This is a genomic window from Blautia wexlerae DSM 19850, assembly GCF_025148125.1.
Classification (GTDB): domain Bacteria; phylum Bacillota; class Clostridia; order Lachnospirales; family Lachnospiraceae; genus Blautia_A; species Blautia_A wexlerae.
This window is the reverse complement of record NZ_CP102267.1, coordinates 1,658,530-1,715,134: the sequence shown is the minus strand read 5'-3', so window position 1 is coordinate 1,715,134 and position 56,605 is coordinate 1,658,530. Positions and strand designations below refer to the sequence as shown.

The following is a 56,605-nucleotide window of genomic DNA, read 5'->3' as shown; positions in this document are numbered from 1 at the left end:
TCGGGGCTGTGGTTGTTCCGGCATATTCACTCATGTCAAAGCCCACTAAAAGCAGTGCAGCAGAAAACGGATAGATGCTGGCAAGAATGCCGCCTTTGAAAAACATCATGCTGTATCCAAGGAAGAACGCCAGAATGGAACCTCCCAGATATGCCCCTCGGATCTGTCCAAAAATCAGGATTAGGGGCATACAGACCATATAGGTCGTCAGACCCGCTAACACGATCTGTGTACCGCCATGAAAAAATACTTCCGCTGTCAGTCCCGATAATCCAACCGCCAGTCCAGTGATTAGGGTAACGCCAACACTGTAAATTCCCAACAGAACCGTAAGAATACCAACCCAGAAGAGCTTGGCCCCTAACACGTCCGGCATAGAAACAGGAATTGTCATGATGTTTTTCAGCGTATCATGGGTGGATTCTCTGTCAATCAGCCAGCTGCCGATCATCACCAGTGAAATCGGGAAAAACATCTGGGTATTGCCCCATACAACATTCGCAAAAAGCATGGGAAAATCATAGTTTGGATTTCGATACTCCGGCTCAACAATCAACTGGCTTCCATATTGCACCAACGGACAGAGTGCAAGCGCCACCAACCCCACCCAAAGGATCTGACACCGGCGCAGTTTCAGTAATTCCGATTTTAATAAATTCCACATAATCACACCCCCTTAAATCTCACGACGCCGGTAAACCATCGCTATCAGCGCAAGAAATACAGCGGCTTCCGCAAATGCCACGCCGAACACCTGTATATCATTCAAAAAATACGGGCTTATCCGTTCCAGCAGCTCTGCCAGCTCTTCGCTGATGCTGCCATAATCATAAAACTGGAATGTCCAGCGAAACGCCAACGGCCCCGGAAGCAGTGTTCCTGCGTTCAGACCAAAGGGCTGTGTCAGAAAAGCATCGTTGTTGGTGAGAAGATAATTCAAAATAGTATAGAAAAAGGTTATCACGACCGACACGATATAGTTTTTATCAAGAAGGACAACTATCAAAATACAGGGGAGCGCGCCGACCCACATAATCACTCCCTCTCCTATCCCTACCTGAAACAATTTCCAGAATCCCACCGGATTCCATCCCTGGATCAGCAAAACAGCAAGATTTACCAACGCTCCAACCGCCATAAAACCAATGGCAAATATCAGTAAAACCATCATCTTAGAAAGCACCAGCTTGGTTCTATTTACCGGTATGGTAACAAGATTTTTCAAAGTATCATTGTCCAGCTCCTCAAATAACAGATTGGAAGCCAGTATCACAAGAAGCGGCATCAAAAGAAGATATGCGCTGAGCTGAAACAGACCGGACATCATATTGTTCGTAGCATCCACATCCGTGTTCGCATCTGCCAGAAAAATAGCATAAGCCAATGGAAGCAAGGTGGAAAGGAACACAGAAATAAATACCAGCGGCTTGCGTTTCAATTTCAAAAATTCACATTTAATCAGTTTAAGCAATTCCCTCGCCTCCCGTCACACGCTTGAAGTAATCTTCAAGGCTTTCTTCTGAAGTTGCAGCCTCCGATACCTCCAACCCGTTTTCCACAAAGGCAGTTACAATTTTCCCTACGGGCAGATCAAGGTTGTGCAGGCGCAGATTGTGGTCGTCCTGTATGGAAAAATGGGTTTCATGGAAATTGCGTTCCAAAATTCTTGCTGCCTGTGCAGTATCAGAGAGCGTAAACCGGATATGCTTACTGCTTTTTTGCTCCAGTTCAGCAAGGCTTTCTTCTTCCAGCAATGCGCCGTGGTCGATAATTCCAATATCGTCAGCCAGCAGGGAAATCTCCGAAAGAATGTGACTGGAAATCAAAATGGTTTTTCCTCTTGCGTCGCAAAGCTCCCGAATAAAGGAGCGTACTTCTGCAATACCGATAGGATCAAGACCGTTGATCGGCTCATCCAAAATTAAAAGTTCTGGATCGTGCATAACGGCAAGGGCGATGGCAAGCCGCTGCTTCATACCAAGAGAATACTGTGAAAAGAGCTTTTTATCTTTGTAAGGCAGTCCTACCAGATCCAGAGCATCTTTGATGGCATGATTGTTTGGTACGCCCCGCAGGGTAGCAAAGATACGCAGGTTCTCTGTGCCGGTCAGATTGGGATAAAAGCCGGGAGACTCAATCAAGCTACCAATACGGGGCAGCAATTTCTTTTCATTCCCCTGCAAGGGTTTCCCCCAGATTTTGACCTCCCCGGAAGTCGGCTTCGTTAAGCCCAACAACATTTTCATAGTAGTGGTTTTTCCGGCTCCGTTTCTGCCCAGCAGACCATAAATTCTCCCACGCTTCACATGGATATTTAAGTCAGCCACACTCTTTTGTGAGCCATATTGCTTCGTCAGATTTTTTGTTTCAATGATGTAATTTGTATCCATATTCAAAACCTCCTGTTCTGTAAGGTATTCTATCACGCCAACCTTGCATTAACCTTGCCGCAACCTTGCATTAACCTTGCAATTTGAAATCCAGCAAAAATGACAAAGGTTCCCGCCATAAAGACGGGAACCCGCTTAAATCTCCAAAGGAAAAAGCAACATAAATTCAGTTCCTTCTCCCGGAAAGCTTTCAACTGTTATGCTTCCACCCATCTTTTCTACAAGCTGATGGACAATAGAAAGACCAAGTCCGCTGCCTTTTTCAGAGCGTCCTTTATCACACTTATAAAGCCGTTCAAATATGTGTTTCAAATCTTCTTTCTCAATTCCCACTCCATTATCCGCCAGCAACAGCTCCATACTGTTTTCCTTCTTCGATAGGGAAATTTTAATTTTGTCCGCATGGCTATGAGCGATTACATTTTGAATAAGGTTATTGATGATCCTCATATAGCTATCCATATCTAATCTTACCCGGACAGGCTGTTCAGGAATATCAATGTCATAATCAACCTGTTTATCCTCAAAAATCGGTATCCAGTCGATCAGAATATTTCTTGTCAGCTCTGCGACCTCAACGCTCTGAATCTCCAAAGCAAACTCGTTGGAATTTAACTTGAACCAGTCAAAAAGTACATCAATGTATTCTTTCAGATCATGGGCTTTCCGACGGGCGGTTTCAATATAATCATCCCGGTCTTTTCCTGTGACCAGTCCTTTGTGTGTAGCGTCAAGATACCCAAGCAGAGTAGTAAGGGGCGTTCGCACGTCATGGGAAAGGCTCGTCATAAGTTGGCGGTTGGTTTCTTCTGTCTGCCGTACAGTTGAAAGTCTGCTTTCATAGGCCACAACGATCTCATTGATTTCATAGGCAAGAGGTGCTGTCAGTTCATTTGTTGCAGATAGAATACGCCGGTTGCCATTTCCGTTTTTCACATCAACCAGCACATCGGTCATTTCTGCTATTTGTTTTTTTACGCGCCGAACGAGAACGATGGAGGTCAGCACAGCCAAAACAGCAATCACAATGGACAAGAAAACGATGATTTCCATGCTGGCTACACCTCCTTATTAAACCGGTAGCCAATCCCTTTGACCGTTTGTATATATTTTGGGCTTGAAGGATTGACTTCTAATTTTTTACGAAGCCGACTGATAATCGCCATAATGTTACTGTCGTCATAGAAATATTCTTCGCCCCAAACTTCCTCATAAATCTGCTGTTTTGTCAAAATTTTTCCTTGATGCTTTGCACAGTACAGGAGCAGATCAAATTCCTTTGGTGGAAGTTCAAAAGTGCCATTTTCCGTCGTAACAGAACGATTTTCAAGGTCAATTTGCAATCCATCAAAATCCAGTTTTTGCACAGCTCCGGCTTGATGATTAAAACGGGTGTAGCGGCGAATGAGAGACGCAATACGGGCAATCAGTTCGTCCATATCAAACGGTTTTGTCAGATAATCGTCCGCCCCGGCCCGTAAGCCCCGCACTTTAGAAATGCTGTCATTTTTGGATGTAAACATCAAAATCGGCAGACTGTTCTCTTTGCGGATTTCTTCCAGCGTTTCAAAGCCATCCATACCGGGCATCATCACATCCAGCACTACAAGCTGATACTCCTGCTCTTTTAATTTCTGCAAGCCCTCTTTTCCGGTATTACAAAAATCAGCTTCTATGTTTTCTGCTTGTACGCTGCGTTTAATCAAAGCGCACAGTTCTCTGTCATCATCTATAATCAAAATTTTATTCATGGCGCAGCTCCTTCCCTTGTCTTGTCCGCCCATCAATCGGCTTCTCCGCAGTTTTAGGGATCAGCCAAATACCAGCCATTTTCACAGCGCCGTGGATACGCCCACCAGCACAATAGTAATTTACTCTACGAGGTGTCACGCCCCATTTCTCGGCAGCCTCTTTCAATGTCATATAGTCCATTTCGCACCTCCACAGAGTACATTATAGTTCTCTTTCTCGAACAATGCAAGAAACGGAATGTGAATTATAAACTTCAACCAACCTGCATATAGCAACATTCCGCAGGCAAAGTATGAATTATACAATGTAACTGGGTGATGTTATATGGCGAAAGTTGAAGATTGTCCCGGTTTTGAAACCTTCGGTGCGGATGTCAAAGTCGCACGAGAGGCAAAGCGTCTGACACGAAAAACATTGGCAGAAATGGTTGGGATTGAATGGCGGTATCTTGCCAACATTGAGAATCAAGGTGCGATTCCGAGCCTGCCTGTGATGATCCAGTTGATTAAGGTCTGCGGACTTCCCGTAGAGCGATATTTTAACCCGGAGATCATGCGGGAAGAAAGCGCACAGCGGCAGCGGGTCAGCCACAAGCTGAAGCTCTGTCCTGAACAATACCTGCCGATTATCGAAGGTGCCATAGACGGGGCGCTCAAAATGGAACAGACTGCGAACCAGAAGGAGGACGCATAATCGCGGCCTCCTTCTGGCGTTTCTATATCAAGTTTCCCGGCACTTTTCCAAAAGTTCCCGGCACCTCTGCTGGATTTCTCCGGTTTCTGTCACAGTCAGTTCACGCTCGTTTCCGGTAATTTTATCTTCCAGAAAGTTGGCGTATGTACCCAGCAAAGCGTTCCGTAAATCCTCTGGGGTTTTCTGTATCTCGGCGCTATACCAGTCATTCCGGTGGGGTTCCCATGCCATCAATGTATAACCGTGGCTGGTCTGAACCACCTCATACAAAGGGTCATCATCCAGATATGCCTGAAACACTTTCAAAACCTTTTCAAAGGTCAGCATTTCCCGCACCTCCCATTCAGCTGCAAATCAGTTCCCAGATTAAAATTTCCTCAATCTGTGCCGTTAATGTGTTCATTAGCCCCACCCAACGCATAGGATCACAGGCTTTCAGCTCCTCAGTGACACCCGCAGCCTCCATCATGTGAGGTAACATGGTGTCCATACGCTCCTGCGCTGTCCGGTCAATCTCTAACAGGTGTGGATACAGCTTCTCGCTCATCAGCAGATGGTTGTAGAGAATGGGGCGATGTTCCTTTAGGTAGGATTTTCGCATTCTGCCGTACTTGCCGATAGAAGTTTCCGGCTGCACAGAAAGTTTTAGGTTGGGTATATCATAATCTCCGCAACGAATGTAAGTCAACTTACTCATATTCATTCTCCTTTGCTCCATGATGATTAGACTGCTATGCTGCCTTTGCGCGGTTCTTCTTTCGGCAGCTGTCCGACAGTAGAAAAAACGCCTTTTTTCATATCCTCCGCCCGGATCAGGGCTTTCTTAGCGTCCATTTCCGCTTTTTTCTTTGCCTTAATTTTGTCCTCATACCGTTTTTGTGCGCCACTGGCTTTCCGCTTCAAATAATTCTGATGAAGCCTGTCCTTGCGTTCTTCTTTTTTCAGCAGTTCTTCCTGTTCCTCCGGGGTTAAAGGAACCGGCTGTAAGGATGGTGGGATATAGCGTCCTAAAAAATTAAAGTAGATTTCAATTTCCTGCGTAGTGTCCTGACTGCCTTTTCGGGCGCGTTCGTGGACAAGGATTTTCTCTACAAACTCGTTGAGCATGGTGTTTGTCAGCGTGTCAAAATTCTCGTACTTATCAATCAGGGCTATAAATTTCTCCGCTGATTTCTGACTCTGCTCATAGCTGGTAACAGCCTTTTCCAGCTCTGCAATTTCAATCTCAAGTGCGTCCTGCTCTTTGGCATACTGTGCATCAAGCGCCCTATATCGTGCATCCGGCAGCTTGCCGAGGGCGTTGTCCTCATAGATTTTGCAAATCAGTTTTTCCAGTTCTCCGGCTCTCTTTTGAGCAGCGGCCAGACGCCTGCGCTTTCTCGCTATATCGGCACTCTGTTGGGCAACCTGCGTTTCCTGAACGGCGTGAATAAATTCCGTCCGATCATTTCTGGAATATTCAGCGATAGCCCGGAGCGTGTCGGAAACCAATGTCAGAACAGCACTCTCATTGATACGGTGTTGTGTAGGGCATAGTATCCCACACGGAACTTTGGTATAATTGGAACAGGTATATTGAGAAATCCGCTTGCCATTGTTGGTGCGGTGGACATACATCTTGCCGCCACAATCGGCACAATAGAGCAAGCCTGTGAGGGGAGCCGCTTCGCCCCAGCCGTTTGGATAACGCCGTACATTGCTGCGGATTTTCTGCGCCAAATCAAAGGTCTGCTGGTCGATAATGGCTTCATGGGTATTCTCAAAGATCGTCCATTCGTCCTCAGAAACATAGTGGCTTTTCTTGTCCTTAAAGTGCTTGCGGGTCTTGAAATTGATGGTGTGCCCTAAATACTCTCGCTTTTTCAAAATGTTTACGATGGTAGATGATCCCCATCCATAGGGGTCTTTGACCGGCTTTGAACGGTTCACACCCTCGTTGAAGCGGGCAAGGTGTACGACAGGAATTTCAATCTCATGATTAAGAAGTCACTTAGAGCATATATCACCGGCGGCCAGCTTATATTTCTTATACTGGCGCACCGCAAAGTGATTTGGCTTCTCGGCTTCCAGTGCATCAAACATCAGGTCTACGGGGTTTTTGAACTCCTCGTCATCCTCACGGACTTCCATGGCATTGATGAACTCAATGAGGGTGGAGAAGTTCTGCTCCTCCACCGGAGCCTCATAATGGATATACTTTAAATGTTATCAAGTCACTTGCTGAAATTCATGATGTACCTGAAATCGAAACCATTGCTACTTGTATGTCTGAACTTGTACGGTATAATCTGGAAAAATTTCCTGTTGCAACTCTTCAGGAAGAACTCCAGCGTTACTGTTCACACACCACTATCCCGCGAGGTGTTTTGGCATGAATATGCCAAAATCCCGAGACATACAAGCCAAAATTCCATTGCCGCAGGCAATCTGGAATGAATTTTGGCTACGTTACTGTGAACGGAGTGAACAGTAACACTCCAGCAGGTTCAGCGCTATATGACTATCCAGAACATACGCTTTCCCGGAAAATTCTGCTATGATATTAATGTCCCACCTGAATTCCTGCAGATGAATCTTCCTGTATTTTTGTTCCAGCCACTTGTAGAAAACAGTGTGGAACATGGTTTTTCTAATAAAGAAAATGAATGTTATATCAGTATTTCCTGTCAACTTGAAAACGAATTACTTCATTTCCTGGTTGCTGATAACGGAAGTGGAATGTCTCAGGAACAATTAAAAACTTTTCAGTGTTCCGGCAAAACTTCTCCAAAAGGGCATCACTCTATTGGACTTGCAAATGTAAATCAAAGGTTACACAGTTATTATGGAGAGGAATATGGACTTTTGGTAGAAAGTATACCTGGCGAAGGTACTATTATTGATATTGTACTGCCTTCCTCAGCCATTAATATAGAGCCTTCCTTTTTCCAACCTGAATTATCCAAAACTATCTCTTTATCTCAGAATCCTTCACAATAAAAAAATATCGAATTTCTCCAAAACGATTTAACCACTCATCAATAATATCCGAACTATTGGCTTCTATCATCCTGCGGCATTTAAAATGCCTCCTTCCTGCGAAAATTCAATGATAAGATGAGCGTTATTTCTGATTAATTGTTTAAAATATGCCATCTCTGTATCAGAATATCCCTCAATATCCTCCCACCTATAATCAGGAAGCCAGCATGTGGCATTGTGAAATCCTCCAAATTCATCAGGAGTTTCTATATAGACTTTTACTTTCCCATCTGCTTTCATTTCTGAATGAGTAATTTCTGTATCATCATTCAATGTCATAAACGGATACATCATAATTGCATTCATCCCTTCTTCACTTAATTTACCTGATATCCGGCACTTCTGAAATCATAAACAAGATCTGTCATGTTGTATTATTTTTCTTCATCCATGGTGCGGAGTCTGTGTACAAGCTCTTCGCAGATCTCCAGTTCGTTTTTGCCGTCTGTCTCGATGATAATGTCTGCTGCCGCCTCGTATTTGGCACGGCGTTTCTCCATCAGTTCTGTGATAAACGGAACAGTCTTATTGTTCTCGATCAGCGGACGATCGTGGTTGTCTTTGACACGGTCAAGGATTGTCTCCGGTTTTGCTGTGAGGAGAACAACACGGCCATTCTTCTTCATCTCCACTACATTGCACTCTCTCATTGGAGTACCGCCGCCGCAGGAGATTACAACATTACTGCGTGACTGCATCTCGATGAGAAGATTTGTCTCAAGATTACGGAAATACTGCTCGCCGTATGTCTCGAAGATATCGGAAATACTCATTCCCTGTCTCTGGGCAATGATTTGATCCATCTCTGCCACATCCATGGCAAATACATTCTTAAGGAAATCAGAAATTGTGGACTTACCCGTACCCATAAAGCCGATCAGTACGATATTATAATCGAAGAGCTTTCTCGCCTGGATCCGTTTACTGTTTGTGCGGATGCATTCAAATACATCGGAAACCTCATCCTTATGGCGTCTGCCTTCCATTCTCTTCTCCAGCCATTCTTTCTGCTTCGCTTCCTGCTCAGGCTGTAAGATCTGGAGTCCGTTGGCTTCTTTATATGCCATAATGTCCTCCACGATCCTGTTACGCATGATAAGTGCATCCAGAATGATCTCATCACACTGACCAAGACTCTCTCTGAGTATTTCTAACTGATTCATATCTCTTTCCCCTGTCTTTCCTATGTCAGCTTGCAGCAGACCGCAAATCAGCCACAAACTGCCATAAAATATTCATGAACGGCAATATATAAATGCCGACTGTTAAAGTTTATTATATCAATGTCGCTTTCGCATAGCAACCCTTTAAACCATTGAATTATTTCATCCGTTCGATAGTTTTTTTTCTATGAATTCAACAAACAATTCTATGGCAAGACTCTGATGACAGTTCTTTAAGGTTCCCATATACTATATCTAATGAAAAAAATCATGAAATACTTTTTCAGTGTACCATTTAAAACTGATTTTTTCCACTGATTTCTCCGCATAGACCGGATAAAAATCTATCAGTTTTCCATCCAGGTAATAGGCTATGCGGCCAAGTTTCTCCCCCTTAAGAACCGGCGCACTGACTTTCTGCGGGATTTCCATTTTACAGGTTACAGTTTCCCCTTTTTTCAGAAGGACTTCTTTTTCCCTGTCATATGCAGTTACACTGCATTTACCCCTCAGATAGATTTTCGTTCCTATATCCTGACCATCTTCCACACCGTCTGTTACCAGAATTTTTCCGGTCTGTGGTTCTTTCCAGTAGGTTTCGTACTCATAGTTGTAATCTCCGAAGTCCAGCAGTTTCTTTGTGTCACTCCATTTATAGGTTTTGTGGTTGGGCCATCCACAGCCAAGGAGGCTGACGATAAATGTTTTGCCCTCTTTTTCCCAGGCACATACATAACAGTAGCCAGCCTGGGAAGTATAGCCTGTTTTTCCGGCAAGAACTCCGTCTCTCATGTCAAGAAATGCATTGGCATTATGTACAGAAAAGGTTCTCTTTCCTGTGATCTCCGAGAATGTATAATCTCTGGTCTGTGCAATGTGCAGGAATGTTTCGTTTTTAACAGCATAGCGCATGATCAGCGCCAGATCTTTGGCTGTTGTGTGATGTTTTCCGTTCTCATCCTCAGCATCCAGGCCATTGGGTGTGATAAAATACGTATCCTTACATCCTATCTGTTTTGCTTTCCGGTTGAGCATTCTGGCAAAGCCTTCCACGCTTCCTCCGCAGTGTTCTGCAATGGCAACCGCTGTATCATTATGGCTTTTCAGCATAAGGGAATACAGAAGATCCTCCAGATAATACTGTTCTCCTTTCCGAAGTCCCAGCTTTACTTCCGGCTGGGATGCCGCATTCTGAGAAACCTGAACATAATCATCCCCCAGAGAGTTCTCCAGTGCCACAATACAGGTAAGCACCTTGGTTGTGCTGGCATTTGCCAGAGGACGCTCCCCATCCTTTTCATAGAGTACTCTGCCTGACTCTCCGTCCATGAGGACTGCTGATAATGCATACAGTTCTGCCGGTTCTTCTGCAACAGGTGTCATGTCTACTGTCTGAGGTATTTTGTGCTCCGCTCCCCGGGCGGAGGTGTATGTCTGCGTAAACAATAATACCGCCGTCACAACAATGACAGCGGCAATATGTTTCATTCTCATACTCCACCTCACATGCTGGCAATCCATGAATATCACTGTTCATAATTTACGGTTATTCACAGATTTATTGTTTACAGGATATCTGCATGATTTTGCTTCACCCTATAAGATAATTTATGCCTGCATGTCCGGAATATGACTGTCACAGTTCCGAAAAATATCGGGACATACCCATTACCCGTTATAGGTCCGGTCCCATCTTCTGCTCAGATGATAAGCTCCCTCCCTTAAGGTATAAAGCTCTCTCAGATATTCCACAGCTTCGGGAACCGCCTCTCTGTAAAGCCTCTCAAGTTCAGGCATGGGAGCTTTTGCCTGCTCTACTGCTTCGGCAGTCATGAAATGTTCAATGACAGAGCCGATGGACTCTCCTCCCAGTCTCAGAAGTCTCCCCAGAATCCTGCGTTTTCTGCCGTGGTCATCACATACCATAAAATTGGTAAAAATTTTCATCATCCTGACAGAAATATAAATGTTCATGGTTTTCACCAGAGGAATGGCCCTGTGGATGACTCTGGCATATTCCATCTTCGGCACTATCCCGCAGGCCGGATAATAATGGTCGGGATCTTTGCCGGTCTCTTCCATAAGCACACGGTCAAATTCTTTCTCCAGAACAATGTGAGGAATAACTCCTTCTGCAGCCATCTTATTTACATAAGGATGACATGCGGAGTCCAGAATATAATGACAGCCAAATCCAAGAAGATATGCAAAGAGTGCCTCATCGTTATTTCTTCTGACCTGCCGCATCCCTTCTTCAAAAAAGGCTCTTGCCTTCTCATGATGCATCTCAATCCCGAACTGGGTAACAGGATTCTTTGAAACCATATAGTAGAACAGGATATCCGGCCCATGTAAACCGATCCTGTACAGATCTCCATGTCTGCGGAGCAGAGCTTTCATATCTGGAGGCAGTCTCTTATATACTTCTTTTCCAAATAAATCATGTGCATATGTGGTTGGCATTATTTTTTCTCCTTTATCTTACACATCCAGTTTCAGCTGGATTTCTTCCTCTGCCTCTGCCTTAAAGTCCTCTATCTGGACAGGGTCAGGGACAGGCAGGGATTCCAGATCCTGTACGCCGAAGCAGCGCAGAAACTCTTCCGTGGTTCCGAGCAGGATTGGACGTCCGGGGGCATCCAGACGCCCCAGCTCCCTGACCAGACTGTATTCTACCAGCTTGTTGATGGCGTGGTCACATTTTACCCCTCGAATCTTCTCGATTTCCGCCTTTGTAACCGGCTGTTTGTATGCAATGATGGATAAGGTTTCCAGCATAACATCTGACAGTGCCGGCTTCTGAGGATGCAGGGCAATATTGATCAGATACTGATAATATTCTTTCTTTGTACACATCTGGAAAGAATTCTCCAGTTCTATGATCTGGATGCCTCTGTTCTCTTCCTGATAACGGTCCATCATATTGCGGATGATCCTTCCTGTTGTCTTCTCGTCCACACCGATGGCTCTGGCGATCCGGGGCAGTTCTACGGAACCGCCCATTGCAAAAAGTATTGCTTCTATCGCAGCTTCTGTCTCCTTAATCTTCACTCAGTCTTCCTCATTCCTTATCCTTTTTATTACATATTGATCTCTGTATTCTGCGGTTCATCTTCCGCAAATTCTGTAAGATTCTTCCATGTATCCGGGTCTGTCTGTACTTCAACAGAGATATCATCGAACAGTCTGTCCTGCTCCACATGGATATGTCCCATTTTCATCAGTTCCAGTATGGAGAGAAAGGTGACGATCACCTGTACTTTCGAGCACTGACTCTCCAGGAGATTGCGGAAGCTGAATTTTTGATGGGTACGGGCAAAATCTTTGATCTCTATCATCTTATCAGACAGACTGACCTCTTCCTTCTCGATGGTTCCGAATTTGCTTCGGATAGGATCAACCTTGTCTTCCTGCCTGCGGATGATGGACTTGTAAATCGCATTCAGTTTCTCCAGCGTGAGACCTGCCAGAAGCTCCTTTGGATCTACAGGCTCTCTGTATTGCAGTACCTCATCCGGAATAGTGGGCTCTTTAAAGAATACATTTGCCGCATCGTCCATCTTGTCCTTTAATTCATAGGACATAAACTTATACATCTTATATTCCAGAAGTTTCTCCACCAGTTCCGCTCTTGGATCTTCCTCTTCTCCCTCTTCATTGACCTCTTTCGGGAGAAGCATTTTACACTTGATATCCAGCAATGTGGCTGCCATGACCATAAACTCACTCATGATTCCAAGGTCTTCCCTCTCCATGGCATGGATGTATTCCATATACTGATCTGTGATCTCCACGATGGGGATATCATAGATATCTATTTTATTTTTTTCGATAAGGTGCAGTAAGAGATCCAGAGGACCTTCAAATACTTCCAGCTTTACCGGAATTCCCATAGCACAGTCTTTTCCTTTTCAAGTAAATATTTCGCTGCCATACAGTCAGCAGACAGTAACAATATTCTCAGCATTTGGTTTCAGATCCACCATCAGCAATTCCCTGGGATTATGGATTCTCACAGGTATGGTGTGTTCCCCTGCTCCTGCGCTTACCAGCATATGCTGATCCTTCCTGTGGAAATCTCCGCAGCAGAACTTCGGAAATGGATGAAGCTGTGGGGAAAGCAGGCCATTGTGCCTGCCAAGTCTTACAATCCCTCCATGATAATGCCCACTCAGGATCAGATCCGCACCCCAGTCAAAATAGGTATCTCCATATTTGGGACTGTGGGCCAGAAGAATATTCAGGGAATCGGAAGATGGTTCTCCGATCAGTTCCCTGACTTCCTCTCTCTTAAGCTGTGGAGAAAATGGCTTTTTATAATAGATCAGAGGTATTTCCAGACCATAGACAGTAAGGCTGGTTTTTCCCACCTGCAGGCTGCAGGATTCATTATGCAGGATATGGATCCCGGCTGTCTTCAGCTCCTTTTCATATTCCTGATATCGGGCTGCCATACAGTTCTCCTGAGGATCTGTCCTGTACAGCTTATATTCATGGTTTCCCAGCGCATAATAGACCGGATACTGCTGAGCAAGGCTCCTCAGAAGGGAGGAAGCTTTTTCCAGAGAGGCAGGATCATTTCTCACGATCATATCACCGGCAATGAGGATCCCATCCGGTCTGTACCGGTGGATTGTCTCCGGAAGCTTTCTGTTATCAGTGCCAAATTCCATGCCATGAAGATCTGCGATCACAGCAAATCTGATGCCTCTCGCATCCTTTATTTTGTTAGAATGGATTGTATAATGTACGGTTTTAAATCTTTTCATGCAAGTTTTCTTTTCCCTTTATGTTCACTTTATGTCTGGCAACGCACTTTGCGGGATATTATTTTCCGAATCCGCAGTTCGGGAATGTACAGACATCACAGTTCAGGCAGAGTCCACCCTCTCCAAGTTGGTTGATCTCTGATAATGTGATCTCATCATCTGCCATCAGTCTTGGCAGAAGCAGATCAAAGATGGTATTCTTTGCATACATAACACATCCCGGAAGCCCAAGGATCGGTATCTGCCTGCCGTCTTTCTCATAATAGGAGATCAGCATCATAGCTCCCGGAAGTACGGGTGCACCGTAGGATACGATGCGGGTTCCTGTTGCTTTAATCGCACCCGGAGTTCTGTCATCCGGATCTACGCTCATTCCACCGCTGCAGACTACCATATCGGCTCCCTCTTCGATAAATTTCAGGATGTCGGCTGTTATCTGTTCCATATCGTCACCCGGTTTTGTCTGACCGATGACCTCTGATGGAAATTTTGCAAATTTATCTCTCAGTACAGGAGTGAAGGTGTCAGTGATCAGACCTTTCTGCACTTCACTTCCTGTTGTTACGATACCAACCTTTTTCTTTTTATATGGCAGAATGGAAAAGACTGGCTCTGTGCCTGCCGCCTCTGCTGCACGATCCATTTTCTCCTTCTCGATCACCAGAGGGATAATTCTGGTTCCTGCAAGTTTACCGCCCTTCTTTACAGGAAAATCTCCATGGCGGGATGCGATCATCATCTCTCCAAGTGAATTGACAGCCAGCAGAGCTTCCCTGCGGATCTTAAGCACTCCGTCAATGTCTGCGATCAGCTCGATCTTTCCCTCTTTTATATCAGAACCATGCATGGTGTCTGAATCTCCGGCACAGATCTTATAAAGGATCTCTGCGCCTTCATTCTCATGAAGGATTCCTTCTTTCTTCTCCCACACATATAAATGTTCTTTTCCTACAGAGAGTAACAGAGGAATATCCTCTTCTCTGACGATATGACCTTTCTTAAAAAGCACCCCTTTTTTAACATCTTTGATAATCTGTGTGATATCATGACACAAAATATGTCCTACAGCATCTTCTGTACGGATTTCTTTCATTATATAGTACCTTCCTTTTGTTTTTTATTTCCCTCAATACCCATTTGGATTTATTATACATCGGATTGCTGTCCTTTGTCAAAAAATTATAAAATTGTCTAAAATACTTTTTGTCTACAGTTTCAGGACAACTTTTTTCAGACAATCCAGATACGTGGCTTTTCCTGAATTTTCTCCATAAAGGATCCGCACTTTTCCCACTTCCTTCCCATCGACGGAATAGATCATCTCCCCTGCCAGGGTGTTCTTTTTCACCGGAGCCTTTACTTCCCTGTGGATCCTCAGCTTTCTTTTTACATTCCCGATATTCTGTCCTGTAGTGTCCAGATAATGGAACTGTTCCTCATAAACCAGGGAAACCGTCTTTTTCTTTCCATTTCTGACCGGGACCTCAGGCAGAGCTTCCATTTTCTTATCTATGTACAGGCTGCATTTTGAAAAGCCATAATTTAACATGGAGGCTGCATCTTTAAATCGCACTTTATAGTCCGGGGCTGCCATCACTGCTGCGATCAGAGTAATGTCATTTCTTTTGGCGACTGCACTGAGGCAGTATTTTGCAATACTGGTGCTTCCTGTTTTCAGGCCGACACAGCCCTCGTAGCTGCGGATCAGTTTGTTGGTATTGGTAAGTCCGAATTCCTTTGTCCCCTGCCTGGTCACATGGGTGATATTTTCCATCCAGACAGAAGAATATTCCAGAATCTTCGGATATTTTGTGATCAGTTCCCTGCTCATGATGGCAATGTCCCTGGCTGTTGTGTAATGATCGGGAGATTCTGTCAGACCACAGCAGTCTTCAAAATGAGTATTTTTCATCCCAAGTCCCTCTGCCCGTTCATTCATGTGGCGGACAAATTCCTGTTCACTGCCGCAGATATGCTCTGCCATTGCTACGCTGGCATCATTTCCTGATGCAATCACAATGCATTTGATCAGGGTTTCCACTGTCTGGATTTCCCCCTCCTCCAGAAACACCTGAGAACCGCCCATGGACTTTGCATGGGCACTGGTTGTGACTGTGTCGTCCATTTTCAGGCTGCCTTTATCCAGAGCATCAAAGATCAGGATCAGTGTCATGATCTTTGTGATACTTGCAGGGCTTCGTCTGGTATCCGCATCCTTCTGATAAACGACTGTTCCTGTCTGCGCTTCCATTAAGATTCCTGAGGGTGCTTCAATAAGATCTGTGGATTCTGCCTGTTTGGTATTGCTTTCCTCGGGCAAAAAGATTCCGGCGGCATAAGCAGGGGTAATGATAGTGCAGACCATGATGATCACAGCGCATATTATGGAGATCCATTTTTTTTGCATATTCTCTCTCCGATCAATGTACCGGCAGGCTGCCGGCACGCTAGAGCGTGTCTGAAAAATGCTTTACGCAAGATGTGCGTCACAATTTGTGGGATATTTTGCCCGGATGAGGGCGCTGTAGCGGGCTACGGCAACTGAATTCGGATGAAATATCCCGCAAAGTGGGGCGTGCAGATTGTGGGAATGATTTTTCAGACACGCTCTAAGACTACTTTCTTTATTCATTATATAGCAATCCAATAAAATAATGCATCTTAATCCGATCCGATACCTGATCATAATCAGATAAAAAGCACTGAAAACCATAAAAATACGATTTTCAGTGCTCATTTTACATCAGCGGCGCAAATGCGCGGAAAATATTCTGCATGATACGCAGCCCTATATTTCTGTTCAGGCAGAATTCCGGTTCTATCTGCCTGCAATATTCCATAGTCTGGATAAAATCATCTTTGATATCCTGTATTACTCTGTTTCTGTAGATCCATACACCATCCTCAAAATGAAGATAAAGGCTTCGATAGTCCAGGTTGATGGTTCCCACTACTCCGATCTCATCATCACTCACAAAGGATTTTGCGTGAAGGAAACCGGGCTGATATTCATAAATCTTTACACCCGCTTCCAGAAGCTGTCTGTAATAGGACTGAGTAAGGATAAATACCAGCTTCTTGTCAGGGATTCCCGGCGTCATAATACGCACATCCACCCCGCTTTTGGCTGCCAGACAGAGGGCAGTCATCATCTCATTGTCTATGATCAGATAAGGAGTACAGATGTATACATATTTTTTTGCTTTGTTGATAATGTTCAGATATACATCTTCACCGACAACCTCCTCATCCAGAGGTGTATCACAGAACGGCTGGACAAATCCGTCACTCTCAAATTCTTCCTCATGATATCTGTGGGGAAAATAGGCTTCATAATCAATACTTTCTTCAGATCTGCCGATCACCGTCCACATATGGAGAAACATTACCGTCATATTCCAGACAGCTTCCCCTTTGAGCATAACTGCAGTGTCCTTCCAGTGTCCGAAACGCGCTTTCTGGTTGATATATTCATCTGCAAGATTGATGCCTCCCGTAAATCCAACCCATCCGTCAATGATACAGAGCTTCCTGTGATCCCGGTTATTCTGGATAATATTCAGAATGGGACGGAAAGGATTAAATACCTGACATTTGATTCCTTTTTTCTGAAGCTCTTCATAATATTTATGGGGAAGTGTTGTAAGACAGCCAAATCCGTCATAGATCAGGCGCACATCAACGCCCTCCGCAGCTTTCTCTTCCAGAATATTCAGGATCGTCTGCCACATCACTCCATCATTGATAATGAAATATTCAATAAAAATATATTTCTTCGCCTGTTTCAGTTCCCTCACAAGCACCGGAAACATATCGTCTCCTACCTGAAAATACTCTGCAGTTGTGTTCTCATGAACCGGAAATCTGGAAACATCCGAAATGTATCTGGACTGGTTCGAAGCCGAGGGATCCAGAGTCTCCAGCTTCTGCCTCGTCTGTGGCTGATCCCGCAGATACTCCCTGCTCTCCTCAATCCTCTGTTCAAAATGCTGCTGCATGATCGCAGCGATCCTGGAACGTCCAAATACAAAATATAATACCACTCCAAGGATCGGCAGAATCAGGATCAGCATGGTCCAGGCCAGTTTATAGGAAGGATTTATTTCCTTATTCAAAATCCACAATACCAGCACAATACCTATCAGCCTTAATCCGATATCAATGTATCTGGAATACGCAGCCAGACGCAGTACCATCATTAAGATCCATCCAAGCTGGACGAGCATTGCAATCGCAACATAAAAGATTCTGTTGAAAATCAGCTTTGCCAGTTTTTTAAACAGTAAAAGGATCCAGTTTTTCTTTTCTTTAAGTATTTTGTTATTTTCTGCCTTCAAGATTACTTCCTTCCCCTGATTATTTTCCAGATTATGATAAAAATCCCTGACAGAACTGTCAGGGATTTTTGCGCACAATTAATTATATTTACGTTTTCTTGCGGCTTCAGATTTCTTTTTACGACGAACGCTTGGTTTCTCGTAATGCTCTCTTTTGCGGATTTCCTGCTGGATTCCTGCTTTTGCACAGCTTCTCTTGAATCTGCGAAGAGCGCTATCTAAAGTCTCGTTCTCTTTTACGATTACGTTTGACATAGACTCACACCTAACCTCCCTCCAGTTGTAGATTGTGCTAAAATACAACTGTCTGGGTATTTTTTCTTGCACAAGTGATATTATATATCATTGCCTGTGGGTTCGTCAACATTTTTTTGGTTAAATTTTGCAGATTTTTTTAGTTACTATTCACACGCCACTATCCCGCGAGGTGTTTTGGCATGTATATGCCAAAATCCCGAGACATACCGCGCGAATTTATGCGATTAGCATAAATTCTGTGCATCGCGAAGCGTGTTGCTGGTCACAAAGTGAGCAGTAACAATTTTTACTTTATCTGACCTTCAAGGATTCCTGCTGCTGCATCTACAGCTTCCTGAGCTTTGGCAGGGTTCTTTCCGCCGGCCTGAGCCATGTTCGGACGTCCGCCGCCGCCACCGCCTACGATAGCTGCCACTGCTTTGATCAGGTTACCTGCGTGAGCGCCTGCTTTCTGTGCTGCATCAGTAGCCATTGCAAGAAGGTTTACTTTCTCACCGTTTACTGCTGCCAGAAGGACAACACCCTCACCAAGTTTGCCTTTCAGCTGGTCGCCAAGGTCACGAAGTCCGTTCATATCCACTCCGTCTACTTTTGCAGCAAGAAGTTTCACACCTTTGACTTCTACTACTTTATCCATAACATCTCCCAGAGCTCCCTGAGCCAGTTTGCTCTTTAAGGATTCGTTCTCACTGGAGAGTGCCTTTACTTCTCCCTGAAGATGTCCGATCTTCTCTACGATCTCTGCAGGATTTGTTTTCAGGGCTTTTGCAGCTTCATGAAGCAGTTCTTCCTGTTTCTTATAGTATTCCAGAACACCATTTCCTGTCAGAGCTTCAATACGGCGCACACCTGCTGCAATACCGGATTCGGAAACAATTTTGAACAGCATGATGTTACCTGTGTTTGCCACATGAGTACCACCGCAGAGTTCCTTGGAGAAGTCGCCCATGGATACCACACGTACCTTCTGATCATATTTCTCTCCAAACAGAGCCATTGCTCCGGATTTCTTAGCCTCTTCCACATCCATAACATCTGTACGGACTTCAAGACCAGCCTGGATTTCTTTATTAACAAGCGCTTCTACCTGTGCGATCTCATCAGCTGTCATAGCCTGGAAATGAGCAAAGTCGAAACGAAGTCTGTCCGGTGTTACCAGAGAACCCTTCTGTTCTACATGACTTCCAAGAACTGTCTTTAATGCTTTCTGAAGAAGATGTGTTGCACTGTGGTTCTTCTCAGTGTCTCTTCTTGCAACTTCATCCACTTTCAGGGAAACAGTTTCGTCTGTGGAGATCATACCGGATTCCATATGACCTACATGTCCGAATTTACCGCCGCGAAGCTTGATGGTGTCTTCTACTACGAACTTACCGTTTGCAGTTTCGATCACACCTGTATCTCCGACCTGTCCACCCATAGTTGCGTAGAATGGAGTCTGCTCTGTAAAGACAGTTCCTTTCTGACCTTCCATCAGGGAGTTTACGATCTCTGTCTCTGTTGTAAGGACTGTTACTTTGGAATCAAAGGTAAGATGGTCGTATCCTACAAATTCTGTTGTAACATTTACATCGATATCATCATATACAGTTGCGTCAGCGCCCATATAGTTGGTTACTTCACGTGCAGAACGGGCTTTGTTTCTCTGCTCTTCCATACATTTCTGGAAGCCTGCTTCGTCGATATCATATCCTTTTTCCTCAAGGATCTCTTTTGTAAGATCCATCGGGAATCCGTAAGTATCATATAATTTGAATGCATTTTCGCCGGAAAGTGTTTTCTCTCCTGCTGCTTTCATCTCATCTTCCATCTCTCCGAGAATACGAAGACCCTGGTCAATGGTCTTGTTGAACTGGTTTTCTTCATTTGTGAGAACTTTAAAGATAAATTCCTTCTTCTCTTCCAACTCCGGATATCCTGCTTTGGAACCATTGATCACTTCTTCACTTAATTTGGCAAGGAAGGTTCCTTCGATTCCAAGAAGACGTCCGTGACGTGCTGCACGACGGATCAGACGGCGGAGTACATAACCGCGGCCTTCGTTCGTAGGCATGATACCGTCGGAGATCATAAATGTTGCAGAACGGATATGGTCTGTGATCAGACGGATGGATACGTCATCATTATAATTCTTCTCGTATTCTTTTCCGGAGATCTTACATACCAGGTTACGCAGTGCGCAGATCGTATCTACATCGAAGATGGAATCTACGTCTTGCACAACAACTGCCAGACGTTCCAGACCCATACCTGTATCAATGTTCTTCTGTTTCAGTGTTGTATAATTTCCGTTTCCATCGTTCTCAAACTGGGTAAATACGTTGTTCCATACTTCCATGTAACGGTCGCAGTCACAGCCTACTGTACAGCCAGGTTTCCCGCAGCCGTATTTCTCTCCACGGTCATAGTAGATCTCTGAACATGGACCACAGGGACCTGCGCCATGCTCCCAGAAGTTATCTTCTTTTCCAAAACGGAAAATTCTGTCAGCCGGGATTCCGATTTCTTTGTTCCAGATGTCAAATGCTTCATCATCTTCCAGATATACGGAAGGATACAGACGGTTTGCATCCAGTCCTACTACCTCTGTAAGGAATTCCCAGGACCAGTGGATGGCTTCTTTCTTAAAGTAGTCACCAAAGGAGAAGTTACCAAGCATCTCAAAGAATGTACCGTGGCGTGCGGTTTTACCTACATTCTCGATATCACCTGTACGGATACATTTCTGGCAGGTACTTACTCTTGTTCTCGGCGGGATTTCAGCACCTGTAAAATATGGTTTCAGCGGAGCCATACCTGCGTTGATCAGCAGAAGACTCTTATCTCCCTGTGGTACCAGGGAAAAGCTTTTCATTACCAGATGTCCTTTGCTTTCCATGAAGTCCAGGAACATCTGACGAAGTTCGTTTACTCCGTATTTCTTCATAATCTTTTCCTCCTGAAATCGGCGGCACCGGTTCAGCAGTATCCGCCGATATTTCTATAATGAATTTTTTATTTTGCCAGAACTTTATTGAATTTCTTTTTGCCTTTTTTCAGCACTACACCTTCACCTGTAAGTGCATCTTTGGCAACTGTGTATTTCACATCTGTGATCTTCTCACCGTCAATGGAAACACCGCCCTGTTCAATGGCACGACGTCCCTCGGAACGTGTTGGAACCATTCCTGCTTTTACAAGCATGGAGATCAGGTCGATTGTTCCTTCTTCTGAGAAGTCTTCGTCTGCAAGCTCAGTTGTCGGCATATGTGCTGTATCAGCGCCGCCTGCAAAAAGTGCTCTTGCGCCTTCCTGAGCTTTCTTTGCTTCCTCTTCGCCATGAACCAGATTTGTCAGCTCGTATGCAAGGATTTCTTTTGCTTTATTCAACTGGCTTCCTTCCCATTTCGCCATCTCATCGATTTCTTCTAACGGAAGGAAGGTAAGGAGACGCATACATTTGATAACATCTGCATCATCCACGTTTCTCCAGTACTGATAGAAATCGAAAGGAGAAGTCTTCTCCGGGTCAAGCCATACAGCACCGGACTGTGTTTTACCCATCTTCTTACCTTCGGAGTTCAGAAGAAGTGTGATCGTCATGGCGTAAGCGTCTTTTCCAAGTTTACGACGGATCAGCTCTGTACCGCCAAGCATATTTGCCCACTGGTCATCACCGCCGAACTGCATGGTGCAGCCGTATTTCTGATACAGCATGTAGAAGTCGTAGCTCTGCATGATCATATAGTTGAACTCAAGGAATGTAAGTCCACGTTCCATACGCTGTTTGTAGCACTCGTGAGAGAGCATACGGTTTACAGAGAAATGTGGTCCAACATCACGAAGTACTTCTACATAATTTAAATTCATCAGCCAGTCTGCATTGTTTACCATTAATGCCTTGCCGTCTGAGAAGTCGATAAAACGTTCCATCTGTTTCTTGAAGCAGTCGATGTTGTGCTGAATGGTCTCCACTGTCATCATCTGACGCATATCAGATCTTCCGGACGGGTCACCGATCATACCGGTTCCGCCGCCTAATAATGCGATTGGTTTATTTCCCGCCATCTGCAGACGTTTCATCAGGCAGAGCGCCATGAAATGTCCCACATGAAGGCTGTCTGCGGTAGGGTCAAAGCCAATGTAAAATGTGGCTTTTCCATTATTTACCATTTCTTTGATCTCTTCTTCGTCTGTTACCTGGGCAATCAGACCACGGGCTTTCAGCTCGTCCCAAACTGTCATTGTTTGTTTCCTCCTCGTAATAAAATAAAACAACCCGGTTCCTGTCCCTTTAGGACGAGAACCGGGTCCCGCGATACCACCTAAATTCGCAGAAAACTCGCATTCTCTGCCTCAATAAGTAACAAACCATGCCATTGTTATGATAAACAACGGTTCTCTCTGTTACTTAAGCATGTTAACGGATGCCACTCCGCTGCAGCCTACTTACCTTACAATATCTCTGAGGTGTTCGGTGCAGAGCTCCGGGAGGTATTCACATAAGTTCCCCACGCGCCTCTCACCTGCCGGCAGCTCTCTGTCTGTTTTCCCTATGTTACTCTTTCCCATCTGTGCTTTTTTATATCATATATCTGCAAGTATACAAATACAAAATTTATTTGTCAAGGAATTTATAGCAATCCTCTTCATATTTCACCAACTTAAAGCATTAATGTACTCACCCTGAAATCCAGTCCACAAAGAATACATGTCCTTTGTACTGTTCATATTCCAGCTTGCTGAAATTAAGGTTCTGTGCCTTAAATGCTGCCGGAGTCATAAAGAATTTGTAATTGAAATCCTTTGTCTTAAATCCCGGGAGTGTTCTCTTTGTGCCATGATTCACATAGTTACTGAACACTTCCATGGCTGCCTTTGCTGCCGCATAGGCATTGGTCCTGTCCTCAAACTGGCCTTTCAGTCTTTTAAGAAGTGCTCCGTCTGTGACAACCGCATACTGGGTAGGTTTTCCCTGATATACCACATAACGGATCTGTGACGGAAATTCTTTATACTGGTCAATGGTACAGTTTAATACGCAAAGCGCAACTGCCTCCATTCCCACGACTCCCTGATCTCCTGCTTCTGCATCACACACTGCTGCCAGAAGATCCAGATCTGACACCTTTCCGTCTGCAATTCCCGGATGTTCCAGGAACTCTTCTTCCATATAGTAGTATTTATTATTCTTCGCATCAAAGACCTTGACATATTTGCCCTCTACTGTGTAATCATTACCGGAAGTCTTTGTTGCAGCACCGTCAGAATCAAACCTGTATGTAGTTCCGTCAATGGAAGCGATGGTATTTGCCAGCATCACTCCTGATGTATCAAAGTAATATTTCTTTCCATCAAGCTCAAGCCAGCCTGTCTTCGCCTTACCATCTGAAGGGTTGAAATAATATTTCTTACTTCCTACGGTTCCGAAACCTTTCTGATAACGGACACCGGTTGATTTTGAAAAATAGTAATAGTCTGAGTCAATTTTCTCCAGACCTGTATACATTATTCCATTTGACGGCTTAAAGTATCTGTAATTTCCGGCACTGCTCTTCACCCAGCCTGTACACATACGTCCATTGGCCTGACTGAAATAGCGTTTCTGTTCTTTTTTGTTCTCCACCCAGCCTTTGGCCATAACGCCGGAACCGCTGTAAAAATAATATTTATATTCATCTGTATCTGTGAGCCAGCCTCTTGTCATCAGGCCTGTTGTCTCATCAAAATGGCGGGTATTTCCATTGGAATCAGTGATAAATCCTGTCACCATATATCCGGCTCCGCTGGTAAAGTATCGGATCGCCTGTCCGCTGGAGTCTTTTACCCAGCCTTTTACCTGAACTCCTGTTTTCTTATCAAAGTAATATTTCTTACCCTTAAGTTCCAGCCAGCCTTTCTGTTTGGAACCGTCTTTGTTTATGTAATAGGTTTTCCCTTTCTGAGTGACAAATCCTGTTTTTGTTGCCGCGGATACACTAAAACAGCCCATTACAAAAACGGTCATCACAAAAAGGAGCAGATACTTTAACAATAGTTTCCCATGTTTCTTCATTCTTATTCTCCGTTTCCTCTCTTTTTATACGTATTGTTTTACGTTTTAATTGGGTTATCGTTGCATTTCTTTCTCAATCATTACAGATTTGTTACGTGGTATATTATATCGAATTCATATATTATTGTCAACTTGTGAAAAGCAACAATTCGCATCGAACTTAAGGTTATTGGTTATTGATTACTGTGAACATAATGAACAATGATGAAACTGTAACACTTTTTGCGGTTCCACATATGATAGGATTGTAAAGAAAAAAAAAACGGAGGATTTAATATGAGCGACTTAGCTGCTACAAATTGCGGATGTGAGGACAGAGGAGGATGCGGATGTGGCTGCGCTAATAACAGCGGATGCGGATGCGACAATGGCTGCGGATGTAATAACGGATGTGGATGTAACAGTGGATGGGGTCTTTCAGGCGGAAATAATTCCTGCTGTAATATCCTCTGGATCATCATCCTTCTGTGCCTGTGCGGAAACAATAACTGCGGATGCGGCAATGGCTGCGGCGGATGTGGCAACGGCGACAACTGCTGGATCATTATCGTGCTGCTTCTGTTATGCGGAAACAATGGCTGTGGATGTGGCTGCTGACAATCATTTTCTGTTGGCAGGGGGAGCTTTCCCTCTGCCTCTTTATATTTTACAGGATTATAACTTCGTCCTTATTATTCATGCTGCCTGATATTATCCTTATCTTTCATATTCCGGGAATTGATCCTGTCTGTTTTCTTTTTCTGGTGCACTGTCTGAGCACATTGTTTTTTCTTTTTCACACACTCCAGATCTATCTCATAAAAAGCATTTCCATCTATAATAAGCATTTCTTTCTTTTCTTCTGACTCTGATCCCATATCTGATTCTCCATTTTTTGCAACTGCAAACGCATGATACCTGCAGCAATTCCATAAAATTTGAGGCAGCGTGCAGTAAAGCAGTCTCACAGTTATTTAAATTCTACTTTATTATATGTCAGAATCCTTCTCCCCGTCATATTCTGTTAATAAAAAACATAAAATGGAAGCAGATATTATGAATGAAGAGCAGATTTCACAGACTTTACTGGATCAGATGGTCAGTTCTGACCGCGGACAGATGATAAAAGCCGCCATTCCTTATCTTCCGCCAAAAGGACAGCAGATTTTCTCAGTCTATGAAAAAGCGGTTGAATTTATCAATACGGTTTCTGTTTTCAACAAAAGAAGTTCCGGCAGCGATCTGTGTGCCATGAGCATGCCGCCCCAGAATCCGGTGGATATCATCAATGATATCCGCAGCTTCTGTTATGGTCCCAGCAGGGATAAATTAAATCAGATGGTAAATATGATGGCTATGGTTCAGATGCTGCAGCTCATGAATCAGCCTGCAGATGGTGAGAAGGAGGATTCCCATGAATGATGACTGGCGCAACAACCCGAAGCTTGCAGGCATGGATCGTTCCAAGCTTGATATGCTTCAGAATCTGGCTTCCCAGGGAAGTTCAAAGGGTGCAAATGAGATGCTGCCTTTCCTGATGAGTGCAGCTGCTCAGGGGAAAAAAGGCGGTCTGAAATTTAATGCTGATGAGATTTCTGCGATCATTGAAGTGCTGAAGATGGGGAAATCTCCCGCAGAGGCACAAAAACTTGATAAAGTGGTGAACCTTATGAAAATGATGCGGTGACCAAGCCCCCACCCACTGCTTATTGCTTTTCGCAGACTCCGCAGGAAACTTACCTGATTCGGTTAATACGAATTGCTATGATAACAAAAAGAGTACATTTCATCAACTTTCCGAAATGTACTCTTATGTTCAGTAATGTAACTTGTCACCAATTATTATCTGTCACATTTGTGCAATCTGTCGCAGATGAATGTCAGTGCCTGTACAACTGCCTGGTCTCTGATACTTTTTCTGTCACCTTCGAAATGAAATTCCCTCACAGTTGTCTTTCCTGCACAGTAACATCCCATAAATACGGTTCCCACCGGTGTCTCCTCTGTTCCACCGCCCGGACCTGCAAGCCCTGTCACAGAGAGACAGACATCGGTTTTGGCTGCTTTCGCACCGCCTTTTGCCATCTGTCTGGCACATTTGGCTGAGACAGCACCTTCTTTCTTCAGTGTGCTCTTCTTTACTCCAAGACATTTTCTTTTGGCGCGGTTTGTATATGTGACATAACCACACATAAATACCTCCGAAGCTCCCGGTACATTTACGATGTCCGCTGCTACCGCACCGCCTGTACAGGACTCGGCAAGAGACAGTGTCATTTTCTTTTTTTTCAGGAGTCCTACAACTGTTTCTTCTAATGCTGTTTCCTCTAATGCTGATTCTTCTGATGCTTCCTTTTCTGAAGCCATATTTAAATCCTTCTTTCTAATCCTGCATGGACAGAACACTCCTGTTCTGCCAGATATATGTGATCAGGGAAATAACGGTAAGTGCCAGGGAAAGCCAGATAAATATCTGTTCCAGAATATCAAACACTCCGCCCAGATCGATCAGCAGTAAAATGATCATGATCATCTGGGAAACCGTCTTGAATTTGCCCCAGTAGTTTGCCGCGATCACAACACCGTTCTCGGCTGCGATCAGACGGAATCCGCTGATAATAAATTCTCTTCCTATAATAATGATAACAAACCATGCCGGAAGTTTTTCCAGTTCAATAAAACAGATCATTGCAGAACATACAAGAAGCTTGTCTGCAAGAGGATCCATGAATTTACCAAAGTTTGTCACCAGATTGTATTTTCTGGCAAGCTTTCCGTCAAACCAGTCGGTCACACTTGCAACAACAAAAATAGCAAGTGCTATATAGCGGTTTGCCTCACCGCCCAGGTCTGTAAGCATAAACAGTACAAGAAACGGAACCAGGATCATTCTGGCTACTGTAAGTTTATTCGGTGTATTCATCTGCCAACTCTCCTATCAAATCATATTCCAGTGCACCGGTCACACGTACCTTTGCAAAATCTCCTGTCATCAGGAGTTCTCCTGTCTGCACAAAAATATAACCGTCGACCTTTGGTGCATCTCCGTAAGTTCTGCCAATGTATGCGCTCTCATCTGCAACTTTTCCCTCGATCATCACGAGAAGTTCCTGTCCAATACGGTCAGTTCCCTTATCATAGGAGATCTCCTGCTGAAGCTCCATGATCTCGTCACGTCTGGCCTCTTTGACTTCTTCCGCAACCTGATCAGGCATCGTTGCTGCAGGTGTATCTTCTTCCGGTGAGTAAGTAAATACTCCCAGACGGTCAAATTCCATCTCATCCACAAAGCTCATCAGCTCTTCGTGGTCTTCCTGTGTTTCCCCGGGGAATCCGGAGATCAGAGTGGTACGGAGCACGATGTCAGGAATCTCCCGACGAAGCTTATTTACAATCTCCACCAGCTCTGCCTGTGTTGTCCTTCTTCCCATTCTCTTTAAGATACGGTCACTTGCATGCTGGATTGGAAGATCCAGATAATGGCAGATCTTCTTCTCCTCTTTCATGGTCTGGATCAGTTCATCGTAAATTTCCTCCGGATAGCAGTAAAGCACGCGGATCCAGCGGATTCCTTTGATCTTGCATAACTCTTTCAGGAGGATATGAAGAGATTTCTTTCCATATATATCAGTTCCATATACGGTTGTCTCCTGTGCGACAAGGATCAGCTCTTTTACGCCTTCCTCTGCCATCTCCTTTGCCTGTGTTACCAGACGTTCCATCGGAACGCTTCGGAATTTACCGCGAAGTTTCGGGATGATACAATAGGTGCAGTGTTTATCACAGCCTTCTGCTATCTTGAGGTATCCGAAATGTCCGCCTGTTGTGAGAACACGTTTGCCAAGCTTTTCCGGAAGATAATCAATATCTTTAAATTCCTGAAAGTGTTTTCCTTCCATTGCTTCACGGATTGCCTTAAGGATGTCTCCGTAGGAAGTTGTGCCAAGTACTGCATCTACTTCCGGTACTTCCTCAATGATCTCGTTCTTATAACGCTGTGCCATACATCCTGTGACAACCAGGACTTTACAGCTCCCGGTTTTCTTGTATTCTGCCATCTCAAGGATGGTGTTGACGCTCTCTTCCTTTGCGTCATTGATAAAGCAGCAGGTGTTCACCACAATGGCCTCTGCTTCAGTTTCATCATCTACGATCTCGAACCCGTTACCTGTAAGAAGTCCAAGCATTTCTTCGGAATCTACAAGGTTCTTGTCACAGCCTAATGATACGAATAATAATTTCATAAATTCTCCTATAAGAATGTGCCTGAAAATATACCTCTGTAATTCTCAGACACATCCGTTTGTTTATCTATTGTGTTACCATCAGTTCTTACTCTTCAGTTGTTTCCTCAGATACTGTTTCTGCTGTTGTTTCAGAATTTTCAGAAGTTTCTGCGATTTCAGATGTCTGTGTTGATTCTTCTGAGGTTTCTTCTGTCTGTGCCTCAGCTGTCTGTGCTGTTCCTTCTTCATCCTCTTCTTCCGGAGCAAGGATCTTTACTTTTCCTTTGTAGAGCTCGTCGATCGCAACTGAGAGAGGTTTCTTGCCTGCTGCACCCTCTACCATTGGTTTGGAACCTGCGATGATCTGGCGTGCACGTTTACTTGCAGCAAGTACAAGGGAATAACGGCTGTTAAGGGACATTGTTGTATCGTCGTCCTCACTGTTTGTATTGATTGCTTCGATTAATTCTGTATAAGACGGATGTATCATGTATTTTCTCCTTTCTTTTAAGCGGTCTGGGCCGCATGTTTATCATTTCTGAAATGCTTTTGTCTGCTTCTGGATATCCGCGATAAATTCTGTATTTCTGGATGCTCTGGAATGTTCGCTCACAATAATCTGATGAAGATGGTCCACGCATTCCTCCACAGTATCGTTGACAAGAATATAGTCATACTGTCCCATACCCTCTGCCTCTTCACCGGCTCTTGCAAGTCTGTCTGCGATCACCTGTGCGGTTTCTGTTCCTCTGCCTGTGAGGCGGCGTTCCAGTTCCTCCACAGTCGGCGGGGTTACAAAGACTAAAAGTGCTTCCGGTATTTTCTCTTTGATCTTCATTGCGCCCTGGATCTCAATCTCAAGGATCACATTTCTGCCTGCCTGAAGCTGCTCTTCGACATAAGAGCGTGGGGTACCGTAATAATTTTCCACATACCGGGCATATTCAAGCAATGCATCCTCTTCGATCAGCTTCTCAAATTCATCCCTTGTACGGAAGAAATATTCTCTGCCGTCCTCTTCACCGGGACGGGGTTTTCTGGTTGTTGCGGAGACAGATAATGCATAACCATCATATTTCTCCATGAGGCGTTTCATTACTGTGCCTTTTCCTGCACCGGAAAATCCGGAAACCACTACTAAAATTCCTTTATTCATGGGTCTCTCCCTTATCCTCGTTTTCATATATTTCTGCAAATCTCCGGGCAATGGTCTCAGGCTGAAGTGCGCTGAGCACCAGATAATCGTCGCTTGTGACGATCACTGCTTTTGTCTTTCGCCCCTGAGTTGCATCAATCAGTGACCGGGTTCCCTTTATGCTCTGCACCATTCTTTTTACAGGTGCCGCATCCGGGCTTACCACTGCCACGATTTTCTGTGAATTGACTACATTTCCAAAACCGATATTAATAAGTCTTGCCACGTTTTCTCCCTCTATTCTACGTTCTGGATCTGTTCTCTGACTTTCTCGATCTCTGTTTTCAGATCAATGGCAATGTTGGAGATCTCCAGATCACTTGATTTGGATAAAATCGTGTTTGCTTCTCTGTTCATTTCCTGTGCCATGAAGTCCAGTTTGCGTCCGATGCCTTCTTTCTCTGTTGTGAGCATCTTTTTCATATTCCTGATGTGGCTGTGAAGGCGGACGGTTTCCTCATCATTGCAGATTTTGTCTGAAAACAGGATGACTTCTGCTGCGATGCGGTTGTCGTCGATCTGTGTGTCTTCCAGCAACTCGGAAACTTTTGCTTCCAGTTTGGTCCTGTAGGCATTGACTACTTCCGGAGAGCGGGCTTCTACACGTAATACTTTTTCTTCAAGGCTGTCCAGTTTTCCGATAAGGTCTTTCTCAAGATTTCTGCCTTCCAGTATCCTTGTCTGGACAAATTTCTCACATGCCTCGCGAAGGGGCGGTTCCAGAGATTCCCAGAGTGCTTCCTCATCAACAGACTGTTCTTCCATGACAAGTACCTCCGGATAGCGTGACAGGGTGCTGACTTTGATATCGTAGTCAAGGTCAAAGTCCTGCTGCATCTGTTTAAGACAGGTGATGTATTCGGATGCGAGTTCTCTGTTGTATTTGAGAGCTCCGTTGTCCAGGGTGTAGTCTTCGTATGTGATGTATACATCAACTTTGCCTCTCTGGATGTAGGTTTTCATCAGGTTTCTGACTGCGCCTTCCAGGAAATTGAGTTTTCTGGGCATTTTGATGCTGAGGTCCAGGTATCTGTGGTTGACAGATTTTAGTTCGATTGTTATTTTTCTTTCTTTGGTCACGACTTCTGCCCGGCCGAAACCTGTCATGCTTTTTATCATAGTTTTTCTCTCTTTGTCTGTCTTATTAGTGTCGGGGTATGTGTTCCTGTTCTGGTTTACATACAGATTTATTATAGTTCATTATAGAATGGGAGTCAAACATTTTTTCGTTGATGGCGGTAGGAAATGTGTGGTATACTAGCAGAAGGGACGGCGCAGGTGGGACGCAGATAGGACGCAGGAGAAAATAAATAGTTCCGGGCGCGGTTTCGGGGTTTAGTCAACTCTAAGGCTTCGGAAATCTGCTAAAGGCATGAAAAAAACAGCAAAACTCGCTTCGCTCAGACAGGTTGCTGTTTTTTTCATAACGCAGATTCCCGAAGCCTAAGAGTTACTACAACCCCTGCAAATGCGCCCGGAACTATTTATTTTCTCCTGCTGGTGACTGGCTGTGGGAGGTATATGGTATATTTAATTGGACGGCTTTCAGAAAGGCCTGTTATATTAGAGTTTGTTTGTCAGAAAGGGCTTCGCCTTTCTGACGTAAAACGTTGATTATTCTGACTAACTGATTTGTTTTTTCTTTTCTTGATCGTACTGTCGTATTGATTGAGTTTTGATTATTTTTACTGATTATTTTTTAAAGGAGTGTTTTTATATGGCTTTTGATGGGATTACGATTGCGGCTATGGTGAAGGAGCTGCATTTGAATTTGGATGGTGGACGATTTAATAAGATTGCTCAGCCGGAGGCGGATGAGCTTTTGATTACGGGGAAGGGGGCGAATGGGCAGTGCAGGCTGCTGCTTTCGGCCAGTGCTTCTCTTCCGCTGATTTATTTTACTTCTAAGAATAAGCCCAGTCCTATGACTGCGCCTAATTTCTGTATGTTGCTGCGTAAGCATATTGGAAGTGCGAGGATTTCGGATATCAGGCAGCCGGGGATGGAGCGTGTGGTGATGTTTGAGCTGGAGCATCTGAATGAGCTGGGAGATCCCTGTAAGAAGGTTCTTATCATGGAGCTGATGGGCAAGCACAGTAATATTATTTTCTGTGATGATAAGGGGATGATCCTGGATAGTATCAAGCATGTTTCTTCTCATATGAGTTCTGTGCGTGAGGTGCTTCCGGGAAGGGAGTATTTTATTCCGAAGACGCAGGATAAGCTGGATCCGCTGACTGTGAGTGAGGAGGAGTTCTGTGATGTTGTGTGCAGGAAGCCATGTAATGTTTCCAGGGCTGTTTACTCTTCTCTTACTGGAATCAGTCCGGTTGTTGCGGAGGAGATCTGTTTCAGGGCTTCGATCGACGGGAGTGATGCAGCGCAGTCTCTGGATGAGGCGGCGAGGGTGCATTTGTATCATACGTTCCGCAGGCTGATGGATCAGGTTGTGGAGGGGGATTTTTCTCCGAATATTGTTTACCGGGGGGAAGAACCTGTGGAGTATGGTGTGTTTGCGTTCCAGCAGTATGGACCGGAGTATCATTCTGTGGAGTTTGAGAGTGTTTCACAGATGCTGGAGACTTATTATGCGACGAAGAATACGCTGACGCGTATCCATCAGAAGTCTTCGGATCTGAGAAGGATCGTGCAGACTGCGCTGGAGCGTAACCGTAAGAAGTTGAGTCTGCAGGAGAAGCAGATGAAGGATACTGCGAAGAAGGAGAAGTATAAGGTTTACGGGGAGCTGATCAATACTTACGGGTATGGGCTGGAGGATGGATGTAAGTCGTTTAAGGCTCTGAATTATTATACCAATGAGGAGATTACCATTCCTCTTGATCCTACTATGACTCCGGCGGAGAATTCCAAGAAGTATTTTGACAAGTATGGAAAGCTGAAGCGTACGGAGGAGGCTCTGACTGAGCAGATTGCAGATACGAGAAGTGAGATTGAGCATCTGGAGTCTGTTTCCAATGCTCTGGATATTGCTCTGGCTGAGAGTGATCTGGCACAGATCAAGGAAGAGCTGATGGAGTATGGGTATATTAAGAAGCATTATGACCACAGGAAGGGGCAGAAGGCGCAGAGTAAGTCTAAGCCGTTCCATTATGTGACTGAGGATGGGTATGATATTTATGTGGGAAAAAATAATTTCCAGAATGATGAACTTACCTTTAAGTTTGCCACAGGGAATGACTGGTGGTTTCATGCCAAGAAGATGGCCGGTTCGCATGTGGTCGTGAAGTCTAAGGACGGCGAACTGCCGGATCATATCTTTGAGATTGCGGGACAGCTTGCCGCTTATTATTCCAAAGGACGTACTGCCCCTAAGGTGGAGATTGATTATATCCAGAAGAAGCAGGTGAAAAAACCTGCAGGGGCGAAGCCCGGATTTGTGGTTTATTATACAAATTATTCGCTGATGGCTGAACCGTCATTAAAAGGAGTCAGGGAAGTCTGATCATACTGTTGTATAGTTACAAATATTAAAAGAATTGCGGGAGCTGCTTTGCAGCGGAGTAAGTAATTCGTGGATGTCAGGTCAGGGGTGAAATACCTTTTGACCCTGACATTATATAACAATAATTAAGGAGAATTTCTTTTTATGAGTATTTTGAATGTTGAACATCTGACACATGGTTTCGGAGACAGGGCGATTTTTAATGATGTGTCTTTCCGCCTGTTAAAGGGCGAGCATATTGGACTGGTTGGTGCCAACGGGGAAGGTAAATCTACTTTCTTTAATATTGTAACCGGAAAGCTGATGCCGGATGAGGGTAAGATTGAATGGGCAAAGAATGTACGTGTCGGCTATCTGGACCAGCATTCTGTCCTTTCTCAGGGTATGTCCATCCGTGACGTGCTGAAGTCTGCATTCTCTTATCTCTTTGAGATGGAGGAAAGAATGAATGGGATCTGTGACTCTCTTGGCACTGCTTCTCCTGAGGAGATGGATACTCTGATGGAGGAGCTGGGAACTATTCAGGATACCCTTACCATGCATGATTTCTATGTGATCGATGCGAAGGTGGAGGAAGTTGCCAGAGCCCTGGGACTTCTGGATATCGGACTGGAACGTGATGTTACAGACCTGAGTGGTGGTCAGAGAACCAAAGTTCTGCTTGGCAAGCTGCTTCTGGAGAAGCCGGATATCCTGCTTTTGGACGAGCCTACCAACTATCTGGATGAGGAACATATCGAATGGCTGAAGCGTTATCTGCAGGATTATGAGAATGCATTTATCCTTATCTCCCACGATATTCCGTTTCTGAATTCTGTTATCAATCTGGTTTATCATATGGAGAATCAGGAACTGAACCGTTATGTCGGGGATTATGACCATTTCCAGGAAGTGTATGAGGTGAAGAAGGCTCAGCTTGAGGCTGCTTACAGACGCCAGCAGCAGGAAATCAGTGAACTGAAGGATTTCGTCGCAAGAAATAAGGCCAGGGTTTCTACAAGAAATATGGCAATGTCCAGACAGAAGAAGCTGGATAAGATGGATGTGATCGAGCTTGCTGCCGAGAAGCCGAAGCCTGAGTTTCATTTTAAATACGGACGCACTCCGGGGAAATATATTTTCGAAACGAAGGATCTGGTTATTGGTTATAATGAACCCCTTTCCAGACCTGTTACTCTCTCTATGGAAAGAGGAAATAAGATTGCGTTGGTTGGTGCAAACGGTATCGGTAAGACAACTTTACTGAAGAGTATTCTGGGGTTGATCCCGTCTCTGAAGGGTTCCTGCGAACTTGGGGAGAATCTTCAGATTGGATATTTTGAGCAGGAAGTCAAAGGTGATAACAAGACTACCTGTATTGATGAGATCTGGGCGGAGTTTCCGTCTTATACTCAGTATGAGGTGCGGTCTGCTCTCGCCAAATGCGGTCTGACTACCAAGCATATTGAAAGTCAGGTACGTGTACTGAGTGGCGGGGAGCAGGCGAAGGTGCGTCTGTGTAAGCTGGTGAATAAAGAAACGAACATTCTGCTTCTGGACGAGCCTACCAATCATCTGGATGTGGATGCAAAAGAAGCTTTGAAGCAGGCATTGATCGAATATAAGGGAAGCATTCTCCTGATCTGCCATGAACCAGAGTTTTACCGCGATGTGGTTTCTCAGGTATGGGACTGCAGTAAATGGACTACAAAAGTATTATAATAATTGGTACATGAAGGGTTATTACAAATGAGTAAAGCAAAAACTGTGGATCTGACTTCCGGTCCGATCCTGAAAACTCTGGCAGAGCTGGCTCTGCCTATCATGATTTCTTCCATGCTGGGAACAGCATACAGTATTATGGATATGGCATGGATTGGACTGCTTGGTGCAAAGGCGGTTGCAGGCGTGGGAGTAGGCGGAATGTATGTCTGGCTCTCCCAGGGACTTGCATCCCTGTCAAGAATGGGCGGACAGGTAAATACAGCTCAGGCATGCGGGCGCAAAGATTATGACCAAGCACGTTCCTATGCTGCCGGTTCTCTGCAGCTCACTGCACTGTCCGGCATTTTGTTTGCTGCTGTCTGTGTTATTTTCATACAGCCTCTGCTGGGATTTTTTAATCTGACCGACGCAGAAACTTATACTGCTGCCAGATCTTATACATTGATCACCTGTGGACTGATCCTTTTTTCTTATCTGAATCTGACGTTGACCGGACTCTCTACTGCGCAGGGCGATTCCCGCACTCCCCTGCTTGCAAACTTTATCGGGCTTGCAGGAAATATGATCCTGGATCCGCTGCTGATCCTTGGCATCGGACCTTTCCCGAGGCTGGAGGTTGCCGGAGCCGCTATTGCGACAGTAAGTTCACAGATTCTGGTTTTTGTAGTGATGGTTCTGCGTATCCGGCATTCCAGACTGGAGCCCAATGTTTTACAGCATCTGAATCTGCTGTCTGTTTTTCCAAAAGAATATTATAAGCACATCTTCAGGATCGGGTTTCCCACAGCTATACAGGGAAGCATTTACTGTTTCATCTCCATGGTTCTGACCCGTATGGTTTCCGGTTATGGTGCTGCCGCTATTGCAACGCAGCGTGTTGGCGGACAGATTGAATCCGTATCCTGGAATACTGCTGATGGTTTTGCTTCAGCACTGAATGCTTTTATTGCCCAAAATTACGGTGCACGAAAAAAAGACCGTATCCGTAAAGGTTACAGTCTGTCATTTCGCGTTCTCACAATTTGGGGCCTGTTTGTCACTGCAGCTTTTGTCTTTCTTCCGGAACCAATTGCCAGGTTATTTTTCCACGAAAAAGAAGCTCTGGATACTGCTGTCAATTATCTGGTCATTATCGGATTCAGTGAAGTCTTTATGTCCATTGAGCTGATGACAGTGGGCGCATTATCAGGACTTGGACGCACCAGATTATCCAGTACGATCAGTGTGATCCTGACAGGCTCACGAATCCCGCTGGCATTGATCCTGACACATGCGGGAATGGGATTAAATGGTGTATGGTGGGCGCTTACAATCTCTTCTATCGTGAAGGGAATCGTGTTTACACTGACATTCCGGCATATCAGCAGGCGGTTGCCTGAAAAGGTCTAAAGGTTTCTTAATACAGCTGGCAAACTCAAAAGAGGACTGTTCAGAAAAATTTCTGTCAGTCCTCTTTTTACTGTTTCTATTATTTCGCAACAAAGTTTACGATCTTGTTCGGTACATAAATCTCTTTGATAAGGTTCTTGCCTTCCAGGAAGGAAGCAATTCTCTCGTCTGCTTTGGCGATCTCGAATGCTTTTTCTTTTTCACATCCGTTAGGGATTACGATTGTTCCTCTTACTTTACCGTTTACCTGTACACCAATCTCAACGGTCTTGGCAATTGTTTTGCCTTCATCGTATTTCGGCCATTCGGAAACTGCCAGTAAGCCTTCACCTCCGATGAATTCCCAGATTTCTTCGCAGATATGCGGTGCGAACGGACTAAGCAGTTTGATAAAGATGGTAAGGTCATCTTTGCTTAAGTGTCCTTCTGCTGTGATCTCATTAATGAGTGTCATCAGGCTGGCGATCGCTGTATTGAATTTCAGGTTCTCGATATCAGAAGAAACTTTCTTGATGGTACGGTGGAGTTTCATCTCCAGTTCATCAGATACGGATTCTTCAGAAAGGATATCTGTCAGCCCTGCAACACGGTCCAGGAACTTCTTACAGCCCTTTACAGAGTTCTCGCTCCATGGTGTAGCTGCGCCATAGTCACCCATAAACAGCACATAGGTACGAAGAGTATCTGCACCGTATTCTTCTACAATATCCAGCGGGTCAACTACATTACCCTTGGATTTACTCATTTTATCTCCGTCCGGTCCGAGGATCAATCCCTGGATGGAACGTTTTGCGTATGGTTCCGGTGTATTTACTACGCCAAGATCATACAGGAAATGATGCCAGAATCTGGAGTAGATCATATGTCTGGTAACGTGTTCCATACCACCATTGTACCAGTCAACAGGCATCCAGTATTTCAGTTTGTCCATATCTGCCAGTGCATTTGCATTGTGCGGATCTGTATATCTTAAGAAATACCAGGAAGATCCTGCCCACTGAGGCATAGTATCTGTCTCACGCTTCGCTGCAGCACCACATTTCGGGCATGTGCAGTTTACGAAAGAATCAATCTTTGCAAGTGGGGACTGTCCGTCTTCACCCGGCTCGAAGTCCTTTACATCCGGCAGGCGCAGCGGAAGTTCGTTCTCCGGAACTGCCACAACACCGCAGTTCGGGCAGTGGATAAGCGGGATTGGCTCACCCCAGTATCTCTGGCGGTTGAATGCCCAGTCTTTCATCTTATACTGAACACCGGCTTTACCGATTCCTTTTTTCTCCAGTTCTTCCAACATACGCTCAATAGAATCTTTCTTCTTTGCATATCCGTTCAGGAAATCGGAGTTTACCATTTCGCCGTCGCCTGTATAGGCTTCTTTGGAAATATCTCCGCCTTTGATAACTTCGATAATGTCGATGCCGAATTTCTTCGCGAAATCATAGTCACGCTGGTCGTGAGCAGGTACTGCCATGATAGCACCTGTACCATATCCCATCATTACATAGTCAGCAATGTAGATTGGAATTTTCTTACCGTTAACCGGGTTGATTCCCTCAAGTCCCTGGATTCTCACACCTGTTTTATCTTTTACAAGCTGAGTTCTCTCAAACTCTGTTTTCTTTGCACACTCATTACGATATGCAATGATCTCATCCATGTTTGTGATTTTATCTGCATATTTGTCAATGATCGGATGTTCCGGTGCGATTACCATGAATGTTACACCAAACAGAGTATCCGGTCTGGTTGTATAGATTTCAAGTTTCTCATCGATTCCGTCAACATCGAAGTTAACGAAAGCACCTTTTGATTTGCCGATCCAGTGGATCTGCTGCTGTTTTACATTATCCGGATAGTCTACATCTTTCAGACCTTCCAGAAGCTTATCTGCATACTGGGTGATTCTTAAATACCATACATCTTTTGATTTCTGAACAACATCGCTGTGGCAGATATCACATTTACCGCCCTGGCTGTCTTCATTGGAAAGGACTACTTTACAGTGCGGGCAGTAATTAACCAGTGTTCTGTCTCTGAATACAAGACCTTTTTCGAACATTTTCAGGAAAATCCACTGTGTCCATTTGTAGTAGTCTTCATCTGTTGTATCGATCACACGGTTCCAGTCAAAGGAAAATCCAACTTTCTTTAACTGGTTTGAGAATCTCTTGATGTTCTCATCTGTGATGATACGTGGATGTGTTCCGGTCTTTACCGCGTAGTTCTCTGTCGGGAGACCAAATGCATCAAATCCGATCGGGAAAAGTACATTATAGCCTTCCATACGACGTTTTCTGGAAATAACCTCCAGACTGGAATATGCTTTGATATGTCCTACGTGCATACCGGCACCGCTTGGATATGGGAACTCTACCAGACCATAGAATTTAGGTTTGTCACTGTTATCTTTGGCTTCGAAGACTTTGGCCTCTTCCCATTTTGCCTGCCACTTAGGCTCAATCTTTTTAAACAAGTATTTCATCTCTATACTTCCTCCAACATTTTGCTGTATGTGAACTACCCGGCAACAGAGTTACCAGGGCATCTGACTTAAGGCGAGATATCGTCTTTTTCAGGGTGCGTCCATGACACCACTACTGTTTGCTCCACTGAGCTACACAGTTGCTTTTATTATTTCCGGCGGTTTCAGTCCGATTATGGACATCTTATCCTAAAAATTTATTTTAATTCAACAAAGGCTGTTTGTCAATGTAACGTTTCGTTGTATCTAGTGTTTTTGCTTTAAAAATGGCACTTATTTCGCATTTTCGAGTAATACACCACTAGAGTGTGTCTGAAAAATCATTCCCGCAATCTGCACGCCCCACTTTGCGGGATATTTCACCCGAATTCAGTTGCCGTAGCCCGCTACGGCGCCCTCATCCGGGCAAAATATCCCACAAATTGTGACGCACATCTTGCAGAAAGCCTTTTTCAGACACACTCTAGTTCTGTCAACAAAACGTAAAAAACAGGACATTCCGCATCTCTGCAAAATGTCCTGCCATTTTTATTTCTTAACTATATTTTAATTACTGTGCTAACACAAATTACTGCTCTGTCAGTAATTACCCTTTTTTTATTCTTCGGCTTTATCCACTTTGCTTGCTCTTGCTTCGATTTCTTTTGCCTGGATATCATTCGGAGCCTGCTCGTAGCGTGCAAATTCATAGGAGAATTCTCCGCTTCCACCTGTCATAGAACGAAGATCTGTGGAATATCCATAAATCTCAAGCTGTGGAACATCTGCCTCAATAATGGTATTGCCCTGATGATCAGGAGTCATACCAAGAACACGGCCACGACGTTTGTTCAGGTCGCCCATAACATCACCGGTAAATTTATCCGGAACAGTTACTTTCATAGATACGATTGGCTCTAAGAGTACAGGTGATGCATCCATAAAGCCTTTCTTAAATGCAAGAATCGTTGCCATCTTGAATGCCATTTCTGAGGAGTCTACCGGATGATAAGATCCATCATATAAGGTAGCTTTCACACCAACTACAGGATATGCAGCCAGAGGTCCTTTTAATACGCATTCCTGAAGGCCTTTCTCAACTGCCGGGAAGTAGTTCTTCGGAACTGCACCACCAACTACAACCTGTTCAAATTCATAAGGTGTCTCCAGATCGCCTGATGGCTCGAAACGCATCTTAACATGTCCATACTGTCCATGTCCACCGGACTGTTTCTTATGTTTACCCTCTACATCTGCATTCTTACGGATCGTCTCGCGGAACGGAACCTTCGGTTTGCTCAGCTCAACATCTACTTTGTAGCGTTCTTTTAATTTATTCATAACGATATCGAGATGCTGATCACCGATACCATAGATAAGGCTCTGACGGTTTGCACTGTCATTTACTACACGAAGTGTCTTGTCTTCACTCATCATCTTCGCAAGTGCCTGGGAAATCTTATCCTCATCACCCTTCTTCACTGCTTTAAATCTCTTGCAGGTATATGGTGTGGAAAGGAGTGCCTTCGGATAAAGAATCGGATTTGCTTTTGTCGCAAGGCTGTCACCAGTCTGTACGCTGTTTAATTTGGCAATTGCACCAATATCACCGGCATGAAGTTCCGGAACCTCGATCGGTTTGGATCCTTCAAGTACATATAATTTATTCAGACGTTCTTCTTCGCCTTTCTCTACGTTTAATAAAGTGTCATCGGATTTGATAACACCGGAGCATACTTTAATAAGAGAATATTTGCCAAGGAACGGGTCTGCAATTGTTTTCCACACATATGCGGATTTCACTTTCGTGAAGTCGTAGTTTGCTTCAAAGATCTCATTTGTCTTCTGAGCGATTCCATTGCAGGAGCGTTTGTCCGGGCTTGGGAAATATCCGCAGATATCATCCAGTAAGTTGGATACACCGCGAAGATTAATCGGTGAGCCCATGCATACAGGTACGATAGATGCTTCCTGTACGTTCATTGCAAGTGCTGCGGAAACCTCTGTTACTGAGAATGTATCACCTTCAAAATAACGGTCCATGAATTCCTCGCTGGTCTCTGCAACAGATTCCATAAGGATATCGTGATATTTCTCCAGATATTCATCCAAGTATTCAGGAATCGGGCATTCCTCTTTCTTACCTTTATCTATGTACTTACGTCCTGCCTGTTTTACAACATTTACATATCCTACAAATTTGCCGTCTTCACGAATCGGGAAGTGAAGCGGTGCGATCTTCTTGCCGTAGAGTTCAGTGAGCTGTTCTACTACTTTACGGTAGCTGACATCATCTACGTCCATATCTGTGACAAAGATCATTCTCGGAAGTTTATATTTCTCACATAAGTTCCATGCCTTCTGTGTTCCAACCTGAACGCCTGCTTTACCGGAAACTACAATGATCGCTGCATCTGCTGCGCTTACTGCTTCTTCTACTTCGCCTACGAAATCGAAATATCCGGGAGTATCCAGCACATTGATCTTTACCTTATCCCATGGTACCGGGATCAATGTGGTAGAAATGGAAAAATGTCTCTTAATCTCTTCTTTGTCATAATCGCTGACAGTATTTCCGTCTTCTACTCTTCCGAGACGGTTAGTCATTCCTGCTAAGTAAGCCATTGCTTCTGCCAGTGTAGTTTTGCCAGCGCCCCCATGACCTAAAAGGACTACATTTCTAATTCGGTCAGTTCTAAATACATCCATGTTGCGTACCTCCCTGTTTGTCTGTTATGTTATTGCCGCCTGCAACGTCCGCAGCAACGATATGGCTATATATTACTAAATTTTTTTATATTTTTCAAGTATTTTATGAAATTTTAACATCTTTTTTTGTGAACTTCTTGTAAATTGATGAGCATTTTATATATTTTCAGTAATTTTCATGGATCTCGACTGTGAATTTTATCTCAAGTGTGCAGCTGGCTGACTGATTTTGATTGTACGAATATTTATAGTGCATCGTTTTTTCAGTTGACTATAACAGTCTTCGTAACCAGAGTGCGAAAGATATGGAAGATATCTGCATATGATACGGCGTTCGCTTTGTCGCTTTAAATTATTTATGTATAAAAGTGCCGTATGAATTGACTTTTCAAATCATATCCTTTAAAATAGTAAATTATGAAATCATGTAACTGTTCCGTATTTTCACAGTTACGAATAATGTTACCTGAAAGGATGCAAAAACCACTATGAAAACTATCGGTTTTATCGGTCTCGGACTGATTGGCGGATCAATTGCCAAGGCCATCCGAAAATACCATGAAGACTACCGACTTCTTGCTTATGATCAGGATCGGGAAACACTTGCTGCAGCAGTAAGCAGCAATATGATCGATGCTGTATGCGAAGAACATGATGAACGTTTCAGGAGCTGCGATTATATTTTCCTGTGTGCTCCTGTAGAATTTAATGTAAAATATCTTGAATATTTCAAAGACAATATCGGTCCTGACACGATCCTCACAGATGTTGGAAGTGTCAAGGGCATTATCCATAAAGAAGTAGAACGTCTTGGAATGGAATCCCGTTTTATCGGAGGTCATCCAATGGCCGGTTCTGAGAAGACCGGATTCGAAGCTTCCAGTGACCGTCTGATTGAGAATGCTTACTATATTATTACTCCGGGCGGTGAAGTTGCACTGGAACGCCTGACAGATTTCACAGAGATGATTTCTTCCCTTGGTGCGATCCCGATGGTCCTTACAAGTGAAGAACACGATTTCATCACTGCCGGAGTCAGCCATCTGCCTCATATTATTGCTTCTGCACTGGTAAATCTTGTCAATATGCTGGACAGTGATCAGGAATATATGAAAACGATTGCAGCCGGAGGTTTCCGTGATATCACACGTATTGCTTCTTCTTCTCCAATTATGTGGGAGCAGATCTGTGTGGAAAATAATCAGAATATCTCCAATGTTCTGGATGACTACATCCGCCTGCTGGTTCAGATCAAATGTTTTGTGGATAACAAGGACTCCAGGAGTCTGTATCAGATGTTTGCAAGTTCCAGGGATTACCGTGATTCTATTGATGTGGTAGACAATGGTCTGCTGAAAAAGGCTTATGTCCTGTATCTTGATATTGCGGATGAGGCCGGCGGTATTGCTACGATTGCCACTATCCTTGCAATGGAGAAGATCAGCATTAAAAATATCGGTATCATTCACAACCGTGAATTTGAGGAAGGTGTCCTCAAAATTGAATTCTACGACGGAATCTCTATGGAAAAGGGTGCCGCACTCCTTAAAAAAAGAAATTATATTGTCTACGAACGCTAAACAGATCACCCTTTGACATTCATTTCAAAAATATTTTGTCAAAAGCAGATTGCTATAAATAGCTGCAGGGAAATACAGAAATATTATAAAAACAGGCAGGAATCAAACATGGAAATAAAAAAACAGACAAACCTCAGAGGAGAACTCACTGTACCCGGAGATAAATCCATTTCTCATCGTGCAGTCATGTTCGGTTCTCTTGCACAGGGTACTACAAAGATCACACATTTTCTTGAGGGAGCTGACTGCCTCTCTACAATCTCCTGTTTCCGGAAAATGGGAATCGATATTGAAAGAAATGCTTCCGAAATCCTCGTTCATGGAAAGGGACTTCACGGACTCAGTGCTCCGTCTGAAACTCTGGATGTGGGAAACAGCGGGACTACCACAAGACTGATCTCCGGAATTCTGGCAGGACAGTCTTTTACCAGCGAATTAAACGGCGACGCTTCCATTCAGTCCCGTCCAATGAAAAGGATTATGACTCCTCTTCTGTCTATGGGCGCTGATATCGTAAGTCTGAGGGGCAATGGATGCGCACCTTTGCGTATTACAGGAAGGCCTTTACATGCCGCTCATTATCAGTCACCGGTTGCTTCCGCACAGGTAAAATCCTGCGTGCTTCTGGCTGGTATGTATGCAGATGGGATTACCAGCGTTACTGAGCCGGTACTTTCCAGAAATCATACGGAGATCATGCTGAATTATTTCGGCGCAAATGTAAATTCCCGGGGAACAACTGCTTCTATTGAACCGGAGCCTGTGCTGAACGGACGCGAGATTAAAGTTCCCGGAGATATTTCTTCTGCTGCTTACTTTATCGCAGCAGGGCTTCTTACTCCCGGAAGTGAGATTCTTCTTAAAAATGTAGGCATTAATCCAACCAGAGACGGAATGCTTCGTGTATGTAAGGCTATGGGGGCTGATATTACTCTGCTGAATGCAAGTACAGAGGGTGAGCCTACCGCTGACCTGCTGATCCGCACAAGCAGTCTTCACGGAACCACTGTTGAGGGTGAGATCATTCCCACACTGATCGATGAAATCCCGATGATCGCTGTAATGGCAGCTTTTGCAGAGGGGACTACTGTTATCAGGGACGCACAGGAGCTGAAGGTAAAAGAATCCGACCGTATCGCAGTGGTAACAGAAGGACTGAAACGCATGGGAGCTGATATTCAGCCGACTGATGACGGAATGATCATCCATGGAGGAAAGCCACTTCATGGTGCCGAGATCAATTCTTATCTTGATCACCGTATTGCCATGTCCTTTGCTGTTGCAGGTACAATTTGTGACGGTACACTTACTATCAAAGATGGGGACTGCGTTAAAATTTCCTATCCGGAATTCTATGAAAATCTGTACTCTCTCGGAAAATAGCAACTGTCATTTATAATTATGCTGCTGTCAACATATCATTTTTTTATGTTTGTTGACAGCAGCATAATTTTTACTGTTCACCTGTAATATCCCGCAAGATGTTTTTTTATCCTGCATATCTTTTGTCTTTCTGTACATACTTTTCATAACAAAGCATAATTTGCAATTCCTATTTACAGTATCTTCATACTCTCTCAGATTGTATTTTTATAGATACTTGAGAAATTTTATCCAAAATAGTCTTTTCTTTTTCCGATAAATCGGTTATAATGTGAATCGTCAGAAGATTGTTATTATTTTAACATTATTCGATTTGTTTTACTATAGCAGGATTTCAAACTCTGATGGTCTGGATTAAGATGCATTATTTATGAGGATTGCTATAAACACTGATATTATAATTTTCACGGTGAGTATACCATACAGGTATACAGCCAGAGAGGAGCTAACATTTATGAAAATCTTATTTTACGGCACAAAAAACTACGACGAAGAATTTTTCGAGAAGCTTCTTCCTTCCTATCCGGGAATTACAATTAAATTTACCGAAGCAAATATTCACGAAGAAACTGCTTCCCTTGCAAAAGGATATGAGGCAATCTGCGCTTTTGTAAACGCTGATCTGAGCACTCCTGTTATCGAAGAGCTGAATGCTCAGGGTGTAAAACTGATTCTTATGCGCTGCGCAGGATATAACAATGTAGATCTGGAAACTGCTCACAAATTCGGAATGAAGGTTCTGCGTGTTCCGGGATATTCTCCGGAAGCTGTGGCTGAGCATGCAATGGCACTTGCGCTGACAGCAAACCGCCACACACATAAAGCATACATCAAATGCCGCGAAAACAACTTCTCTTTAAGTGGTCTGATGGGACTTAATTTCTATCAGAAAACTGCCGGAATCATTGGTACCGGAAAAATTGGCCAGGCAATGGCAAAAATCTGCAAAGGTTTTGGTATGAGAGTTATCGCTTACGATCTTTTCCCGAATAAGAGCCTGGATTATCTGGAATATGTATCTCTGGATGAGCTTCTGGCAACCAGTGATCTCATCAGTCTTCACTGCCCGCTTACAGAAGAAACCAAACACATCATCAATGAAGAAACTATCGCCAAAATGAAAGATGGTGTAATTCTTGTAAACACTTCCCGCGGCGGCCTGATCAAGACAGAGGACCTGATCTCCGGAATCCGTGATCATAAGTTCTTTGCAGTAGGACTGGATGTTTATGAAGAAGAAACTGATTTCGTATTCGAGGATATGTCCGAGCGTATTCTGCAGAGCTCCATTACCCAGCGCCTGCTCTCCTTCCCGAATGTAGTGATGACTTCTCATCAGGGATTCTTTACAAAAGAAGCACTGACTAACATTGCCGAGACTACTCTCGAAAATGCGAAAGCATTTATGGATGGGAACGAACTGAAGAACGAGGTTCTTTCCTGATAATTACAGAAATATGATCAGGGGGCTGTCGCAATAATAATTCCAGCGACAGCCCCCTTGTGATTATTTTTCAGTTTTAGTTTCTGATTTCGTTGTATCTGCAGAATCTGATGTTTCAGTTTTATCCGCAGATTTTTTTGCAGAAGAATCTGAAGTTTCTGCTTTATCTGTATTTTCCGTTTTATCTGTAGTTTCTGTTGCATCTGTAGTATCTGTAATGTCAGCGGTCTCTTCCTCAGGCTCATCAATCTGTTTCATATCCTCGTCAGAAGTATCTGCATCCATTTCATTCAGCTCTTCTTCTGTCAGCGGTTCAAGATCATCCTGATAAATTTCCTTATTTGTAATATCATCTTCTGACTTCTTCCCACATCCGGCAAGACCGATGGATGCCAGAAGCATTCCTGTAATCATAAAGTATTTTATTTTTTTCATTTTAATCATCCTTTCGTCTGTTCCACATAACACAAATGGTGTTTCATTTTCAGATAATATTTATTCTGCTGTTCTCAATCTGCCTGCCAGATCTTTTATTTCCTGTATGATATCTTCTCTGTCTCTGACCGGCACTTTGTCTGTACGGTTTACATATACAGTCCCCAGACTGTCACAGCTCATCTGACGAAGCAGCATCTCTGCCGTACTTTCCGCTTTTTCTCTGGGTCCGATACTTCCTGCTGTCAGCAGAACTGCTCCTGTTTTCTTCTTAGGAACAGGTTCTTCTTTACGGATATATCTTGCGCTGAAATAGGTCTGCAGTCTGCTCATCACAGCAAGAAGCATTCCCGTAACCTCCTCAAAATATACAGGAGATGCCATAATAATATGGTCACATTCTTCAATGTACGAAAGAACCTCCTGCCATTCATCTTTGACTGCGCATCCTGCATGGTCAAAACACCATCTGCAGTCTATACACGGTCGGATATCTGCCCTGTAGGCATTAACCACCTTAAAATCCCCTCCAAGATTTTCCTGCAGAGTCCGGATCATATATGCAGTTTCACCGTTCTTTCTCGGTGAACCGTTGAATATCAATGTTTTCATCTTTATTTTTCCTCATATTCTTTCCTGAGAAGTGCTATCTCACGTACCCATCTCCTCATTATCTTTGAGTGCTTTCAGAGCATGTTTCATACGCTTTAGAGCGTGTCTGAAAAAGGCTTTCTGCAAGATGTGCGTCACAATTTGTGGGATATTTTGCCCGAATGAGGGCGCCGTAGCGGGCTACGGCAACTGAATTCGGGTGAAATATCCCGCAAAGTGGGGCGTGCAGATTGCGGGAATGATTTTTCAGACACGCTCTAGGATAACACATCTCTTTTTTCTGTCTGTAATATTTATGTAACCTTTTGTCATGGTATTATAACAAAAATACGGTTTTATGAAAAGACTTATTTCTTGACGATTCTGTGAATTCTCTATATACTTTGAATATATCCTATAGCAATTACGATTTATTTTTTGTTAATTCTGATCATCTGTTCAGATATTTTAACTGCCCGGTCTCTTTAATATTTTTTTAATACTATATCTCTAATCTATTATAAACGAAAGCGAGAACTATACATATGAGCCTACAATCCAACAAGCGAAACCAGACGAAATCTTCTTCTGCACGCAGGAAAGACATCTACAAAAAATCAAAATACTATCAGGAAAAAAGGCAAAAATTGCTGATTGCAACAGGTATCGGTATCTTTGTTCTGGTTTTTATACTTATTCTGGCAGGTATCCGCGGATGCAGCAACTATATGAGTTCCAGACAGGCAGCAGCCAAAAAAACTGTTTCCATGAACGCTTCTAAGGACAACAGCCAGAAAGCATCCTCAGATTCTCAGAACACGGATTCCTCCAATGCTACAGTATCTTCTCCTGTTTCTCTGACACTCAGTGTTGTCGGTGACTGCACTCTTGGCACAGATGAAACTTTTGATTATGATACCAGCTTAAATGCTTATTATGAAAATTACGGTGCAGATTATTTCCTGCAGAATGTAAAAGATATTTTCTCCACAGATGATCTGACTATTGCAAATTTTGAGGGAACACTCACCGATTCTGATGAACGGGAGGATAAAACATTTGCATTTAAAGCACCCGCATCCTATGCCTCTATTCTGACAGGCGGATCTGTAGAAGCCGTAAATACCGCTAACAATCACAGTCATGATTATGGTGAGCAGAGTTTCAATGATACTCTGGCAGCATTGGACGACGCAGGGATTGTGCATTTCGGATATGATGAAACTGCTGTTATGGATGTAAAAGGAATCAAAGTAGGATTAGTCGGTATCTATGAACTGTATGACCATCTTGAGCGCGAGCAGCAGTTAAAAGACAATATTGCAAAAGTAAAGGCAGACGGGGCACAGCTGATCGTAGTGATCTTCCACTGGGGTAATGAAACGGAAACCGTTCCGGACAGCAACCAGACAACACTTGGACGCATCGCGATCGATGAAGGCGCTGATCTTGTATGCGGACATCATCCGCATGTACTTCAGGGTATTGAAACTTATAAAGGCAGGAATATTGTATACAGCCTCGGAAACTTCTGCTTCGGCGGCAACAGTTCTCCAAGTGATATGGATACCATGATCTACCAGCAGACCTTTACTATTGATGCCGATGGGGTAAAAAAAGACAACGTGACCAATATCATTCCCTGCTCCATTTCTTCTGCTGCCTATGATGGATATAATAATTATCAGCCAACTCCGGCAGAAGGTGATGAGGCAACAAGAATCCTTGGAAAAATCAATGAGCGGAGTTCCTGGATTTCTACTGCAGAAGGCAGTACTTTTACTGCAAAATATAACAATAATAACGACTCCCAGAGCAGTTCTGCAGATACAGCTGCTTCAGATAGCGATATCGTTGATATGAACAGTTCAGCTTCAGATGACACAGACGCAGAGACATACGACGAATCCTATGATACTGATAATTCGGGCGCCGAATAAATGGTTCACTCCTTCATTCATCCAAACATCAATACTTCAAAAGAGCTGAAAAATCCTGTTAAGGACTTCTCAGCTCTCTTTTTATGTTTTTACTATGCTTTTATCAGGCAGATAAAAATATCCTCTTCGCTACTTGCTCATAACCAGATAACTGATTGATATAGTTATATGGATGACATTATATGATAATCATGGCGTCTCCAAAGGAGAAGAAACGATATTTCTCCTGCACTGCAGTCTCATAGGCATGCATGATATTCTCCTTGCCTGCCAGCGCAGACACCAGCATCACAAGTGTGGATTCCGGCAGGTGGAAATTTGTGATCAGGGCATCGATCATTTTGAAATGATAGCCCGGATAGATAAAGATTTCTGTCCATCCGCTTCCGGATTTCAGAATTCCATCTTCTCCTGTTGCAGATTCCAGTGTTCTGCAGCTTGTGGTTCCTACTGCTATTACACGTTTACCTGCCTTCTTTGTGTCATTGATCAGCTTTGCCTGATCCTCCTCTACTATGTAGAATTCGGAATGCATATGGTGGCTTTCCACGTCATCTACTTTGACAGGGCGGAAAGTTCCGAGACCTACATGAAGAGTCACATGAGCGATATTGACGCCTTTTTCCTTTACTTTTTCAAGAAGCTCTTTAGTAAAGTGCAATCCTGCTGTCGGTGCTGCTGCGGAGCCTTCGTTCTTTGCATAAACTGTCTGATAACGGTTCTTATCTTTCAGTTTATGTGTAATATAAGGCGGCAGAGGCATTTCGCCAAGCTGATCCAGGATTTCTTCAAAGATTCCTTCATAATGGAACTGGATCAGACGGTTTCCCTCGTCCACCACATCAATGATCTCACCTTTTAAAATACCATTTCCAAATGTGATCTTAGCACCCGGGCGTGCCTTCTTTCCGGGTTTTACCAGACACTCCCAGATATCATTCTCTCTTCGCTTCAGAAGCAGGATCTCGATCAGTGCTCCTGTCTCTTCTTTATGTCCGTATAACCGGGCAGGGATTACCTTTGTATCGTTGATGACCAGGCAGTCTCCCTCTTCCATATAATCCAGAACATCTGTGAAATGGCGATGCTCAATGCTGCCATCTTTTAAAGACAGATGCATCAGTCTGGATGAACTTCTGTCCTCCAGAGGATCCTGAGCGATCAGTTCCTGAGGAAGGTCATAATAAAAATCTGATGTTTTCATTTTATCTGCTCCTCTTCTTCCTTCCACTGTTTCCTTAACTGGCGCACATAGTTCCATTCTTTGTTTGTCAGATCAGCTTTCTTAAGAAGATCCGGGCGTCTTTTTGCCGTGCGGTAAATTGACTGCTCTCTGCGCCACTTTTCTATATTTGCGTGATGACCGGACATAAGAACCTCCGGTACTTTTTTGCCATGCCACTCTTCCGGACGGCTGTACTGCGGATACTCCAGAAGGTTTCCTGCAAAGGATTCTGTCTCACCGGACTCCTGATTGTTCAGTACACCCGGAACCATTCTTGAAATGGAATCCATCATGACCATTGCAGGAAGTTCGCCGCCTGTAAGCACGTAATCTCCGATAGATACGTAATCTGTGACGATTTCCTCCAGAACACGCTCATCAATTCCCTCATAGTGTCCACAAAGGAATACCAGATCCTCTTCCTGCGCCATTTCTCTGGCCATAGCCTGGTTAAATACCTGCCCCTGAGGAGTCAGATATACAACTCTTGGCTTTTTTGCCGTACGGTTTGCAATCGCCTCATAAGCAAGGTAAACCGGTTCTGCCTGCATCAGCATTCCGGCACCGCCGCCATAGGTATAATCATCCACTTTCTGGTGCTTATTGAATGCATAATCACGAATGTTCACTGCCTCCAGTGTGAGGAGACCTTTTGTGATCGCACGTCCGGTAATGCTGGTATTCATGCCATTTTCAATCATCTCCGGAAACAGGGTTAAAACATGAAAATTCATTTATATTAATCCTTTCATCAGATGAATGGTCATTACATTCTTCTCCACATCCACATCAAGGATACATTCCCTGATAGCAGGGAGCAGAATTTCTTCGCCTTTGTCATCCTCTACTACATAGACATCATTAGCGCCTGTTTCCATTACATCTTTCAGAGTTCCAAATTTGCTTCCGTCTTCGAGAACTACATCCATACCGATCAGGTCTGCAATGTAATATTCATCTTCTTCCAGCTCCTGCGCTTCTTCTCTCGGGATCCAGAGTTCTCTTTTTTTATACATCTCTATATCATTAATATTATCAATTCCCCTGAATTTCAGGATTACAAGGTTCTTGAAATACTTAACATTCTCTATTTCAAGCTTTCTTTTCTCTCTGCCTGTGTCAAGCAGAACATATTCCAGATCCAGAAATCTGTCTGCATCTGTGGTAGGATATACTTTTACTTCCCCGCGTATTCCGTGTGTCGTAGTGATCACACCAACTTTTAATAAATCTTCCATCTGCTGACTCCTATAATTTTCATATCATACGTCATTTGCATTCTGCTTTTATGCCTGCTCACAGCGAATGCTGATCCATATTCCAAATCCGCTTAAACCCAAATCAGGAGCCATGGGATGTTCCACAGCTCCTGACCCTTATTTTCATTGCAGAATATCTACAATCACTTTTTTGCTGCTTTTTGAAGAAGCTGCTTTTACCACAGTTCGGATCGCTTTCGCAATTCTTCCCTGCCGTCCGATAACCTTGCCCATGTCAGCAGGTCCGACTTTCAGTTCAACGATGATTGCGTCTTCCTTTTCTGTCTCAGTAACAACTACTTCATCCGGATTTTCAACAAGAGATTTTGCAATTACTTCCACTAATTCTTTCATTACATACCTCCCTGACCCGTCCCCTACGGACGCTGCAGAAATACCTTATCCTGGTATATCTGAATTATTTTTCAATTCCGGCATCTTTGAGGATTTTTGCTACAACATCTGTAGGCTGAGCTCCTGCTGCAAGCCATTTTTTAGCTGCTTCTTCATCAACTGTTACAGCGCTTGGCTCAAGGTTTGGATCGTATGTTCCGATTTCTTCGATACATCTTCCATCACGTTTGCAACGGGAATCTGCAACTACGATTCTATAAAAAGGTGCTTTCTTCTGTCCCATTCTTCTTAATCTGATTTTAACTGCCATTGTTTCTTTTCCTCCATTAAATAAAATATATTGTTTTCTTATGTTATATTACTGTTCAGCTATGAAACAGTAACTTTTATGTCAAAGCGTTATCCGCTTCGCTAACTTCTCAATTACAGTCCGAACGGAAGTTTAAATCCACCGCCGCGCTTACCGGCTTTTCCGCCCATAAGACCAGGCATCTGTTTCATCATCTTCTTGCTCTGCTCAAACTGTTTCACCAGACGGTTTACTTCAGAGACATCTACTCCTGCACCTCTGGCAATACGGTTCTTTCTGGAAATGTTCAGTATTGACGGATTACTTCTCTCCTGAGGTGTCATGGAAAGGATAATTGACTTGGTTCTGTCCATGGCTTTCTCATCGATCATTCCCTCAATATCCTTCATCTTACCGCCCATACCTGGAAGCATATTCAGGATACTGCCGATACCGCCCATCTTGTTCATCTGTTCCATACTGGTAAGGTAATCGTTGAAGTCAAAGTCCATTTTCTTTAACTTCTTCTGCATGTCCTGCGCCTGTTCTTTATCGATGGAAGCTTCTGCTTTCTCGATCAGACTCATGACATCACCCATACCAAGGATTCTGGAAGCCATACGTTCCGGATAGAACTGCTCCAGATCAGAAAGTTTCTCGCCCATACCTACATACAGAATAGGCTTACCGGTTACTGCCTTGATAGAAAGGGCTGCACCGCCTCGGGTATCACCATCCATCTTGGTAAGAATGACACCGTCGATTCCTACTTTATCAGCAAATGTGCTTGCCACATTTACCGCATCCTGTCCGGTCATCGCATCTACGATGAGGATGGTTGCATCTACCTGAATGTTCGCCTTGATATCTGCAAGTTCCTGCATCATATCTTCATCAACATGAAGACGACCGGCTGTATCGATAAGTACAACATTCTGCTGATTTGCCTTCGCATGCTCTATGGCTGCTTTCGCAATATCCACAGGCTTCTGCTTATCTCCCATGGAAAATACTTCCACGCCCTGTTTCTCGCCGTTGACCTGCAGCTGTGTGATAGCCGCCGGACGGTAAACATCGCAGGCTACTAAAAGAGGTTTCTTACCTTTGGATTTCAGCTTACCTGCAAGCTTCGCAACTGTGGTGGTCTTACCTGCACCCTGCAGACCTGCCATCATGAACACTGTGATCTCATTTCCCGGGCGAAGAGGCAGATCTGTTGTCTCACTTCCCATTAATTTCACAAGTTCATCATTAACAATCTTGATCACCATCTGACCCGGATTCAGACCACTCATAACGTCCTGTCCGATTGCCTGCTCCTGTACAGATTTAGTAAACTGCTTCACAACCTTAAAGTTTACGTCTGCCTCTAACAGAGCCATCTTTACTTCCTTAAGGGCAAGCTTAACGTCCTCCTCTGTCAGGCGGCCCTTGCTTCGCAACTTCTTAAATACATTCTGCAGTTTATCTGTCAAGCTTTCAAATGCCATATGTTATAACTCCTCTAAAATCTCATTGGAAATATTTACAATTTCATCGGAATGATATTCCCGGGCAAGTACACGGATCTGCTTTACCTGCGCCCGTATATTCAGGAATTTCTCTACAAGATGAAGCTTCTGTTCATACTCTTCAAGGGTCTTGTTGCATCTCTTGATCATATCATGCACACCCTGTCTGCTGATGCCCAAATCCTCTGCAACTTCACTCAGCGAGTAATCCTCCAGCACCACGCTCTCATAAACCTGCTGCTGTCTCTCTGTCAGAAGTTCTCCATAAAAATCATATAAATAACCTTGCTCTACAAACTTCTCCATCTGTAATCACCTTGACTATATTAACCTATTTACAATGTGCTGTCAAGCATTTTATCTTGACGAACTAAATTTTATCTTGTTTTGTCTTGTGTTATCCTGCGTAAAATCAACGCTTCTCTGATTTGCCATCTTTTTGTCTTACCAGGTTCATTCCAGACACGTCCAACAGAATTTGCAAATACAATGTCTGATACCTGCCTCCTGATGTTTCCGGAATCATCTACAAAAGGAATTGACATCGTAGGACCTGCATTCTATCATATTTTTATATACAGTGATATCAGAAAAAAAGCCACCAGAAAATTATATCTTCTGGCAGCTTCATTGTAATTCAGTATTTGCTAGAGTGTGTCTGAAAAATGCTTTCCGCAAGATGTATGTCACAATTTGTGGGAAATTTTGCCCGGATGAGGGCGCCGTAGCGGGCTACGGCAACTGAATTCGGGCAAAATATACCGCAAAGTGGGGCGTGCAGATTGCGGGAATGATTTTTCAGACACGCTCTAATGTGCGACTCTCATGCTCTCATCAATCCATTTCTGTACAATATCAACACCAATCTTAACGGCTTTAGCAATCTTATCGGCAGGTAAACTTTTTCTTTAAAAAGCAAAAATTTCTTTTCAGTCTTTTTGCTGTTTTTCTCTCGGTCTTCCATTCTTTTCCTGCTTTTTCCAGGCAATCTGCTTCATAATATGCATCTGCAATCGGAACTACCATAGCCAGATGGCAAAGCTGCCACATATACATATCTTTTACCTTGCTGATATGGTATATGGGAATGTTTTAATATCTTTGAAAACTGTTTCGCTCTTTCAGATGTATTTCCCGATATCTCTGCAAATGTTGTTGGCCGTATTAGCTTCGGTGTGAGTGCAGCATCCAATATTCCATCGTTTATGCTTCCACCTGCTCCTGGAAAAGCTGGAAAAACGTAAGCGTTGAATTTATCGTGAAAAAGTTCATCAAATAACACTTCCGCTTTCAATAATTCAAAACTGTTTCTGCCATACATTATTCGTTTTATAATTTTGATTTTATTTACACTACCTTCTGCAAGCCGTTATTATACGAATATATGATTCCGTTTTTTACAGCAGTTAAGTCCTTTTTTACACCGTTTATAAATGTTTGAAATTCAGAAATATCATATTTTTGTGCTGTATTGATCCATTCGTCTAATTTTGCAGCATTTTTTGAGAATATAATGTTACAAAAATCTTTGGTTAATGTATACAGCTCACTTAATACTTCCATATGTCGAGCGATGTCTACCGAGCGGACGCTTCCAAATTTTTTATAGAGAACCAAAATTGCTTCTACATAATCTTCTCCAGATGCATAAAGGTTCATAAGTCCTCCTTTACTGAGCCAGCTTCCAGCCGATGGCCTCCTGTCTGGCCGATACAAAATCGGCATACAGGCCCTTCTGCCGAATCAGCTCTGCATGAGTGCCGCGCTGGATAATGTGTGCATTGTCCAGTACAAGGATCTGATCGGCGTCGCGGACCGTTTTCAGACGGTGGGCAATCATGATAATGGTCTTGTCATGGGTCAATGCCTCGATAGCCCGCTGCAATTCATCCTCATTCTCCGGGTCAACGCTGCTTGTTGCCTCGTCCAAAATGATGATAGGTGCGTCCTTCAGCATGGCGCGGGCGATGGAAATCCGCTGTTTCTCGCCTCCGGACAAAGTGCCGCCGCCCTCGCCAATCACGGTGTCATAGCCATCTGGCAGGGCAGAAATAAAGTCATGACAGCAAGCCTTTTTCGCCGCTTCAACCACCTGCTCATGGGTAGTGTCCGGGCAGCCAAACTTGATATTGTTCTCAATCGTATCTGCAAAGAGGTACACGCTCTGGAACACCATCGAGATATTCTTCATCAGGCTGTCCAGCTTGAAATCCCGTACATCCGTACCGCCTATGGTAATCTTCCCGGCATTCACATCCCAAAAACGTGCAATCAGGTTGCACATCGTTGTCTTTCCTGCCCCGGAAGGGCCGACAATGGCCGTAGTCGTTTTTTCGGTAATGGTAAAGCTGACCTGATCTAATATCTTACGGTCTGCGTAGGAAAAATCCACCTTGTTAAACACGATCTCGCTGGACTTCGGCGTAATATCAGCGCCTTTCTCGTCCATTACCGGCGTGTCATCAATGGAGTTTGCCGTATCCATCGAGGCCGCCAGCATTTGCAGCAAAGAGGCCATATTCCCGGCGTTCTCCAAATCGTTGAACACCATGAAAGAAGCAATCACCAAAATCAGACCGTAGGCCAGCGGCAGGGAGCCGTCCAGCCAGAACCAGACCGAGGCCAAAAGCAACAGGACGCTGAACACTCGGACAACAGCCTGTTTGATAGCGTCATAGGGAACGCTGGCCTTTGTCAATTTCAGGTTATCCCGGCAGCTCGCCTTAATTGCACTGCCGATAGACTGCGTGCTGTCCTGTTCCAGTCCAAATGCTTTGACAATCCCCATCCCCTGAATGTACTCCAACACAGACTCCACAAGGGACTCCTGTGTGTGCTGGCGTACCCCGCTGAGCGCGGCAGATTTGCGAAGCGCCAGTTCCGCCGCCGCAAGGTAAATCAGAACACCGGCAGCGGCCACAAGACCGATCCGCCAGTCAAATACCAACAGGACGATGACGAGGGCAACCGAGTTGAAAAAACCGCCCAGCACTGACACCAGGACACGGGCTGCTGAGTTCTCTACATCACCCAAAGTTGTTGTGACAATGG

Annotated in this window: 60 protein-coding genes, 8 pseudogenes and 1 other annotated feature (2 of these 69 running past the window's edge); of the genes and pseudogenes, 18 read left to right on the top strand and 50 right to left on the bottom strand. The window is 44.0% G+C overall.

Annotation, left to right across the window (positions count from 1 at the left end; genetic code table 11):
* The 6 genes from NQ550_RS07955 to NQ550_RS07930 all read right to left on the bottom strand — a co-directional run.
* On the bottom strand, positions 1-664 hold the 5' portion of the coding sequence (locus NQ550_RS07955; protein WP_025580814.1) for an ABC transporter permease. 152 nt of this gene lie to the left of the window's left edge; 664 of the gene's 816 nt are visible here — the first part of the coding sequence; its start codon is at positions 662-664; its stop codon lies beyond the left edge, outside the window.
* Between the two features lie 12 nt (positions 665-676).
* Positions 677-1,471, bottom strand: coding sequence for an ABC transporter permease (locus NQ550_RS07950; RefSeq protein ID WP_025580815.1), 795 nt, complete (start codon positions 1,469-1,471; stop codon positions 677-679).
* Positions 1,464-2,390, bottom strand: coding sequence for an ABC transporter ATP-binding protein (locus NQ550_RS07945; RefSeq protein WP_025580816.1), 927 nt, complete (start codon positions 2,388-2,390; stop codon positions 1,464-1,466). Before NQ550_RS07945 ends, NQ550_RS07950 begins: the two co-directional genes overlap by 8 nt.
* Positions 2,391-2,525: 135 nt before the next feature.
* Complete coding sequence (locus tag NQ550_RS07940) at positions 2,526-3,443, bottom strand: sensor histidine kinase (protein WP_119251467.1); 918 nt, start codon at positions 3,441-3,443, stop codon at positions 2,526-2,528.
* A 5-nt stretch (positions 3,444-3,448) separates the two neighbouring features.
* Positions 3,449-4,141: a response regulator transcription factor gene (locus NQ550_RS07935; protein ID WP_002594745.1), complete on the bottom strand. Its 693-nt coding sequence runs from the start codon at positions 4,139-4,141 to the stop codon at positions 3,449-3,451.
* Positions 4,134-4,322, bottom strand: a complete 189-nt coding sequence (locus NQ550_RS07930; protein ID WP_025580818.1) for a helix-turn-helix domain-containing protein — start codon at positions 4,320-4,322, stop codon at positions 4,134-4,136. The genes NQ550_RS07935 and NQ550_RS07930 overlap by 8 nt, the downstream gene beginning before the upstream one ends.
* Before the next feature lie 144 nt (positions 4,323-4,466).
* Between NQ550_RS07930 and NQ550_RS07925 the strand changes: the two genes are divergently transcribed.
* Positions 4,467-4,835, top strand: a complete 369-nt coding sequence (locus NQ550_RS07925; RefSeq protein ID WP_025580819.1) for a helix-turn-helix transcriptional regulator — start codon at positions 4,467-4,469, stop codon at positions 4,833-4,835.
* 27 nt (positions 4,836-4,862) lie between these two features.
* Here NQ550_RS07925 and NQ550_RS07920 read toward each other — a convergent pair whose 3' ends face one another.
* The 4 genes and pseudogenes from NQ550_RS07920 to NQ550_RS22065 all read right to left on the bottom strand — a co-directional run.
* Positions 4,863-5,162 (bottom strand): hypothetical protein, encoded by a 300-nt coding sequence (locus NQ550_RS07920; RefSeq protein ID WP_025580820.1) that lies wholly within the window; start codon positions 5,160-5,162, stop codon positions 4,863-4,865.
* A 16-nt stretch (positions 5,163-5,178) separates the two neighbouring features.
* Positions 5,179-5,532 carry a TnpV protein gene (locus NQ550_RS07915; protein ID WP_025580821.1) on the bottom strand — a complete coding sequence of 118 codons (354 nt, stop codon included), beginning with the start codon at positions 5,530-5,532 and terminating at the stop codon, positions 5,179-5,181.
* Between the two features lie 26 nt (positions 5,533-5,558).
* A pseudogene (locus NQ550_RS07910) lies at positions 5,559-6,806 on the bottom strand (DUF4368 domain-containing protein); the annotation flags it as partial.
* A gap of 33 nt (positions 6,807-6,839) precedes the next feature.
* A pseudogene (locus tag NQ550_RS22065) lies at positions 6,840-7,031 on the bottom strand (VirD4-like conjugal transfer protein, CD1115 family); the annotation flags it as partial.
* A gap of 11 nt (positions 7,032-7,042) precedes the next feature.
* Between NQ550_RS22065 and NQ550_RS22805 the strand changes: the two are divergent.
* Together NQ550_RS22805 and NQ550_RS07905 are read left to right on the top strand one after the other, a co-directional pair.
* The gene (locus NQ550_RS22805) at positions 7,043-7,210 is read left to right on the top strand and encodes a hypothetical protein (protein WP_334297079.1); all 168 of its coding nucleotides are present in this window, start codon (positions 7,043-7,045) and stop codon (positions 7,208-7,210) included.
* Positions 7,211-7,403: 193 nt separating this feature from the next.
* Positions 7,404-7,814 carry a sensor histidine kinase gene (locus NQ550_RS07905; RefSeq protein ID WP_242826326.1) on the top strand — a complete coding sequence of 137 codons (411 nt, stop codon included), beginning with the start codon at positions 7,404-7,406 and terminating at the stop codon, positions 7,812-7,814.
* A 66-nt stretch (positions 7,815-7,880) separates the two neighbouring features.
* Here the strand turns inward: NQ550_RS07905 and NQ550_RS07900 are convergent, their stop codons facing one another.
* The 9 genes from NQ550_RS07900 to NQ550_RS07860 form a co-directional block, all read right to left on the bottom strand.
* Positions 7,881-8,150 carry a hypothetical protein gene (locus tag NQ550_RS07900; protein WP_025576881.1) on the bottom strand — a complete coding sequence of 90 codons (270 nt, stop codon included), beginning with the start codon at positions 8,148-8,150 and terminating at the stop codon, positions 7,881-7,883.
* Positions 8,151-8,230: 80 nt separating this feature from the next.
* The gene (locus NQ550_RS07895; protein ID WP_025576883.1) at positions 8,231-9,019 is read right to left on the bottom strand and encodes a shikimate kinase; all 789 of its coding nucleotides are present in this window, start codon (positions 9,017-9,019) and stop codon (positions 8,231-8,233) included.
* A gap of 255 nt (positions 9,020-9,274) precedes the next feature.
* Complete coding sequence (locus NQ550_RS07890; RefSeq protein WP_025576884.1) at positions 9,275-10,507, bottom strand: D-alanyl-D-alanine carboxypeptidase family protein; 1,233 nt, start codon at positions 10,505-10,507, stop codon at positions 9,275-9,277.
* Positions 10,508-10,687: 180 nt separating this feature from the next.
* Positions 10,688-11,482 (bottom strand): zinc dependent phospholipase C family protein, encoded by a 795-nt coding sequence (locus tag NQ550_RS07885; protein WP_025576885.1) that lies wholly within the window; start codon positions 11,480-11,482, stop codon positions 10,688-10,690.
* A gap of 18 nt (positions 11,483-11,500) precedes the next feature.
* Complete coding sequence (gene scpB / locus NQ550_RS07880) at positions 11,501-12,070, bottom strand: SMC-Scp complex subunit ScpB (protein WP_008704505.1); 570 nt, start codon at positions 12,068-12,070, stop codon at positions 11,501-11,503.
* Positions 12,071-12,099: 29 nt separating this feature from the next.
* On the bottom strand, positions 12,100-12,912 hold the full coding sequence (locus tag NQ550_RS07875; protein ID WP_025576887.1) for a segregation and condensation protein A: 813 nt from the start codon (positions 12,910-12,912) through the stop codon (positions 12,100-12,102).
* 45 nt (positions 12,913-12,957) lie between these two features.
* On the bottom strand, positions 12,958-13,788 hold the full coding sequence (locus NQ550_RS07870) for a metallophosphoesterase (RefSeq protein ID WP_025576888.1): 831 nt from the start codon (positions 13,786-13,788) through the stop codon (positions 12,958-12,960).
* Between the two features lie 58 nt (positions 13,789-13,846).
* Positions 13,847-14,881 carry a molybdopterin-binding protein gene (locus NQ550_RS07865; RefSeq protein ID WP_025576889.1) on the bottom strand — a complete coding sequence of 345 codons (1,035 nt, stop codon included), beginning with the start codon at positions 14,879-14,881 and terminating at the stop codon, positions 13,847-13,849.
* 114 nt (positions 14,882-14,995) lie between these two features.
* Complete coding sequence (locus tag NQ550_RS07860; protein WP_025576890.1) at positions 14,996-16,195, bottom strand: D-alanyl-D-alanine carboxypeptidase family protein; 1,200 nt, start codon at positions 16,193-16,195, stop codon at positions 14,996-14,998.
* A 72-nt stretch (positions 16,196-16,267) separates the two neighbouring features.
* Here NQ550_RS07860 and NQ550_RS22800 point away from each other — a divergent pair, with 72 nt between their 5' ends.
* Both NQ550_RS22800 and NQ550_RS22525 read left to right on the top strand, forming a co-directional pair.
* Positions 16,268-16,333, top strand: coding sequence for a DUF6783 domain-containing protein (locus tag NQ550_RS22800; protein ID WP_320055409.1), 66 nt, complete (start codon positions 16,268-16,270; stop codon positions 16,331-16,333).
* A gap of 6 nt (positions 16,334-16,339) precedes the next feature.
* A complete protein-coding gene (locus tag NQ550_RS22525; protein ID WP_334291043.1) occupies positions 16,340-16,438 on the top strand; it encodes a DUF6783 domain-containing protein in 99 nt (32 codons plus the stop codon).
* Between the two features lie 88 nt (positions 16,439-16,526).
* Here NQ550_RS22525 and cls read toward each other — a convergent pair whose 3' ends face one another.
* From cls to NQ550_RS07835, 5 genes are all read right to left on the bottom strand, one after another.
* Entirely contained in the window at positions 16,527-18,014 is a 1,488-nt protein-coding gene (cls, locus tag NQ550_RS07855) for a cardiolipin synthase (protein ID WP_197724761.1), read from the bottom strand.
* Positions 18,015-18,203: 189 nt separating this feature from the next.
* Positions 18,204-18,380 (bottom strand): 30S ribosomal protein S21, encoded by a 177-nt coding sequence (gene rpsU / locus NQ550_RS07850; protein ID WP_004222305.1) that lies wholly within the window; start codon positions 18,378-18,380, stop codon positions 18,204-18,206.
* Positions 18,381-18,669: 289 nt separating this feature from the next.
* A complete protein-coding gene (gene alaS, locus NQ550_RS07845) occupies positions 18,670-21,309 on the bottom strand; it encodes an alanine--tRNA ligase (protein WP_025576892.1) in 2,640 nt (879 codons plus the stop codon).
* Between the two features lie 68 nt (positions 21,310-21,377).
* Positions 21,378-22,607 carry a tyrosine--tRNA ligase gene (gene tyrS, locus NQ550_RS07840; protein ID WP_008704520.1) on the bottom strand — a complete coding sequence of 410 codons (1,230 nt, stop codon included), beginning with the start codon at positions 22,605-22,607 and terminating at the stop codon, positions 21,378-21,380.
* Between the two features lie 47 nt (positions 22,608-22,654).
* Positions 22,655-22,946 (bottom strand) — a binding site (T-box leader).
* A 97-nt stretch (positions 22,947-23,043) separates the two neighbouring features.
* Positions 23,044-24,417, bottom strand: coding sequence for a cell wall hydrolase (locus NQ550_RS07835; protein WP_020993789.1), 1,374 nt, complete (start codon positions 24,415-24,417; stop codon positions 23,044-23,046).
* A gap of 276 nt (positions 24,418-24,693) precedes the next feature.
* Between NQ550_RS07835 and NQ550_RS07830 the strand changes: the two genes are divergently transcribed.
* A complete protein-coding gene (locus NQ550_RS07830) occupies positions 24,694-25,014 on the top strand; it encodes a hypothetical protein (RefSeq protein ID WP_008704523.1) in 321 nt (106 codons plus the stop codon).
* 74 nt (positions 25,015-25,088) lie between these two features.
* Here NQ550_RS07830 and NQ550_RS07825 read toward each other — a convergent pair whose 3' ends face one another.
* Positions 25,089-25,274 (bottom strand): hypothetical protein, encoded by a 186-nt coding sequence (locus tag NQ550_RS07825; protein WP_025576893.1) that lies wholly within the window; start codon positions 25,272-25,274, stop codon positions 25,089-25,091.
* A 178-nt stretch (positions 25,275-25,452) separates the two neighbouring features.
* Here NQ550_RS07825 and NQ550_RS07820 point away from each other — a divergent pair, with 178 nt between their 5' ends.
* Together NQ550_RS07820 and NQ550_RS07815 are read left to right on the top strand one after the other, a co-directional pair.
* A complete protein-coding gene (locus NQ550_RS07820) occupies positions 25,453-25,818 on the top strand; it encodes a hypothetical protein (protein ID WP_025576894.1) in 366 nt (121 codons plus the stop codon).
* Positions 25,811-26,083: a hypothetical protein gene (locus NQ550_RS07815; protein WP_008704527.1), complete on the top strand. Its 273-nt coding sequence runs from the start codon at positions 25,811-25,813 to the stop codon at positions 26,081-26,083. The genes NQ550_RS07820 and NQ550_RS07815 overlap by 8 nt, the downstream gene beginning before the upstream one ends.
* A gap of 155 nt (positions 26,084-26,238) precedes the next feature.
* Here NQ550_RS07815 and NQ550_RS07810 read toward each other — a convergent pair whose 3' ends face one another.
* The 7 genes from NQ550_RS07810 to NQ550_RS07780 all read right to left on the bottom strand — a co-directional run bounded on the left by NQ550_RS07810 (position 26,239) and on the right by NQ550_RS07780 (position 30,936).
* Positions 26,239-26,763 carry a CinA family protein gene (locus NQ550_RS07810; RefSeq protein ID WP_020993788.1) on the bottom strand — a complete coding sequence of 175 codons (525 nt, stop codon included), beginning with the start codon at positions 26,761-26,763 and terminating at the stop codon, positions 26,239-26,241.
* Between the two features lie 16 nt (positions 26,764-26,779).
* Positions 26,780-27,319: a CDP-diacylglycerol--glycerol-3-phosphate 3-phosphatidyltransferase gene (gene pgsA / locus NQ550_RS07805; RefSeq protein ID WP_008704529.1), complete on the bottom strand. Its 540-nt coding sequence runs from the start codon at positions 27,317-27,319 to the stop codon at positions 26,780-26,782.
* Positions 27,303-28,640: a 30S ribosomal protein S12 methylthiotransferase RimO gene (rimO, locus tag NQ550_RS07800; RefSeq protein ID WP_008704530.1), complete on the bottom strand. Its 1,338-nt coding sequence runs from the start codon at positions 28,638-28,640 to the stop codon at positions 27,303-27,305. The genes pgsA and rimO overlap by 17 nt, the downstream gene beginning before the upstream one ends.
* Before the next feature lie 88 nt (positions 28,641-28,728).
* Positions 28,729-29,112 (bottom strand): DNA-directed RNA polymerase subunit omega, encoded by a 384-nt coding sequence (gene rpoZ, locus NQ550_RS07795; RefSeq protein WP_025576895.1) that lies wholly within the window; start codon positions 29,110-29,112, stop codon positions 28,729-28,731.
* Between the two features lie 42 nt (positions 29,113-29,154).
* Positions 29,155-29,778: a guanylate kinase gene (gene gmk / locus NQ550_RS07790; protein WP_025576896.1), complete on the bottom strand. Its 624-nt coding sequence runs from the start codon at positions 29,776-29,778 to the stop codon at positions 29,155-29,157.
* Entirely contained in the window at positions 29,771-30,043 is a 273-nt protein-coding gene (locus NQ550_RS07785; protein WP_008704535.1) for a DUF370 domain-containing protein, read from the bottom strand. Before NQ550_RS07785 ends, gmk begins: the two co-directional genes overlap by 8 nt.
* 11 nt (positions 30,044-30,054) lie before the next feature.
* Positions 30,055-30,936 (bottom strand): YicC/YloC family endoribonuclease, encoded by an 882-nt coding sequence (locus tag NQ550_RS07780; RefSeq protein WP_008704536.1) that lies wholly within the window; start codon positions 30,934-30,936, stop codon positions 30,055-30,057.
* 598 nt (positions 30,937-31,534) lie between these two features.
* On the opposite strand from NQ550_RS07780, the gene NQ550_RS07775 reads away from it, so the two are divergent.
* From NQ550_RS07775 to NQ550_RS07765, 3 genes are all read left to right on the top strand, one after another.
* Positions 31,535-33,280, top strand: coding sequence for an Rqc2 family fibronectin-binding protein (locus NQ550_RS07775; protein ID WP_025576897.1), 1,746 nt, complete (start codon positions 31,535-31,537; stop codon positions 33,278-33,280).
* Positions 33,281-33,424: 144 nt separating this feature from the next.
* Complete coding sequence (locus NQ550_RS07770) at positions 33,425-34,981, top strand: ABC-F family ATP-binding cassette domain-containing protein (RefSeq protein WP_008704538.1); 1,557 nt, start codon at positions 33,425-33,427, stop codon at positions 34,979-34,981.
* Positions 34,982-35,008: 27 nt separating this feature from the next.
* Positions 35,009-36,373, top strand: coding sequence for an MATE family efflux transporter (locus NQ550_RS07765; RefSeq protein ID WP_008704539.1), 1,365 nt, complete (start codon positions 35,009-35,011; stop codon positions 36,371-36,373).
* Between the two features lie 79 nt (positions 36,374-36,452).
* On the opposite strand, the gene leuS is transcribed toward NQ550_RS07765, so the two are convergent.
* Both leuS and NQ550_RS22520 read right to left on the bottom strand, forming a co-directional pair.
* Positions 36,453-38,855, bottom strand: a complete 2,403-nt coding sequence (gene leuS, locus NQ550_RS07760) for a leucine--tRNA ligase (protein WP_025576898.1) — start codon at positions 38,853-38,855, stop codon at positions 36,453-36,455.
* A gap of 273 nt (positions 38,856-39,128) precedes the next feature.
* Positions 39,129-39,269, bottom strand: a pseudogene (locus NQ550_RS22520) (DUF6783 domain-containing protein).
* Between NQ550_RS22520 and NQ550_RS22515 the strand changes: the two are divergent.
* Positions 39,228-39,341, top strand: a pseudogene (locus tag NQ550_RS22515) (DUF6783 domain-containing protein); the annotation flags it as partial. The pseudogenes NQ550_RS22520 and NQ550_RS22515 overlap by 42 nt on opposite strands.
* Before the next feature lie 111 nt (positions 39,342-39,452).
* On the opposite strand, the gene NQ550_RS07755 reads toward NQ550_RS22515, so the two are convergent.
* The gene (locus NQ550_RS07755; protein ID WP_025576899.1) at positions 39,453-41,543 is read right to left on the bottom strand and encodes an elongation factor G; all 2,091 of its coding nucleotides are present in this window, start codon (positions 41,541-41,543) and stop codon (positions 39,453-39,455) included.
* A 488-nt stretch (positions 41,544-42,031) separates the two neighbouring features.
* Between NQ550_RS07755 and NQ550_RS07750 the strand changes: the two genes are divergently transcribed.
* The 3 genes from NQ550_RS07750 (at position 42,032) to NQ550_RS07740 (ending at position 45,950) form a co-directional block, all read left to right on the top strand.
* On the top strand, positions 42,032-43,123 hold the full coding sequence (locus tag NQ550_RS07750; RefSeq protein ID WP_025576901.1) for a prephenate dehydrogenase: 1,092 nt from the start codon (positions 42,032-42,034) through the stop codon (positions 43,121-43,123).
* Between the two features lie 108 nt (positions 43,124-43,231).
* Complete coding sequence (aroA, locus tag NQ550_RS07745) at positions 43,232-44,506, top strand: 3-phosphoshikimate 1-carboxyvinyltransferase (protein WP_025576902.1); 1,275 nt, start codon at positions 43,232-43,234, stop codon at positions 44,504-44,506.
* A 454-nt stretch (positions 44,507-44,960) separates the two neighbouring features.
* Positions 44,961-45,950: a 2-hydroxyacid dehydrogenase gene (locus tag NQ550_RS07740; RefSeq protein ID WP_008704545.1), complete on the top strand. Its 990-nt coding sequence runs from the start codon at positions 44,961-44,963 to the stop codon at positions 45,948-45,950.
* A gap of 63 nt (positions 45,951-46,013) precedes the next feature.
* Here the strand turns inward: NQ550_RS07740 and NQ550_RS07735 are convergent, their stop codons facing one another.
* From NQ550_RS07735 to NQ550_RS23055, 3 genes and pseudogenes are all read right to left on the bottom strand, one after another.
* On the bottom strand, positions 46,014-46,385 hold the full coding sequence (locus NQ550_RS07735; RefSeq protein ID WP_025576903.1) for a hypothetical protein: 372 nt from the start codon (positions 46,383-46,385) through the stop codon (positions 46,014-46,016).
* Between the two features lie 60 nt (positions 46,386-46,445).
* Positions 46,446-46,997: a flavodoxin family protein gene (locus NQ550_RS07730; RefSeq protein ID WP_025576904.1), complete on the bottom strand. Its 552-nt coding sequence runs from the start codon at positions 46,995-46,997 to the stop codon at positions 46,446-46,448.
* Between the two features lie 58 nt (positions 46,998-47,055).
* Positions 47,056-47,187, bottom strand: a pseudogene (locus NQ550_RS23055) (DUF6783 domain-containing protein); the annotation flags it as partial.
* Between NQ550_RS23055 and NQ550_RS23050 the strand changes: the two are divergent.
* Together NQ550_RS23050 and NQ550_RS07725 are read left to right on the top strand one after the other, a co-directional pair.
* Positions 47,125-47,298, top strand: a pseudogene (locus NQ550_RS23050) (DUF6783 domain-containing protein). The pseudogenes NQ550_RS23055 and NQ550_RS23050 overlap by 63 nt on opposite strands.
* Before the next feature lie 223 nt (positions 47,299-47,521).
* On the top strand, positions 47,522-48,916 hold the full coding sequence (locus tag NQ550_RS07725) for a CapA family protein (RefSeq protein WP_025576905.1): 1,395 nt from the start codon (positions 47,522-47,524) through the stop codon (positions 48,914-48,916).
* A 178-nt stretch (positions 48,917-49,094) separates the two neighbouring features.
* Here the strand turns inward: NQ550_RS07725 and queA are convergent, their stop codons facing one another.
* The 9 genes and pseudogenes from queA to NQ550_RS22785 all read right to left on the bottom strand — a co-directional run.
* Positions 49,095-50,120 (bottom strand): tRNA preQ1(34) S-adenosylmethionine ribosyltransferase-isomerase QueA, encoded by a 1,026-nt coding sequence (gene queA / locus NQ550_RS07720; protein ID WP_025576906.1) that lies wholly within the window; start codon positions 50,118-50,120, stop codon positions 49,095-49,097.
* Entirely contained in the window at positions 50,117-50,875 is a 759-nt protein-coding gene (gene trmD / locus NQ550_RS07715; RefSeq protein ID WP_008704678.1) for a tRNA (guanosine(37)-N1)-methyltransferase TrmD, read from the bottom strand. The genes queA and trmD overlap by 4 nt, the downstream gene beginning before the upstream one ends.
* Entirely contained in the window at positions 50,876-51,379 is a 504-nt protein-coding gene (gene rimM, locus NQ550_RS07710; RefSeq protein ID WP_022380627.1) for a ribosome maturation factor RimM, read from the bottom strand.
* 144 nt (positions 51,380-51,523) lie between these two features.
* On the bottom strand, positions 51,524-51,754 hold the full coding sequence (locus tag NQ550_RS07705) for a KH domain-containing protein (RefSeq protein ID WP_008704683.1): 231 nt from the start codon (positions 51,752-51,754) through the stop codon (positions 51,524-51,526).
* Positions 51,755-51,818: 64 nt separating this feature from the next.
* Positions 51,819-52,064, bottom strand: a complete 246-nt coding sequence (gene rpsP, locus NQ550_RS07700; RefSeq protein WP_008704685.1) for a 30S ribosomal protein S16 — start codon at positions 52,062-52,064, stop codon at positions 51,819-51,821.
* Between the two features lie 113 nt (positions 52,065-52,177).
* Entirely contained in the window at positions 52,178-53,533 is a 1,356-nt protein-coding gene (ffh, locus tag NQ550_RS07695; RefSeq protein ID WP_008704686.1) for a signal recognition particle protein, read from the bottom strand.
* A gap of 3 nt (positions 53,534-53,536) precedes the next feature.
* Positions 53,537-53,860, bottom strand: a complete 324-nt coding sequence (gene ylxM / locus NQ550_RS07690) for a YlxM family DNA-binding protein (RefSeq protein WP_008704687.1) — start codon at positions 53,858-53,860, stop codon at positions 53,537-53,539.
* A 71-nt stretch (positions 53,861-53,931) separates the two neighbouring features.
* Positions 53,932-54,099 carry a hypothetical protein gene (locus NQ550_RS07685; protein WP_172730309.1) on the bottom strand — a complete coding sequence of 56 codons (168 nt, stop codon included), beginning with the start codon at positions 54,097-54,099 and terminating at the stop codon, positions 53,932-53,934.
* A gap of 158 nt (positions 54,100-54,257) precedes the next feature.
* Positions 54,258-54,314 (bottom strand): annotated as a pseudogene (locus tag NQ550_RS22785) (DUF6783 domain-containing protein); the annotation flags it as partial.
* A 15-nt stretch (positions 54,315-54,329) separates the two neighbouring features.
* On the opposite strand from NQ550_RS22785, the gene NQ550_RS22780 reads away from it, so the two are divergent.
* Positions 54,330-54,425: a hypothetical protein gene (locus tag NQ550_RS22780; protein WP_334298479.1), complete on the top strand. Its 96-nt coding sequence runs from the start codon at positions 54,330-54,332 to the stop codon at positions 54,423-54,425.
* 123 nt (positions 54,426-54,548) lie between these two features.
* On the opposite strand, the gene NQ550_RS07680 is transcribed toward NQ550_RS22780, so the two are convergent.
* The 3 genes and pseudogenes from NQ550_RS07680 to NQ550_RS07670 form a co-directional block, all read right to left on the bottom strand.
* Positions 54,549-54,848 carry a hypothetical protein gene (locus NQ550_RS07680; RefSeq protein ID WP_243278814.1) on the bottom strand — a complete coding sequence of 100 codons (300 nt, stop codon included), beginning with the start codon at positions 54,846-54,848 and terminating at the stop codon, positions 54,549-54,551.
* 260 nt (positions 54,849-55,108) lie between these two features.
* Positions 55,109-55,213 (bottom strand): annotated as a pseudogene (locus tag NQ550_RS23045) (metal-dependent transcriptional regulator); the annotation flags it as partial.
* 10 nt (positions 55,214-55,223) lie between these two features.
* Positions 55,224-56,605: the 3' portion of an ABC transporter ATP-binding protein gene (locus tag NQ550_RS07670; RefSeq protein ID WP_025576908.1), read on the bottom strand. It continues 355 nt past the right edge of the window; only the last 1,382 of its 1,737 coding nucleotides appear in the window; the start codon falls outside the window, past its right edge; the stop codon is at positions 55,224-55,226.

Coding starts and splice junctions, on each gene's coding strand:
- NQ550_RS07945 (WP_025580816.1), bottom strand. CDS start 2,390: ATGGATACAAATTACATCATTGAAACAAAAAATCTGACGAAGCAATAT.
- NQ550_RS07940 (WP_119251467.1), bottom strand. CDS start 3,443: ATGGAAATCATCGTTTTCTTGTCCATTGTGATTGCTGTTTTGGCTGTG.
- NQ550_RS07935 (WP_002594745.1), bottom strand. CDS start 4,141: ATGAATAAAATTTTGATTATAGATGATGACAGAGAACTGTGCGCTTTG.
- NQ550_RS07930 (WP_025580818.1), bottom strand. CDS start 4,322: ATGGACTATATGACATTGAAAGAGGCTGCCGAGAAATGGGGCGTGACA.
- NQ550_RS07925 (WP_025580819.1), top strand. CDS start 4,467: ATGGCGAAAGTTGAAGATTGTCCCGGTTTTGAAACCTTCGGTGCGGAT.
- NQ550_RS07920 (WP_025580820.1), bottom strand. CDS start 5,162: ATGCTGACCTTTGAAAAGGTTTTGAAAGTGTTTCAGGCATATCTGGAT.
- NQ550_RS07915 (WP_025580821.1), bottom strand. CDS start 5,532: ATGAGTAAGTTGACTTACATTCGTTGCGGAGATTATGATATACCCAAC.
- NQ550_RS07905 (WP_242826326.1), top strand. CDS start 7,404: ATGAATCTTCCTGTATTTTTGTTCCAGCCACTTGTAGAAAACAGTGTG.
- NQ550_RS07900 (WP_025576881.1), bottom strand. CDS start 8,150: ATGATGTATCCGTTTATGACATTGAATGATGATACAGAAATTACTCAT.
- NQ550_RS07895 (WP_025576883.1), bottom strand. CDS start 9,019: ATGAATCAGTTAGAAATACTCAGAGAGAGTCTTGGTCAGTGTGATGAG.
- NQ550_RS07890 (WP_025576884.1), bottom strand. CDS start 10,507: ATGAAACATATTGCCGCTGTCATTGTTGTGACGGCGGTATTATTGTTT.
- NQ550_RS07885 (WP_025576885.1), bottom strand. CDS start 11,482: ATGCCAACCACATATGCACATGATTTATTTGGAAAAGAAGTATATAAG.
- NQ550_RS07875 (WP_025576887.1), bottom strand. CDS start 12,912: ATGGGAATTCCGGTAAAGCTGGAAGTATTTGAAGGTCCTCTGGATCTC.
- NQ550_RS07870 (WP_025576888.1), bottom strand. CDS start 13,788: ATGAAAAGATTTAAAACCGTACATTATACAATCCATTCTAACAAAATA.
- NQ550_RS07865 (WP_025576889.1), bottom strand. CDS start 14,881: ATGAAAGAAATCCGTACAGAAGATGCTGTAGGACATATTTTGTGTCAT.
- NQ550_RS07860 (WP_025576890.1), bottom strand. CDS start 16,195: ATGCAAAAAAAATGGATCTCCATAATATGCGCTGTGATCATCATGGTC.
- NQ550_RS22525 (WP_334291043.1), top strand. CDS start 16,340: ATGAAATATCCCGCAAAGTGGGGCGTGCAGATTGTGGGAATGATTTTT.
- cls (WP_197724761.1), bottom strand. CDS start 18,014: ATGCTCGTCCAGCTTGGATGGATCTTAATGATGGTACTGCGTCTGGCT.
- rpsU (WP_004222305.1), bottom strand. CDS start 18,380: ATGTCAAACGTAATCGTAAAAGAGAACGAGACTTTAGATAGCGCTCTT.
- alaS (WP_025576892.1), bottom strand. CDS start 21,309: ATGAAGAAATACGGAGTAAACGAACTTCGTCAGATGTTCCTGGACTTC.
- tyrS (WP_008704520.1), bottom strand. CDS start 22,607: ATGACAGTTTGGGACGAGCTGAAAGCCCGTGGTCTGATTGCCCAGGTA.
- NQ550_RS07835 (WP_020993789.1), bottom strand. CDS start 24,417: ATGAAGAAACATGGGAAACTATTGTTAAAGTATCTGCTCCTTTTTGTG.
- NQ550_RS07830 (WP_008704523.1), top strand. CDS start 24,694: ATGAGCGACTTAGCTGCTACAAATTGCGGATGTGAGGACAGAGGAGGA.
- NQ550_RS07825 (WP_025576893.1), bottom strand. CDS start 25,274: ATGGGATCAGAGTCAGAAGAAAAGAAAGAAATGCTTATTATAGATGGA.
- NQ550_RS07820 (WP_025576894.1), top strand. CDS start 25,453: ATGAATGAAGAGCAGATTTCACAGACTTTACTGGATCAGATGGTCAGT.
- NQ550_RS07815 (WP_008704527.1), top strand. CDS start 25,811: ATGAATGATGACTGGCGCAACAACCCGAAGCTTGCAGGCATGGATCGT.
- NQ550_RS07810 (WP_020993788.1), bottom strand. CDS start 26,763: ATGGCTTCAGAAAAGGAAGCATCAGAAGAATCAGCATTAGAGGAAACA.
- pgsA (WP_008704529.1), bottom strand. CDS start 27,319: ATGAATACACCGAATAAACTTACAGTAGCCAGAATGATCCTGGTTCCG.
- rimO (WP_008704530.1), bottom strand. CDS start 28,640: ATGAAATTATTATTCGTATCATTAGGCTGTGACAAGAACCTTGTAGAT.
- rpoZ (WP_025576895.1), bottom strand. CDS start 29,112: ATGATACATCCGTCTTATACAGAATTAATCGAAGCAATCAATACAAAC.
- gmk (WP_025576896.1), bottom strand. CDS start 29,778: ATGAATAAAGGAATTTTAGTAGTGGTTTCCGGATTTTCCGGTGCAGGA.
- NQ550_RS07780 (WP_008704536.1), bottom strand. CDS start 30,936: ATGATAAAAAGCATGACAGGTTTCGGCCGGGCAGAAGTCGTGACCAAA.
- NQ550_RS07775 (WP_025576897.1), top strand. CDS start 31,535: ATGGCTTTTGATGGGATTACGATTGCGGCTATGGTGAAGGAGCTGCAT.
- NQ550_RS07770 (WP_008704538.1), top strand. CDS start 33,425: ATGAGTATTTTGAATGTTGAACATCTGACACATGGTTTCGGAGACAGG.
- NQ550_RS07765 (WP_008704539.1), top strand. CDS start 35,009: ATGAGTAAAGCAAAAACTGTGGATCTGACTTCCGGTCCGATCCTGAAA.
- leuS (WP_025576898.1), bottom strand. CDS start 38,855: ATGAAATACTTGTTTAAAAAGATTGAGCCTAAGTGGCAGGCAAAATGG.
- NQ550_RS07755 (WP_025576899.1), bottom strand. CDS start 41,543: ATGGATGTATTTAGAACTGACCGAATTAGAAATGTAGTCCTTTTAGGT.
- NQ550_RS07750 (WP_025576901.1), top strand. CDS start 42,032: ATGAAAACTATCGGTTTTATCGGTCTCGGACTGATTGGCGGATCAATT.
- aroA (WP_025576902.1), top strand. CDS start 43,232: ATGGAAATAAAAAAACAGACAAACCTCAGAGGAGAACTCACTGTACCC.
- NQ550_RS07740 (WP_008704545.1), top strand. CDS start 44,961: ATGAAAATCTTATTTTACGGCACAAAAAACTACGACGAAGAATTTTTC.
- NQ550_RS07735 (WP_025576903.1), bottom strand. CDS start 46,385: ATGAAAAAAATAAAATACTTTATGATTACAGGAATGCTTCTGGCATCC.
- NQ550_RS07730 (WP_025576904.1), bottom strand. CDS start 46,997: ATGAAAACATTGATATTCAACGGTTCACCGAGAAAGAACGGTGAAACT.
- NQ550_RS07725 (WP_025576905.1), top strand. CDS start 47,522: ATGAGCCTACAATCCAACAAGCGAAACCAGACGAAATCTTCTTCTGCA.
- queA (WP_025576906.1), bottom strand. CDS start 50,120: ATGAAAACATCAGATTTTTATTATGACCTTCCTCAGGAACTGATCGCT.
- trmD (WP_008704678.1), bottom strand. CDS start 50,875: ATGAATTTTCATGTTTTAACCCTGTTTCCGGAGATGATTGAAAATGGC.
- rimM (WP_022380627.1), bottom strand. CDS start 51,379: ATGGAAGATTTATTAAAAGTTGGTGTGATCACTACGACACACGGAATA.
- NQ550_RS07705 (WP_008704683.1), bottom strand. CDS start 51,754: ATGAAAGAATTAGTGGAAGTAATTGCAAAATCTCTTGTTGAAAATCCG.
- rpsP (WP_008704685.1), bottom strand. CDS start 52,064: ATGGCAGTTAAAATCAGATTAAGAAGAATGGGACAGAAGAAAGCACCT.
- ffh (WP_008704686.1), bottom strand. CDS start 53,533: ATGGCATTTGAAAGCTTGACAGATAAACTGCAGAATGTATTTAAGAAG.
- ylxM (WP_008704687.1), bottom strand. CDS start 53,860: ATGGAGAAGTTTGTAGAGCAAGGTTATTTATATGATTTTTATGGAGAA.
- NQ550_RS07685 (WP_172730309.1), bottom strand. CDS start 54,099: ATGTCAATTCCTTTTGTAGATGATTCCGGAAACATCAGGAGGCAGGTA.